This is a genomic window from Arthrobacter sp. Dra40 (assembly GCF_059091905.1).
Genome location: NZ_JBNHHB010000016.1, coordinates 1 through 57230 on the forward strand (window position 1 = coordinate 1; position 57230 = coordinate 57230).

Genomic DNA, 57230 nt, shown 5'->3' on the forward strand with positions numbered 1-57230 from the left:
CCACGTCGCGCACTCCGGCGGATTTAGCCGCGGCCAGCAGGGTGCGGGTGCCGTCGATGTTGGTCGCCACGAACTCGCTCCACTCCCCGGTGAAGGAGACCTTCGCTGCCAAGTGGATGACCGCGTGCACGCCCTGTACGGCCCGGGCGACGGCGTCGGGGTCGGTCAACGAACCCAGCACCGACTCGGCACCGGGGCCGACGTCGGCCGGACGGCGCTGGAAGGTCCGGACCCGGTGGCCCTGTTCCAGCAGGAGCCGCGCGACGGCGCCGCCGAGCATGCCGCTGGCGCCGGTGACCAAGACGGTTTTGGTCTCCACGCGGGTCTCCACGCGCTCGCTGGCGCTCGCTTGGTCGACCACCGAGGGTTCCTCCGCCGGCTTGTTGTTGCTCATGGCTTGGTAATCCGTCCGCCGGCCAGCGACTTGGCCGCCCATTCCGCCAGCCGGGCCCGGTCGATCTTCGAGTTGTGCCGGATGTCCGTGGGCAGTTCGGGCACCACCAGCACCGCCGCCAGATCCAATTCAGTAGAGCGTGCCACGGCGGTGCGCACCTGCTCGCCAAGCGCACGCGGCGCGGTGCCCGGTCTGGCGGACGGTGGAAGCGTTTCCACCACCGCAACGGGAACCTGGGCGCCCGACGGACCGACGCCGACGACGGCAGCCAGCCGGACGCCGTCGTGCGTTTCTGCCGCCTGCTCGGCGGCCACGGGAGTGGCGACGCCGGAAGCAGTGGTGATGATGTGCGCCAGCCGGCCTTCCACCCAGAGCCGACCCTCGGCGTCCAGATGGCCCACGTCGCCGGTGCGGTGCCAGCCGGGCACGGACGCGCTGTGCTGCTGGGTGATCCAGAGGCGGTCGTAGCGGTCCTTCACATGCGGGGCGCTGACCAGGATTTCGCCGGTGACGCCGGGGTCGGTGGACGGCCGATCGGAGACGCTGCCGTCCGGAGCCACCGCGGCAATGGCCACCTTGGCGCCGGAAACCGGGGTACCGACGCAGACGCCGTTGCCGGAACCGGCAGCGCGGATGCCGTCAAGGCTGATGTCCGTGACCGGCAGTGCCTCGGTCATCCCGTAGGGGGTGTGCAGGGTTGCGGCCGGCACCAGCGACTGAACCTTGGCCAGCAACGGTTCCGGAATCGGGGCGCCGGCAGAGAGCAGTAGCTCAACGCTGGAGAGCGCCACACGGTGCTCGTCGGTCAGTCCGTCGGCTGTGGCCAAGACATTGGTCAGCGCGGCCGGCGAGGCGAACACGGCTGTGGCGTCCACCGCGGCGGCGGCGTCGGCCAGGGCGGCTGCGGTGAGCGTCTTCGGCGCGGTGACGTCCATGTCCGGAGTGACCGAGGTGGCGCCGAGGGCCGGGCCCAGCAGGGCGAACGGCGCGAAGCCGGCCACCAGCGACGTACCGGCCTCCAGCCCGTAAGTGTGCTTCAGAGTGTCCCGCATGGCGGCCAGCTGCCGGTGCGTGTAGACCACGCCCTTGGCCGGACCGGTGGAGCCGGATGTGAAGAGGATGGCGGCGTCGTCGTCGGGGTTCGGGGCAGTTGCCGCGGTGCGGGTCTTCACGTGGGCCTCCACGCGCTCGCTGGCGCTCGCTTGGCCGACCGCCGGGGTGCTCGCTTGGTCGACCGCCGGGGCTTCGATGGCCGAGCCGGCCGCGGCGGCTTCCACCAGCTCGGGTACGGTGTGGGCGATTCCGTAGAGCTTGCGCTTGGCCTGGCCCATCTCGGCGACGCTGATGCGCTGGCCCGGCCAGTTGAACAGCCGGGCGGCAACGAAGGCGCGCTCGATGCCGACAATGAACTTGGGACCGGCACCCTTGATGGCGCGGCTGAGCCCGGCCGGGCCGAGCCCGGCGTCGGCCACCACGATGACGGCGCCGAGCTTCAGGCAGGCGTAAATCAGGCTGGTCAACTCGATGCCCGGAGGCACCAGCAGGTTGATCCGGTCGCCGGCCTTGACGCCGATCCCGGCGAGTCCGTCGGCCAGGAGGTCCACCTGTCCGGCGAGCTCGGCCCAGGTCAGCGTCCGCGGCCCGGCGCCGGGGGCGGCCAGGGGCGCCATGTCGACGACGGCGGGGGAGTTGTCTGCGCGGCGTTCGTGCAGTTCGGCGAGCATCGGGCGGAAGGGCTCACCGCGGGTCTCCACGGGTCTCCGCGCAGGCCTGGCGGCCTTTGGTCGATCACCGGTATCGGTCAGCCAAGTGTAGAGGGGGGTGGCGATGTCTCGGTCTTCGGGGAGCAGGTGGCCGGCGCCCTCGAAGCGGTGCACGTCCGCCTGCGGCAGCCGGTCCATCAGGTCGCGCAGGTAGCGGTCGGAGAAGACCGGGTCCTTGGGGCCCCACATGATCAGGGCCGGCACGTCCAGATCCCGGATGCCCTCGGCCACCTCGTTCAGCGTGCTCCAGCTGGGCGTGCTCTCGTCGGCCGGGATGTCCGCCACGAAGTTGCCCACGCCGGTGCGCCGGGCGGCGTGCCGGTATGGTGCCATGAACGCATCCCTGACGTCCTTTTCCAAAGGAGGATGCGCCAAGGAGTGGGTGACGCGCAGGAAGGCGGCCGACGTCGTCGTGCCCCACTGATGGACGGCCGGGTGCAGGGCGAGTTTCAGCGGGGCGGGGAGGCCGAAGCCGGCGGGATGGACGGCGGTGTTGGTCAGCACGACGCCGGCGAGCTGGCCGCGGTGCCGGGTGGCCCAGCCCAGTGAGATCACGCCGCCCCAGTCGTGGCCGACGGTAACGACGGGACCGGTGATGCCGAGTTCGGCGGTCAGGTCGCCCAAGTCCGTGATCCGGTCTTCAAGCCGGCGGAAACACCGGGTGCGCTCGGAGAACCCCATGTCCAGCTGGTCGACGGCGACCACGCGCCACGGCGCCGCGGCGTCCCCGGCTGCGGCCAGCAGGGTGCGCCAGAGGTAGGACCAGGTCGGGTTGCCGTGCACGCAGAGCAGGGTGCCGGCCGGCTCGATTCCGCGTTCGGCCAGCTGCGGGCCGTTGTCCAGCAGGTGCCAGGTGTGGGCGCTGCCGGCCGGATCCACCGCGGCGGTGGAGGGGACGCGGACGCGACGGGACCAGGCCGGGTCCACTCCGGGCCAGAGGGTGTTGTCTACCACGCAATCTCCATCATGGTGGTGTTCAGGCCGGAGCCCACTCCCATGCAGAGCACCCGGTCCCCGCTGTTCAGGGTCTGCGACTCCTGGGCCAGCGTCATCGGCAGCGAGGCCGGCCCCACGTTGCCCCACTTCGGGAACGTGATCGGAACGCGCTCGCGGACCAGGTCGACAGCCTTGATGATCGCGTTGGTGTAGGAGGTGGAGACCTGGTGCGTGACGTACCGGTCCATCGCGGTCCAGTTCCACCCGTCGCGGTGGGCCTCGTGCCAGGCGCTGACCACCAATTCCAGCCCGTTCTCCAACAGGCCCTTGGTGTCCGTGAACATGCCGGCCGGCCCGCCGACGCACAGTTCGTGGTGCTCGGTGCCGGCACGGGAGACGCCGCCGAGGATCCGGTGTGATTCGGGGTGGACGTCGGCGGGGCCGATCACCGCTGCGGCGGCCCCCGAGCCCAACGTCAGCGTGGCGAACTCGCGCAGGTAGTCGGCGCGGGTGGAATCCGGATGGTTCAGCCGTTCGAAAGTGGTTTCCTGGGTGGGCTGCGCATCCTCTCCGGCGACGATCAACGCATATTTGAGCTGTCCGGAGTCGATCATATTGGCGGCCAGGGTGATGCCGTTGACGAAGCCCAGGCAGGCGTTGGCCAGGTCGAAATTCATGGCCGACGACGGCAGGCCCAGGCCGTGGTGAATCTTCACGGCGACCGACGGTTCCAGGTTCCTGCGTGTCACGGACGTGTTGATCAGCAAGCCGATCTGCTCCGGCTCCACGCCGGCTTCGGCCATGGCCTTGGCACCGGCTTCGATGGCGGCGTCGTCGAACGATGAACCGGGCGACCACCAGCGGCGCTCAGTCACGCCGGCAACACGTTCCAGCAGCTTCCGGGAGAGCTTCAGGCGCTTCAGGCTGGGGGCGAGGCGCTCATCGAACTCGGCGGAACTGACGGCTACCGGCGCCTCCACGCTCGAGACGGCCAGCAAAGCCGCGTTGTCATGTCGAAACGTCGCGTTACCGATCAATATCCAGCCTTTATTCGTCTGTCGGGGACGGTCACCTGTACACGGAGAAGCCGGTATGGGCACCCGAAGTCTTAACTATGCACCCCGCGCCGACGTTCCGCACATACGGACAAAGGCATTGGTTTGTGGCAATTGTCTCTGCTACCGCTCCGCCCCGGGTTATTTATCAACCTTCAAGCGCCGGTCCGCAAGGAAGAGAACCCCGGCCAGTGTGCAGGCGATGGCGGGCCAATAGCTGTATCGGAAATCAGAGGCCGGGACAATCGGGATGTAACCGAGAAGGTAAAGAATCGCCGACCAGCCGAGCGCCGCGATCTGGGGCCGGAGATATCCCGCCTTCGGGAGTAGCAAGATGATGGCTGCGGCCGCAGCCAGCCAGAACCACGCCCTGAAAAACCAAGGGAACGTTTTCGCACCCACTTCCACTACATAGTCGGACAAGATGTTGTCCGCTTTGGTGGGTTGTACGTGGTATTCGGCGGGGACGGCGTGCCGGCCCGCCGTGACCGGCGCATACTCGCTTTTGCCGACGAACAGGAACCGGGCGTAGGTTTGCGCGCGATAGTAGGCATACCGGACCGGATGGGTGACCACATCGCTCAACCAGAGGCCGCGTACTTCCGACTGATGAGCGATCGGTTCGAACTGCTGGCCCGTTGCCCCGCGGCCATAGCACTTCCAGTAGGCATCCCAGATCACGTCTTTGGACTGGCAGACATCGCGGGCGTGGAGCAACTTGTCTTCCAATTCCTGGGGGATATCTGCGGCCCGAATCTCCTGTGCAGGCACGGTGAAGATGATGTCGTCGAGGAAGACTTGGGATAGCTGGCCGGTTGGTTTCGGCTGGAAAGCGGCGTTGAACGCGGACCCGACACCCAGCAACAGCACCAGGAACGTGACCGCCGCTGCCGCGTAGCCGCCCAGCAAGCGCCTCCGGTTCGAGGTCAGCCATTCGCGGAGCCCCGGCGAACCATTCCGCCACGTCCGGTAGAGCAGGAAGACCAGGGGAAGGATCGCAAAGAACGCGTTCTTGCGGACCATGGCCCCATAGAACAGGAAGAGCAGGGACAGGGCGAGAAGCGGGTACCGAATTGAGGAGAAACGCTCGGCCAGCAAGATCAGGACCGTGCCCACAAAGAACGCGATCATCATCTGCACGTCCTTCCACAGCACACCGAGGAACGTGATGGTGAACGGCAGCAGGGGAACTGCGAGGGCCAGCGCGGATACGAGCCGGCTGCGGGTGAGATCGTGCAGGTAGATCGCCAGCAGCAGCGCCGCCGTGAACACCAATCCGAGCTGCACCAGCACCATCGAGCTGATTTCGCCGGTCAGCCGGTACAGGCCCGTCCAGCTGACCGTCATGATGGCGGGGTGCCAGTCGTCCAGCGGGATCCGGCCGAGGACCTGCTTGAGCTGATGAGCTGAATCGTTTGTCATGCGTCCCGGCCGGTTCGCCACCCACAGAAAAGCGGTCGCCACAAGAGCGGCGACGCCCACAACTGAAAGCCACCAGTAGTCCGGGGCAGTCCACGCGGCGCGCACGCCGAGCGGGCTGTTAGGGTCGCTCCGGGGCGGGCTGGCGGATGAACCCGTCACTTTTTCGTCCCGTCGAAACGCACTTTTTCGGCGTTCGGCGGCACCACATCTGCATCCTGCGGGTGCGGCGGCGGATCCAGGCGCAGATAGGCCAACCGGGCTGCTTCACGCCGTCCTCGCTTCAGGCCGTCGAGGATGATGCCGATGCAGCCCACCAGAACCGCCAGCCCCATGAAAGCGGCAGCTAGGATCGCCGTCGGGAAGCGGGGCACGAAGCCGGTTTCAAAATATTCGAGCACCACGGGAAGCCCCAGCCCAAGCGAGACCAGTGCCAGCGCTGCGGCGATGATGCCGTGGAAAAGGGCCGGCCGTTCGTGGCGGACGAGTTGCACTATGAGATAGAGGATCTTGAAGCCATCGGTGTAGGTATGGAGTTTGCTTTCGCTGCCCTCGGGCCGTTCACCGAATCCGACCTCGACCTCGACCTGCGGCAGGCGCAGCGAGGTCATGTGCACCGTGAGTTCGGTTTCGATCTCGAATTTCTTGGATAGGGCAGGGAACGACTTGACGAAGCGGCGGGAAAACACCCGGTACCCCGACAACATGTCGGAAACCTGGGAGCGGAAAAGGAGACTCACCACCCGGTTGAACATCCGGTTGCCCAGTTCGTGTCCCGGCCGGTAGGACCCGGCTTCTCCCGAGGAACGAACACCCAGCACGTGATCGTACGGACCGTCCAACAGGGCTTCGATCATGCGTGGCAAGGCCGCCGCCTCGTACGTGTCGTCGCCGTCGATCGTGACGTAGATGTCCGCGTCGATGTCGGCAAATGCGCGCCGGAGCACGTTGCCCTTGCCCTTGCGCGATTCGAACCGGACGATCGCTCCGGCCGCCCTCGCCAGTTCCGCGGTGCGGTCGGAACTGTTGTTGTCATAGACGTAGACCGTTATCCCCGGGACTGCCAGCCGTAGATCCCGGACCACTGCGGCAACTGTCTGTTCTTCGTTGTGGCAGGGAACAATGGCGGCAATACGCTGCCCCGGGAAGCTGACTGGATCTGACACGGGAGGCTTCACCTCTATCCGGACAAGGGCCTGGACTAAGTTCTCCGCGGCCGGTTCAGACCGGCCACCTTCCGCTAGGTACTACACCTGTTTGGCCAGCGGGACAAGGTCGTGGCGCCGGGGAATACGCGGTGGACACGGTAGATTGTTGCAAGGAAATGTCCGCCGCGGGAGACACAACGTGCATCTTAAATCTCTGACTGTGCGGGGCTTTAAGTCTTTTGCGTCGGCAACGACCTTCGACTTCGAGCCCGGCGTCACCGCTGTCGTCGGTCCGAACGGGTCGGGCAAATCCAATGTGGTGGACGCCCTCGCGTGGGTGATGGGGGAGCAGGGCGCCAAAACCCTGCGCGGCGGCAAGATGGAGGACGTGATCTTCGCCGGCACCGCGGGCCGGCCCCCGCTGGGCCGCGCGCATGTGTCGCTGACCATCGACAATAGCGACGGCGCCCTGCCGATCGAATACTCCGAAGTCACCATTTCCCGTACCCTGTTCCGCACCGGCGGCTCCGAATACGCCATCAACGGCAGCAGTTGCCGGCTGCTGGACATCCAGGAACTGCTTTCCGACTCCGGGCTCGGCCGGGAGATGCACGTGATCGTCGGCCAGGGCCAGCTGGACAAGGTCCTGCACGCCACCCCGGAGGACCGCCGCGGCTTCGTGGAGGAAGCCGCAGGCATCCTCAAGCACCGCCGCCGCAAGGAAAAGACGGTCCGCAAGCTGGAGTCCATGCAGGCGAACCTGCAGCGGCTCACCGACCTCACCGGAGAAATCCGCCGCCAGCTGACCCCGCTGGGCAAGCAGGCCGAGGTGGCCCGCCGGGCCCAGCAGGTGCAGTTCGAAGTCCGGGATGCCCGCGCCCGGCTGCTGGCGGACGAGCTGGTGGAACTCAGCACCTCCCTGGAACAGGAGGTGGCCGATGAGGCTGCGCTGAAAACGCGGCAGGCCGAGGTGGAGACGACCCTCGCGTCGGGCCGCAGCCGGCTGGCCGAACTGGAGCGGCTGGCGGCCGAGGCTACGCCCAGACTCAATGCCGCGCGGGACAGCTGGTACCAGCTCTCGTCCACCCGAGAACGCTTCCGCGCCCTCGCCAGCCTTGCCAATGAACGACGGCGGCTGCTCGGCTCCGCCGACCAGGAACCGGACAGCGGGCGGGACCCGGAGATTTTGGAGCAGCAGGCCGCCGAGGTCCGCGAGGAGCAGGCCGAGCTGGAGTTCGAGCTCGAGGACCGCCGTGAGGTATTGGACGACGCGATCGAAGCGCGCGCCGCGGCGGAACGGGCGGCGCAGGACGAAGAGAAGCGGCTGACCAACATTCTGCGGGCCGCAGCCGACCGCCGCGAAGGGCTGGCCAAGCTGGCCGGCCAGGTGGGGGCGGCACGCTCCCGGGTGGAGTCTGCCGAGGCAGAGCTGGGCCGGCTCCGCGCGTCGATCACCGAGGGGGAGGAACGCCGTCGCCACGCCCAGGCGGAGTTCACCGCGCTCGAGTCCCAGGCGGCCGGGGTGGAAGAGGGCGAAGAAGGCCTCGACGCGGCCTATGAGGAGGCCAGCGACGAACTGGCCGAGATCGAAGCGGAACTGGAGCAACTGCGGGCCGACGAACGCGAGGCCGAACGGGAGCGCCACGCCCTGACTGCCCGCAAGGAAGCACTTGAAGTCGGGCTGAACCGGCGGGACGGCAGCGAGACGCTGCTGGCCTCCGAAACCGACGGCGTGCTCGCCCCGCTGGCGGACCTCATCAGCGTGGAGCCCGGCTACGAGGCTGCCATTGCCGCCGCCCTGGGGCCGGTGGCGGAAGCCATTGCCGTTGCCGACTCGGACGCCGCCGTCCGTGCGCTGGAACTGCTGAAGGCCGACGACGCCGGCCAAGTGGACCTGCTCATCGCCGGCGACCGGTCCCCGGTGGTCGACCGGTCTCTACTCGGCGCTGGCGCGCCTCCATCGACCACCGGCGCCGGCGACCGCGTGGGGACCCCGGCGGGGGCGATCCCGGCGAACAGTTTGGTTCAGGCCAAGCAGGGTGTCGAGGGTGCCGTCCGCGCGCTGCTGGCCGCCGTCGTCGTGGTTGAAGACCTCCAGACCGCCGCCCGCGTGATTGCGGCCGACCCGGCGCTGACCGCCGTCACCCGCGAGGGCGACCTCTTCACGTCCTGCTCCGCGCGGGGCGGTTCCGCCGGCGGCCCCAGCCTGCTGGAAGTCCAGGCAGCCGTGGACGAGACCGCGCAGCGGCTGGAAGCTGCCACGGCCCGCGCTGAACGGGCCAAGTTCGCGATCGCCGGCGCTACCTCGCGCCGGGACGAGGCCAAGCTGCGCGCCGACGCAACCCTGGAACAGCTGCACGAATCCGACGCCCGGCTGGCAGCCGTCGCCGAACGGCTGGGACAGCTCGGCTCCGCCCTGCGGTCAGCCACCGGCGAGAGCGAGCGGCTGGCCAAGCTGGTGGCGGCCGCCGAGGCCAACATCGTGATCGAGCAGCAGAAGCTGGCCGAAATCACCGAACGCCTGGGCGCAGCACAGGCTGCAGAGGACGTTCCGGCTGAAGCCGAACCGTCCACCGACAAGCGGGATGAGCTCGCCGCAGCGGCAACCCAGGCACGCCAGGTGGAAATGGAAGCCCGGCTGGCGCTGCGCTCGGGCGAGGAACAGCTGACGGCCATCGGCAACCGGGCGGCCTCGCTGGAACGCGCAGCAGCGACCGAACGCCATGCCCGGGCGCAGGCGGCGGAGCGCGCCCGCAAGCGCCGGCTGCAGGCAGCCAAGGCCGCCGCCGTGGCCCAAGGAGCACAGCAGGCGCTGGCCTGGCTGGACGTCTCGGTAGACCTGGCCGAACGTGAACGCGACGATGCCGAAGAGGTGCGCGCTGCGTGGGAGGCGGAGCTATCCACCGTCCGCTCGTCCACCGATGCGCTCGCCGCCGAGTTGCGCGAGCTGACCGACACCGTGCACCGCGATGAACTGGCCCGGGCCCAGCAGCGGCTGAAAATCGAGGCCCTGCAGACCCGGTCCATCGAAGAGTTGGGCCTGACGCCGGACCATCTGATTGCCGAGTACGGGCCGGACCAGCCGGTACCCGTCGCCACTGCGGCATCGAACGACAAATGGGCCGCGCTGCGGGCCGCGGTGGACGAGGAAGGCAACGCCGTCGTCGAGGGCGTTCCGTTCGTGCGCGAGGAGCAGCAGAAGCGGCTCAAGAAGGCCGAGCGGGACCTGGCGGCGCTGGGCAAGGTTAACCCGCTGGCGCTGGAGGAGTTCGCAGCGCTGGAGGAACGGCACCAGTTCCTGAGCACCCAGCTGGAGGACCTGAAGGCCACGCGAAAGGACCTGCTGGACATCATCAAGGAAGTCGACGAGCGGGTGGAACAGGTCTTCACCGAGGCCTACCGCGACACCGCCGTGCAGTTCGAGCGGGTGTTCGGCCGCTTGTTCCCGGGCGGCGAGGGCCGGCTGGTGCTCACCGACCCGGAGGACATGCTCAACACGGGCATCGAGGTGGAGGCCCGGCCGGCCGGCAAGAAGATCAAGCGTCTGTCCCTGCTTTCCGGCGGCGAACGCTCGCTGACCGCGGTGGCGCTGCTGGTCGCGATTTTCAAGGCCCGCCCGTCGCCGTTCTATGTGATGGACGAGGTGGAAGCCGCGCTGGACGATACCAACCTGGGCCGCCTGATCACCATTTTCGAGGAGCTGCGCGAGTCCAGCCAGCTGATTGTGATCACGCACCAGAAGCGCACCATGGAGGTGGCCGATGCGCTGTACGGTGTGACCATGCGCGGCGACGGCGTCACCACCGTGATCTCGCAGCGGTTGGAACACGCAAAGGCTTTGGTCGACTGAAACAGGAAGGCAAGCGATGGGGAAGATTCCGGGAGAAATACGGCAGCTGCTGACCATCGACGGCTGCCGGCTGCGCATCAGGACCGTCGGTTCCGGCCCCGCGGAGTTCGTGCTGGTCCACGGCATCGGCGTCTCCGCGCGCTACTTTGAACCGCTCGCGGCTGAACTCGCCCGGCACGGCACCGTGCACCGGGTGGATTTGCCCGGCCACGGCGGCACCGCCAAACCGGAGCGGGCCCTTGGGCTGGTGGACTATGCCCGATTGGTCAACGGCGCCATGGAACGGCTGGGCATCGGCCCCGCCGTGCTGGTGGGCCACTCGATGGGCTGCCAGGTCGTCGTCGAACTGGCCCTGCACTACCCGGACGCCGCCACCGCGCTGGTGCTGCTGGCGCCCACGGCCAACCGCCGGGAGCGTACCGCCTGGCAGCACAGCCTGCGGCTGTTTCAGGACTCGTTCCGCGAACCGCTGATCGTGGACTTCATCGAATTCACCGACTACGCGCGCTGCGGGCCGCGCTGGTACCTGAAGACGCTACCGGCGATGCTGGGCCAAAAACTGGAGCACCGGATCGCCGGAGTGCAGGTGCCGGTGCGGATTGTCCGCGGTGTGAAGGATCCGATCGTGCCGCTGGACTGGTGCCGGGAACTGGTTGACGCCTGCCCGGACGCCACACTGGACAGCATCGCCGGCGAGGCACACGTGATGATGTTCCGTTCACCGGGGCCTGTCGCCCGGCTTTGCCTTGCACCGGCCGCGCCAGGCGGCGATGCCGCTGTCGGCGACCGGCCGTGAACAAGCGGCCGGCCGTGAACAAGCTGCTGCGCACCCTGCGGCTGGGCGGGGGCTGGCTGCTGGACTACGCCTACGTCGGATACCAGCAGGTCCGTGGAGTCCTCGCTCGGGCCGACCCGGCACAGTACCGGGAGGACGCCGCGCACGGGGCGAGCCCCGTCGTCGTTATTCCAGGCATCTACGAGTCCTGGAAGTTCATGCGCCCGTTGATTGAGCACGTCCACGGCCGCGGGCATCCGGTGCACGTGGTCGAGCCGCTGGGCTACAACGTCGGCAGCATTGCGCGGACGGCCGGCATCGTGGGGGACTACCTGCGCCGGCACGATCTGCAGAACGTGACGATCATTGCGCACAGCAAGGGCGGGCTGATCGGCAAATTCGTGATGACGACGGCGGAGTCCGCCGGCCGCGTGCAGCAAATGGTGGCGATTGGGACCCCCTTTTCCGGTTCCCGCTACGCCACGTTCGCGGTGACGCCGATGGTCCGGGCGTTCTCGCCGAAGAACCGCGTGCTGCGGCAGCTGCTGGCGAATCTGGACGTCAACCACCGGATTGTGTCCGTTTACAGCGCGTTCGACCCGCACATTCCCGGTGGCTGCCGGTTGGAAGGCGGCGTGAACATCCGGCTGGAAACCACCGGACATTTCAAGATCATTGCGGAGGATCGGGTCCGCGACATCGTCGACCAGGTGCTCGCCGGGGCGACGCCGGAATAGCGACGGGCAGGCCGGCACGGTTTTCCGGGCTGCGGCTCCGGTCTCCACGCGGGTCTTCACGCGCCCGCTGGCGCTCGCTTCGTCGACCACCACGCGGTTCGCTGGGGCTCGCTTCGTCGACCACCGGGCGGTTCGCCCATTGTCCGGTGAGCCGACCGGCGTTAGTGTCGAAACCAAGGACCACTGCAGACGGATACCGGGCAGCGGCGTTGCCGTGCTAACTGCCCGAGCAAAGGAGGCAGGCATGACGATCAGCCGGACAAGCCGCTTGGATCGAGGTGCACGATGGGTTCGGTAGTTATTTTCGCCCCGTCGCCCGGACTGACCGTGACGGTGGAGGATGTTGACGGCCGCCCCGATATTCACCTGCACGCTGGCGGACAAGGCGTCTGGCAGGCGCGGATGCTGACCGGGCTTGGTGCGTCCGTCACCATGTGCGCCGTCTTCGCCGGTGAAACCGGCAGCGTGATCCGGCATCTCATCGAGGATGAAGGCGTCGAAGTGATACCGGTGGAGGGGCAGGGCAGCAGCGGGGCCTACATCCACGACCGGCGGGCCGGCGAGCGAGAATTGGTGGCCGAGAACCCGGGAGAAAAGCTGACCCGTCACGACCTGGACGAACTCTACGGGCAGACCCTGAAGGCCGGCATGGAAGCCGGCACCGTGATCCTCAGCGGAGCGGTCCGCGAAGACGCCGTCCCGTCCGACGTCTACCGGAGACTTGCCGCCGATCTGGGCACCGCGGGCTGCCGGGTGATCACCGACTTGACCGGTGAACGGCTCACCGCAGCGCTCGCCGGCGGCGTCAGCGTGGCTAAGATTGCCGACGACGAACTCACGGGCAGCGGGCGCGCCTCCTCGGACGAGCCCGAGGCGATTATCGAGGCCATGCGCGCCCTGCACAAGGAAGGCGCCGGCACGGTGATTGTCACCCGGGCGCACTTGCCGTCGCTGATGCTGCACGAAGGCGAAATCAGCGAGATCCGGGTGCCCGAGATGCAGAGCGTGGACACCCACGGCGCGGGCGATTCGCTCACCGCGGGCGTCGCAGCAACGCTGGCCGACGGCGGGACCATGCACGAGGCGGTGGTGCTGGGCACCGCCGCCGGCGCGCTGAACGTCACCCGCCACGGCCTGGGCACCGGCGAGGAGGGCGCCATCCGCAACCTGACCAAGCTGGTGACCGTCTCGGCGCATCGGGCCGACGAGCCGACCGCGGCCCAGCAGACCAGCCCGGACGAACTGGCCCGAAAGGTGTGGAAGCAATGAAGACGCCGAAGATGGTCCTGATCACCAACGACGACGGCATCGACTCCCCGGGGCTGCACGCCTTGGCCGCTGGCGCCTTGGAGGCCGGCCTGAACGTGACCATCGCGGCCCCGGTCACCGAAGCCAGCGGCAGCAGCGCGTCCATCACGGCCTGGGAAGACGAGGGCCGGATCCGGGTTGAGCAGCGGACGCTGGAAGGGCTCGAGTCCATACCGGCCTTTGCCGTGCACGGCACCCCCGGATTCATCTCCATGATCGCCACGCACGGCGCCTTTGGCGACCGGCCGGACCTGGTGCTCTCCGGTGTCAACCGCGGGGCGAACGTGGGCCGGGTGATCCTGCACTCGGGCACGGTTGGCGCCGCGCTGACCGCCGGGGTGAACGGCGGACGCGGCATGGCAGTCTCGCTGGACACCGGCCTGAACCCGGAACAGTTGAACTGGGATACCGCGGCACTGCTGGCCACCGGATTGCTGCCGTACCTGATGGACCAGCGGGTTGGCACCGTCTTGAACCTCAATGTGCCGAACGTCGACGGATCGCAGCTGCCCGAATTTCGGACCGCGACGCTGGCCGAGTTCGGCATCGTTCAAACCACGGTGGCCGAACGGGGCGAAGACCATCTCCGTTTGGCCATCGCGGACAGCCAAGAGCTGGCACCGCCGGAGAGTGACTTCGCGCTGCTGGCCGCCGGATTCGCCACGGTCACCGGAATCCAGCCGGTGACCGAAAGCCACCTGCCGGACTTCTCTGCAGTCGCGGATCGGCGTCGTTCCTAAAAAATCAGTTCCCCCGACACCGCGGAGCAACCGGAGGCATCATGACCCGCATAGACCGGATCGCCGAACCATGGGGGACACGGACCCCGTACGCCGCGGGTCAGGACTGGCCCGTGCGGGTGGACATGTATTTGCAGGACGGGCTGGACCCGGCCGACGTGGACCGATGGGTGCAGACCGCCTCCATCCTGCACTCAAACGGGGACGCCCTGGACATTGCGGTCAAGGATGGCCGGATGGCCGGCGTCCGCGGACGGGCCACGGACCGGGTCAACCACGGGCGGCTGGGACCCAAGGACCTCTACGGCTGGCAGGCGAACGGGTCACCGGACCGGTTGACCAAGCCGCTCATCCGGGAGAACGGCAAGCTGGTCGAAACCGACTGGGACACCGCCATGGACCGGGTGGTGGGCCGGACCAAGGAGCTGCTGGACGAACAGGGCGGCAGCGCGATCGGCTTCTACACCACGGGCCAGCTGTTCGCCGAGGAGTACTACACGCTGGGCCTGGTGGCCCATGGCGGGCTGGGCACCAGCCACGTGGACGGCAACACCCGGCTGTGTACGGCAACGGCCGCTGCCGCGCTGAAGGCGTCCTTTGGCTGCGACGGCCAGCCCGGTTCCTACACGGACATTGACCACGCGGACGTCATCGCGCTGTACGGGCACAACATGGCGGAGACCCAGGTGGTGCTGTGGTCCCGGGTGCTGGACCGGCTGGCCGGCCCCAACCCGCCGAAAATCGTCTGTATCGATCCGCGGTCCACGCCGGTGGCGAAGGCCGCAACCGTGCACCTGGCGCCCCGGCCGGGCACCAACGTGGCGCTGATGAACGGCCTGTTGCACGAGATCATCGACAACGATTGGGTGGACCACGAGTACGTCCAGGCCCATGCCGTGGGCTACGAGGAGCTGGAACAGCGGGTGAAGGAGTACCCGCCGGAGCTCGCGGCGGACATCTGCGACGTCCCGGTTGAGAAGATCCGCGAAGCCGCGCGGATCCTCGGCCGCGCCGAGCGGCTGTTTTCCACGGTGCTCCAGGGCTTCTACCAGTCCAACCAGGCCACCGCGGCCGCCGTCCAGGTCAACAACATCAACATCGTCCGCGGGATGCTGGGCAAACCCGGCTGCGGCATCCTGCAGATGAACGGCCAGCCGACGGCGCAGAACACCCGCGAATGCGGCGCCGACGGCGATTTCCCCGCTTTCCGCAACTGGTCCAACGACGAGCACGTCAAGGACCTGGCCCGGGTGTGGAACGTGGACCCGATGGCCATCCCGCACATGTCGCCGCCCACGCATGTGATGCAGATGATGCGCTACGTGGAGGACGGTTCCATCAGGATGCTCTGGGTGAGCGGAACCAATCCTGCCGTGTCGCTGCCGGAGCTGCGGCGCATCCGCTCGATCTTGGAACAGGAGCGGTTGTTCCTGGTGGTGCAGGACCTTTTCCTCTCCGAGACCGCGCAACTGGCGGACGTGGTACTTCCCGCGGCGACCTGGGGCGAGAAGACCGGCACCTTCACCAACGTTGATCGGACCGTCCACCTGTCGGAGAAGGCGGTGGATCCGCCGGGGGAGGCCAAACCGGACCTGGACATTTTCCTGGACTACGCCCGGCGGCTGGACCTGCGGGACAAGGACGGCGGCCCGCTGGTGAAATGGCACGACCCGGAATCGGCCTTCGAAGCATGGAAGGAGTGCACGCGCGGCCGGCCGTGCGACTACACCGGCATCACCTACCAGAAGCTGCGCGGTGCCTCGGGCATCCAGTGGCCCTGCAACGAGGACAACCCGGACGGCACCGAACGGATTTATGCGGACGGCAAGTTCTGGAGCGCGCCGGACTACTGCGAAAGCTACGGCCGGGACCTGCTCACCGGCGCCCCGCTGGAGCCGGACGAGTACAAGGCGCTGAACCCGAACGGCAAGGCGCTGCTCAAGGCCGCGGACTACCTGCCGCCGCACGAGCTGCCCAGCCAGGACTTCCCGCTGCAACTGATCACCGGACGGACGCTCTACCACTTCCATACCCGCACCAAGACCGGCCGGGCACCGCAACTGCAGGCGGCGGCTCCCGAGGTCTGGGTGGAAATGTCGCCGGCCGACGCGGCCGCCTACGGCATAGCCGAGGGAGACCTCGCCGAGGTGGCAACTCCGCGGGGTTCCGTGGAGGCCCAGGTTCGGATCAGCGGCATCCGGGACGGCGTGCTCTTCCTTCCCTTCCACTACGGCTACTGGGACACGGACGGCGGCCACCAGCCCGACGGCGCCGGGCGCGCGGCCAACGAACTGACCATCACCGACTGGGACGCCGCGTCCAAGCAGCCGATCTACAAGACCGCCGCCGCCCGGATCAAGAAACTGGGTGCCGGCGACGGACCGGCACCGGCTCCCACCACCACGGCCTCGGCGCCGGTCGGTGCGATCGGCCGGCAGACGGCCGGAGGCGACACCGCGGGCGTCGACGAAGAGCTGCAGACGACCCGAGGGGGAGGACTGTCATGAGGATCGGCCTGGTATTGGAAGAGCTGCACCGATCCGAAAACGATCTGGCCCACGAGCTCCTGCAGGTCTCCGAACGGCACAAGGTGGACCACGAGATCTACCACCTCGGCCGCGACCTGGCCCGCTGGTCGCAGCAGCACGTGCGAGAGATCGCCGGGATCGGCCGGCAGTACGGGCTGGACCTGAACCCGGAACCGAAGGACGAGGCGGCCTGGGCCGAACGGATCCGGGAGAAGGGCAGCGAAATGCTGGGCCGCCGCGGCGACGTCGCCTTGCTGCTGCTGCGCGACCTGCGGGAGGTCTACATGAAAGCCTCCGGGGTCTCCGCCGACTGGGAAATGCTGGCCCAGGCGGCCCAGGGCATCAAGAACACCGATCTGCTCGGGGTGGCCCAGAAGTGCCACCCCGAGACAGTGCGCCAGATGCACTGGGCCAACTCGAAGCTCAAGGAGTCTTCGACCCAGATCCTGATCAGCTGAGCGAGGTTTAGACCAGCTGCCGGGGAATGCTGCGCTCCCAGTTCTGCGAGTAGACGCGGGGATTGCCCTCGTCCTCGTCCAGCTCGTAGGCATCCAGCTGCGCGTTCACCACGAAATCCGTCGGCGTCGAGGTCAGCACCGTCCGGGTCTGCACCTCGATCCGCCAGTCGCCGCGTTCGTAGCGGCGGATGGTCTGGGTTTCGCCGCGGACCGAATTCACGTCGTTCCCGCGGGAGCTGTACCACTCGTTGCTCACCCGCCGGATGTCCGTGCCGGTTTCGTCGATCCGGAACCGGCCCTGGTCGTTGATGATCTCCACCGTTGACGTGCCGGTCTCTAGATCGCGGATGGTCCGCCAGTGGTGGTTGCCCGGGTTCAGCGGCGTGGTCGCCAGCTCCGGGGCAGCTTCCGGCTCCGCGAAGGGACGCAGCTCGCCGTCGTCGGCCCGCGGCTTGCGCACCGGGATGTCCAAGGTGCCGCCGGAGAAGATGGTGACCGTCGCCGGTTCCGGTGCCGGCCACACCAGCGGCCAGTACGACGTCGAGACCGAAAGCCGCAGCCGGTGCCCGGCCGGAAAGGACTGCGCTAAGCCATTGAGCGGGACCTCGATCCGGTAGCGCTCGCCGGGTTTCAGCGGCTGCGGTTGCTCGCTGCCGTCGCGGTGCGTCAGGTTGAGCAGGCCGTAGGTGACCCGCGTGGCCTCCCCGTTCGGCGCCACGTCGGAAAGCCGGACCACCAGTTGGGCGACGGGCTTGTCCGAGGCGACTTCAAACGCGGCGACCGGCCGGCCGAAGACTTCAAGATCGTCTTCCAGCGGCTCGGTCTCGTAGACCAGCGAGCCGCCGTCCTCTTCGCGCTGGTCGGAGGGCAGATCGGGCAGTGCGGCATAGGACGCCCACTTGCCGGCGAACATGCCCACGCTCAGCGGCGAGAGCAGGTCCACGCCGCCGCCCGGCTCCACCGGCGAGCCTTCCGGGAACAGGCCGTAACGGCCCAGTTGCCAACGCTGGTTCTCGATGTTTGGCGACGGCCAGGACGGTTCGGCCACCCAGTGGCCGGGGCGGTCCTCGTAGGAGGGTTCGGGGGAGACCGCGTCCTGCATCCAGGCCCGGACCATGGGCTCTTCCATCAGGCCGGTGTCCTTGTCCTTCAGCCAGTGGTCCCACCAGCGCACCGCCTCCTGCAGGAAGCCGATGGCCGGACCGGGCACGCCCAGGTGCGGGTACTTGTGCCCCCAAGGGCCGATCAGTCCTTGGCGCGGCACTTCCAGGTTCTCCATCAGGCGGAAAATGGCGTTGGTGTAGCCGTCCGCCCAGCCGCCCACGGCCATGACCGGGATCTTCACCTGCGAATAGTCCTCACAGACCGACGCCGGCTTCCAATATTCGCCGCGGGTCTGGTTCTCCAACCAGGTCTCCAGCCAGAGGCCGCTGCCGGAGAGACGCTCGTGCCACATCTCGCGCCATCTCTCGCCGACGATTTCCGGGTCCGGCGGCAGGCTGTTGAAGGCAAACATGACGGTGGCCTCGGAGAGGTTGTCGGCCAGCAGGCAGCCGCCCATGTAATGCATGTTGTCCACGTACAGGTCGTCGGTAGCCGAGGCGCTGATGATCGCCTTCAAGGCCGGAGGCTGGCGTGCGGCCATCTGCAAGCTGTTGAATCCGCCCCAGGAGATGCCCATCATCCCCACCTTGCCGTCGCACCAGGGCTGGTCGGCCAGCCAGGCAATCACGTCTTCGGCGTCTTCGTGTTCCTGCGGCCGGTATTCATCAGTCATCACGCCGTCGGAATCGCCGCTGCCGCGCATGTCCACCCGGACGCTGATGTAGCCGTGGCCGGCCATGTAGGGATGGTTCAGTTCGTCGCGACCGCGCGAATTGTCCCGCTTGCGGTACGGGATGTATTCGAGGATGGCGGGCACCGGAAGCTGCTCGGCGCCCTCCGGCATCCAGATCCGCGCCGCCAGCCGGGTGCCGTCGCGCATGGGAATGAAGACGTTTTCGATGGCACGGACTGTGTGCGGAAAGTTCTCGATGGTTTTCATGCAGTGCTCAGTGCTCCTCTCGACTGTTCGCTGCACTTGGTGTGCCTGCACCGGGTGTGGTCTGCACAGGGTGCGCGTGTGCCGGGCCGCGTGGCTGCGACCCGGCACAGGCAGCGGGACTAGGCGGCGGGGACGGGCTCGAACTCGAACGGCAGCAAGTCGACCGCCGCGTTGTAGCGTTCCACCAGCTGGTCCCGGTCATCGGCGCCCAGATACAGGATGCCGACGACGTAGCGGTAGCTGTCCTGGTTGGGCAGTTCAGACAGCCGGTCTCCCACCTGCACCTGCAGGGTGAAATTGGCGTGCGGGATCTGCTTGGCCAGCCTGGCTATGTCCAGCTCGCCCGGGACACTGGTCACGATCGCGTCTTCGTCGTGGAAGACCATGCACTGGGAGGCGACGGCGAATTCGCCCTTGCGGTGCGGCATGGACGGTTCGACGCCCTGCGCAATGTCGATGGCAACCTCGTGATTGGATACCCCGTCCACCTTGGCGAAGAGATCGCTGTGTGACTGGGAGATGCGGGTGTTGACCTCGATCAACCAGAGTTGGTCCTCGGCCTGGTCCCACATGAATTCGGCGTTGAAGCAGCCGTTGTCGAAACCAACATGCCGCAGGTACCGCTCGGCCAGGTCGATCATGCGCTGCTGGACGGTCTCCGGGACGCTGTTGGCCGGGTAGTCCAGCCGTTCGAAGCTGGTCCCGGCGGCATCCTTGTGCATGTCGAACACCCCGTGGGCGTTGTACTTGCCACGGAACATGGTGCCTTCCGGAGCGGCCTGGGTTCCGGAAACGAACTGCTCGGCCAGGCAGGTGTTGCCGCCGGCGCTCTGCAGTTCCGGCGGCAAGTCCACCATCTTCAGGACCTCGTTGAAGGCGTCGCCGACCTGCTCGATCTCCGCCCGGATCTGCCCGATGGCGTCGGCGAAGTCTTCTTCGCTGCGAATCTCGAATCCGAGGTTGGACGAATGCGCCTTCACTGGCTTGACCCAGAAGGGGAACGGAATGTCGATCTGCTGCAAGGCGTCGTCGTCGAAAGGATCAAAGGAGGCAAACTGCGGAACGACCTCGGGGATGGACGCCTGCTGCTCCAGCCGGCTCCAATACTTGTGCTCACACTTGAGCACGCTCTCCAGCGTCGGCGCGGCGATGCCGTATTCCTTCGCGAGGATGGGGCCGATGACGCTGGTGGGGAAGTCCCAGTGGGAGATGATCGCGTCCACACTGCCGTCGAATTCCTGCAACTGCTGCCGCGCGGCCTCCAGCAAGCCGTGGAAATCGATCTCCTGCGCGCCGACCAGTCGGTCGTAGTCCAGCAGGCTGTGGAAAGTGTAGTTTTCGGCTCCGCGGACAGTTTGCAGTTCGCCGGACTGGAAATCTGTCAGTCCCAGAATAAATACGTTCTTCAAATTAATGCCTCCCGTTGTTGGTGGTGACCCTCATGGACCGGTGCAAGGTGCAAGGCCATGGAAAAGGATCGGTTGGTCGGGTGGGATATTTCGACCCAACCACGCACCAGATAGGCCGTCAAGGCACCAACCGGGCCGGAAGGGTGGGGCCGGACCAGACGGCCGCCGCCGTCGAGAGGATCGGGCAGGGCCGCTGTGATTTACGGCATGATGGGGACATGGCGCAGAAACAGGCACGGTCAGAGCAGCCCATGAGCGACTTCGCTCAGGGCTTCGACTATCCGATGTATGTGGTCACCGCGGTGGGCGGCGGCGGCGAGCGTTCCGGCTGCCTGGTCGGCTTCGCCACGCAGTGCAGCCTGAAGCCTGCGCTGTTCCTGGTCTGCATCTCGCAGCAGAACCACACGCATCCCGTGGCGTTGGAAGCCGGCGTCCTCGCGGTGCATGTGCTGGCGCGCAGCCAGCGGGCGCTGGCAGAACTCTTCGGCGAAACCACCGGTGACGAGGTGGACAAGTTCTCCCGCTGCGACTGGGAGCCGGGCCCGGAGGACGTTCCGCTGTTGGCGGACGCAGCGCGGGTCATGGTGGGCAGGGTCGTGAAAAAGATCGATTTGGGCGACCACACCGGTTTCCTGCTGTCCCCGCTCCAGACGCGCGGGGGCGAGGCCACCGACCTTTTGTCCTTCAGTGACGTCAAGGATCTCGACGCCGGCCATCCCGCCTGACGCCGCTCATCCCGCCTAACGCCGGCCACCTGCCTGACGCCCGCCACCCGTATAGGATGCGGGGCGGCGCGCCTCAACCGTGCAGGCGGTTACTGCTGGCCCAGCCGCGCGCGGACCATCTCGCTGACCGCCTTGCCGTCGTAGCGGCCGGCAACCTTCTCGGTGACCGGCTTCATCACCGCTCCCATCTGCCGCATGGACAGTTCCACGCCGTCGGCCTTGAGGCCGGCGATGGTGCTGTCCACGATCTCGGCCACCTCGGCTTCGCTCAACGGCTTGGGCAGGTAGGCCTCGATGATTTCGGCCTCCGCGCTCTCCGCAGCGGCCCGCTCCGATTCGCCGGCTTCCGTGTAGATCCGGGCAGTATCCCGGCGCTTGGCCGCTTCCTTCTGCAGCAGGGCGGTGGTCTGGGCATCGTCCAGCTCCACGGGCGTCTTCCCGGACTTTTCCTTGGTGGTGATCTCGCCCAGTACATTGCGGACGGTGGTCAGCGCCGTCTTGTTCCCGGCCTTCATGTGGGCGACGACGTCGGCCTGCAGCTGCTCTTTCAAAGTCACGTCAGTTTCTCGCTTCGGTGTAGGTGATCAGTGGGTGGGTCAGTTTTGTGGGATCAGTTGTGCCATCAGGCGGTGGCGTAGCGGGCGACAAAGTTGTGCAGGATTCGCTGCGGCACGGTCACCGTCTTGCCCCGCACCTGCTCCATCACGGTCTCCGCTTGGTCCGGCGGAAAGTAGCCAGCATCCCGGTAGATCCAAATCCGGGTCAGCAGGCCTTCGGTGTCCAATTCGGCGTGGAACTGGGTGGCATAGAGGTTGTTCTGGAGCCGGAACATTTGGTATGGGCAATGCTCGGATGCGGCCAGATGGACCGCGCCCGCGGGCAACGTGGAACAGGCTTCCTTGTGTCCCACGAACGCGCTGAATTCCCGCGGCAGGCCGGACAGCAGGGGATCGGCGGCGCCGGCGTCGGTCAGTATCACCTGGGCTGCACCGATCGGCTCACCGTATTGCCGGTCCACCACGCCACCGCGGTGCCGGCCCAGCGTGCCCACGCCGTAGCAGGCTCCCAGGAACGGATAATCGCGGGCGACGACGGTGTCCAGCAGTTGCTCCAGCTCGGCTTCCACCCGCAGCTGGGCGGCCGACTTGGTCGCGTCGTCGTCGCTGGATGTGAACGGGCTGCCGCCCAGGATGATGCCGCTGTAGTCGTCCAAATTAATGGCCGGCATCGGCCCGGCTTCCAGCCGAACCCGGCGCAGTTGGTCCGGCTTCAGACCGCCGAACCGGGCGAAGGCCGCATATTCCTCATCGGCTGCGGTGTCATCGGCCCGCGTGGCCAGTAGCAGGAACGGCTTCATGCGTTGATCGTACAGTCGCCGCGGCATCCGCCGGTACGTCGGTTGGCACGGTCCCCTGGTGTGGCAGGCCGTATCTGCCGCCGCCGGCGGTCAGGCCACCGGCTCTGCCGCCGATGGCAGTCGGGCCGGCTCTGCCGCGGTGTGCGGTCAGGCCGGCTTCCACGGTTTGCCCCAGCTCTTCGGTTTGGCCGACGGGAAGCGGCCCCAGAGCGTCTGGAACTGTGACACTGCTTCCTGGGCCGCCGACTGTTCGAGGGCGTCGAGACGGCCGTAGAGGAAGGTATCCTCGCCGTCGTAGGCTGCCTTGGCCGCCACCCGACGAAGCAATTGCCGAGCCACCACGGCATCCTGGTGTTCGCCCAACACACTCTGGATTTCGTGGGCCGCCTGGCCCAAGTCAGCGGCGTCGACGGGGGAGAGCACGGCGGCCGCTTCGGCGGCATAACGCAGCCGTTTGGCCCGTTTGCGGGCCTCATGCAGGGCTTCTCCGGCCTGTTCCGTGCCCTCGGGGGCGGCGAGGGCAGAGCTGGCTGCGGCACGCAGGCGCTTGAGTTGCCGGCCCACCAACCGGGGCACAATCTGCCGGGCGGGTTTGGAGGCCAGTTGTGCCAGTTGCGGCTGGTCAAGCCAGGCCTCGATGTCCGTCACCAGCCGGCGGTACCGCTTGCTGTTAAGGGCCCGCCCGACTTGCCGATGACCGGCGTCCAGCCCTTCCGCCAGCTCGTTGTTCAGACGGCGGACGGCAGGCGCTGTGCCGGGAGCGCCCGGCAATACCGTCCGCTCCATCTGCCGATCCACCTGCCGGGCCAGATCCGCGCGTGCGTTCCCGTGGGCACTGTCCGTCCCGGGCGCGTCGTCGTGCTCGTCCTTGCCGGTGCCGTTGTCCTGCCCGTGGGCCCGGGCCTCGCCGTCGGCTTGGTCCTCAACGGCCACAGCCAGCAACCGTCCCAGACGTTCGGCCTGCACCTCGGCATCCCTGGCGGCAGCCAGTTCGCCGGCGAGCCACTTCAACTCGTCCTGCAGCCGGTCGGGCGGCGGGTCCAACAGCTTCCCGTAGGCCTGCAATACCGAGCGCATCCGGCGGGTCGCGGTGCGCATCTGGTGCACGGCATCCGGGGAGTTCCGCCGGGCCGGCCCGGCGAGTTCGGCGAATTGAAGAAAATGGCCGTGGACGGCCTGCAGCAGCAGATCTGCGGCCGGGCCTTTCAAGCTCGGTTCGGCGCGCGGCGGCAGACGCGATGCGCCGTCTTCATGACCGGGCGGTGCACCCTGCCCGTGACCGGCCGATGCGCCCTGCTCGGGACCGGCGGGTGAGCCCTGCTCGTGACCGGCAGGTGCAGCCTTCGGCCCGCCCCGGTCCGCGCTTTTGGTGGACATGCCCGCAGTGTACCGCGGACGGTAAACGGTCCTCCGGTGCGGCGGCACGGCGGACGATGGGGGCCGGTAGGCTAGACCCCGTGGACGCAACCATGATCATTATCTACGTAGTCATCGCCATCGCCGTCATCGGCCTCGTGGCAACGCTGTTGCTGCGCGGGCGCAAGACTCCGCCGGGCACTTACACCACCACCCGGGACGCCAACGACCCGGCCACACCGCCGGCCGGGGGCGGCACCGACACACTGGAAGCGCCCCGCGGACCGACAGGCACGGCACCGCCCATCGGTGTGCCGACCGAAGAGGAACCGCTGCCGGCCGGCGTCGAAATTCCGGAGGATGCCGCGGCGCTGGAGACCATTCCGGTGGAGACGCCGGCTCCGGTGCAGGGCCGCCTGGCCCGGTTGCGCGCCCGGCTGGTCAAGTCCAACAACGCGCTGGGCAAGGGGCTGCTGGTGCTGCTTGCCAGCGACAAAATCGACGAGGACGTCTGGGACGAAATCGAAGAGACCCTGCTGCTGGCCGACCTCGGCACGGAGCCCACACTGGAACTAGTGGATGCGCTCAAGGACCGGGTGAAGGTGGAGGGCAGCCGGACCCCGGAGCAAGTCAAGGCCATGCTGCGCGAGGAACTGATCAAGCTGGTGGACCCGACCATGGACCGGTCGCTGGCCGTGATGCGCCACGCCGACCGCCCCGCGGTGATGATGGTGGTGGGCGTCAACGGCGTCGGCAAGACCACCACGGTGGGCAAGTTGGCCCGCGTGCTGGTGGCCGAGGACAAGGACGTGATCCTGGGTGCCGCGGATACCTTCCGTGCGGCCGCGGCCGAGCAGCTCGCCACCTGGGGCTCGCGCGTGGGCGTTCCCACGGTGAAGTCCGACGTCGATGGTGCGGACCCAGCCTCCGTCGCCTTTGAGGCGGTCAAGGCCGGCATCGACCAGGAAGTCGACGTGGTCATGGTGGACACCGCCGGGCGCCTGCAGAACAAGGTGGGCCTGATGGACGAACTCGGCAAGGTCAAGCGCGTGATCGAAAAGCAGGCCACGGTCGATGAAGTCCTGCTGGTGCTGGACGCCACCACCGGCCAGAACGGGCTGAACCAAGCCAAGGTCTTCGCTGAGGTCGTCAACATCACCGGCATCGTGCTGACCAAGCTCGACGGCACCGCCAAGGGCGGCATCGTCGTCGCCATCCAGCGCAGCCTGGGCGTGCCGGTGAAGCTTGTGGGCCTGGGTGAAGGCGCCGACGACCTGGCCCCCTTCGAAACCGAAGACTTCGTGGACGCGCTGCTGAACTAGAAGGCCAGGTCGCTCACTAAGGGCCGCGCATTTACCAAGGGCAGAGCACACCACACGACGGCGATCCCTCCCGCCGGACATGACGTCCGGCGGGAGGGATTCGCATTTAAGCGGGAGGGTTTCCCGACGGTGGGGGCGAATCTAGGCCGCAGTGGAGCGCAGGTTCAGCCGACGCTTCGTCGACTGCCCGCCCGCCTCCGACGGAGGCCCCGGCGTGCGCAGGGCGATGAGCAAGCCCCAGACCAACGCGGCGATCGCCAGCCACTGCACGTCCATGCTGCCTCCTGTCTCGGGACCGAGCAGCCAGCTGATGCCGAGCGATACCGCGCTGAAAGCGAGCACGGTCCGCAGCAGAGGGCGGGCCTCGGGCCAGAGGGCATGCAGCCAACTGGCCGCGGCCAACGTGATACCAAGGGCACCTTGGACCGGCCAGTGGTCGATGCCCATGGTCCAGTATTCGGGCTCTGATCCGGTGGTGCGGGAAACGTCGAGCGCGTACCAGGCGTAGGCCGCCCAGAACGGCAGAGCCAACACGGCCAGCACCAGGAGCGGCCAGTCCACTGACAGCCGGGGCCTCTCAAACCGGGCGCCGGCGCGTCGGGCGGACCACAGCAGGCCAAGGGACATGACGCCGAGCACCCCGGCCATGATCACCGGCCCCAAGCTGAAGCCGAGCAACGCACCCACGAGGAGCGCCGCCGTCGTCAGCCAGAGCAAGGCAAGGACCGGCCAGATGTCCCGCGGCCGGAATGCCACCCAGCCGAATGGCAAGGCCACCGCGAACGTGGTGAGGACGCCCCAGCTCGTCTCCAGCGCTGCAACCTCGGCGAAGAAGGAACCCTCGATGAACATGGTCGACAGGTCGATCAGCCCGAAGCCGGGCAGCACGGCCCAGAACAGCACGGCCAGCACCGCGAAAATGCGTCCCCCAACGGTCATGGGTCAGAGACTAGCGGTGGACGCGGTCCGTGGCTACAGACGGGAGCCTGGCGCAGAAACGGCGATTGCTGGTGGCGTTGCCAGCTGGCGCGGGTCAGTCCGCCGCGGTCTCCTTGACAGGTTTCACCAGCGTCTCCCGGCCGAACACCAGCCAGAGCAGGGCGGAGGCCAGCATGACCGCACCGGTGACGCCGAAGGCCCAGGCGTAGTTGAGCCGGTCGGCCAGCATGCCGGCCAGGACCGGCCCGATAATGGCCCCGGCGTCGGTGCCCATCTGGAAGACGGCCAGCACCTTGCCGCCGGTGCGGTCACTGCCGATGATGTCCCCTACGGCAGCCTGTTGTGCCGGCCCCAGCAACCCGGATCCGAAGCCGGCAACCACCGAGGCCGCCACGAACGCCGGTACGGAATCGATGAAACCGATGGCTGCGATGGCAAGCCCGGCAACGGTGAGCCCGGCGACCACCAGCGGGCGGCGGCCAACGGTATCCGCGAGGCGGCCGGAGAAGGTCAGCGCCATCGCGTTGCCGACGGCGAAGACGGCCAACGCCAGGCCCGCGGTCGCCGGACCGGCACCCAGCACGGCTGCGGCGAAGAGCGGTATCAGCGCCATCCGGACCCCGAAGGTGGCCCAGCCATTGGCGAAAGCGGAGACGACGGCGGCGCGATAGCCGGGGTCCGATAGCGCCTCGCGCAGGTCCATCGCAACCGGCGCCGGTCCGTCGTCGGCGGTCCTGGGCGCCGGCTTCTTCAGCAGGACGGCGACGACGGCGGCCGCCACAACCAGGGCCACGGCATAGACCACGAAGGGCATCCGGAGCCCGAACCCGGCCAGCAGGCCGCCGACCACCGGTCCCAGGATGCCGCCCATGAGGAAGGTGCCCGCGTAGAGACTGGAGACCCGGCCGCGTCCGTTCGGCGGGGCCAGTCGCAGGATCAGCGCCATGGCCGAAACCGTGAACATGGTGGAGCCCAGGCCGCCAAGGCCGCGGAAGATCAGCAGCTGCCAATAGTCCTGCGCCATCGCGCAGGCGCCGGTTGAAGCGGCCACAATCAGCAGTCCGGTGAGGTAGACGCGGCGCTCGCCCCAGCGACCAACCAGCACCCCGCCGGCGGGCGCGAACACCAGCCGGGCGAAGGCAAACACACTGACGATGACGCTGGCGGCGGCCACCCCGACATCAAAACTGGCGGCGAACTGCGGCAGCACCGGAGCCACCAAACCGTATCCGAGCGCGATCACAAAAGCCGCCGCAATCAGGACCTTGATATCCCGCGGCAGCGGTGTCTGCGCCTCCCTGTCCGGACGTTGCAGACCGGGCAGGCGGATATGGCGCTCCGTGCGGCGTGAAACTGGCATGTCATCAAGCCTAGCCCGGTTGGATTGGTGTCCTTGTGGCAGTGGCGGCCGGGGCTACAGTCCCACGCCACACGGCCCGGTGGGCACCGCCGTCGTGCGCTTGCCGCCCCCGTAACACTGCCGAAACACGCCGGACAAACCGGTTTTACCTGGGCGGGTTTCTTGTAACGCCCGCGCAATACACGCTCCCGTTTGCCGAAACACGCCGTCGTCAGTCTTGAGTCAGCGGCGGGAAGCTACCTGCCGAAGGACGAGAGGACGTGAAGATGGATCTGTCAGCAGGTCACGTCTGGGTAATGATTTCGGCAGCCTTGGTGCTGCTCATGACGCCGGGATTGGCGTTCTTCTACGGCGGCATGACCCGGGCCAAGTCGGCCCTGAACATGATGATGATGAGTTTTTCCGCGATCGCGCTGGTGGCGGTGGTCTGGGTGCTCTGGGGTTACTCCATGAGCAGTGGCGAGGGCGTGGCTCAGCTCTTCGGCAATCCGTTTGCCGCCTTCGGCCTTGAGTCGCTGCTCAACACCGAAGACCTCATCGGCGCAGGCTACGGCGCGACGTTCGCGATCATCACCGTGGCGCTCATCTCCGGGGCCATCGCGGACCGGGCAAAGTTCGGCGCGTGGGCGGTCTTCGTGCCGATCTGGGTCACGCTGGTTTATTGCCCGTTGGCCTTCATGGTCTGGGGCGGGGGACTGCTCGGAGCTGAAGGGGCCCTCGGGGCCTGGGCCGGAGAGGCGATCGACTTCGCCGGCGGCACCGTGGTGCACATCAACGCGGGTGTGGCCGGCCTGATCTTGGCCCTGATCCTGGGCAAGCGCAAGGGCTTCGGCAAGGACCCGGCCCAGCGGCCGCACAACATTCCGCTGGTGATGCTTGGCGCAGCGTTGCTGTGGTTCGGGTGGTTCGGTTTCAACGGCGGTGCGGCTGGTTCGGCCGAGGAAGCCGGCCTGATCTGGGTCAACACGATGGCCGCTCCGGCCGCCGCGATGTTGGGCTGGCTGGTGACCGAGCGCGTCCGCGACGGCCGCCCCACCTCGCTGGGGGCCGCATCGGGCGTGGTTGCAGGCCTGGTGGCCATCACTCCGGCCTGTGCGAACGTTTCCCCCGTGGGCGCCGTTGGCCTGGGCCTGGTGGCCGGCGTGCTCGCGGCGCTGGCGGTCGGCCTGAAGTATCGGTTTGGCTATGACGACTCGCTGGATGTGGTGGGTGTCCACCTAGTGGCAGGTCTGGTCGGCACGCTGGCGCTGGGGTTCATCGCCTTGCCGGTCGAGGGCGTGGGCGGCGGCCTCTTCTACGGCGGCGGCCCCGCCCAGTTGTGGGCGCAAACCGTGGCGGCGGCAGTATCCGTGGTGTTCTGCGCGGTGCTCACCGTACTCATCGGCCTGGCGATCCACAAGACCATCGGCTTCCGGGTGACCGAAGAGCAAGAGGTCACCGGCGTGGACCTGACCCTGCACGCCGAATCCGCCTACGAGTTCGGCGGTCTGGGGACCGGCGGCACGTTCATCCCGCACCCGGCCACCGACCGCAGCGCGCATAACGCGGGCGCCCGGTCCGCCATCAAGGAAGAGGTCAGCGCATGAAACTGGTGACAGCGATCATTCGGCCGCAAAAGCTCGACGCCATCCGCAACAGCCTGGAAAGCTACGGCGTCCAGGGTCTGACCATCAGCCAGGCCAGCGGATACGGCCGGCAGCGCGGCCACACCGAGGTCTACCGCGGAGCGGAATACACCGTGGACCTGCTGCCCAAGATCCGCATCGAAGTGCTGGTCACGGACGAACAGGCCGACGACATCGTTGATGTCCTCGTGGCCACGGCCAATACCGGCCATGCCGGCGACGGCAAGGTCTGGCTGGTGGACGTCCAAGAGGCCGTGCGGGTGCGCACCGGCGAACGTGGTGAGGCAGCCATCTAGGCCGCGTATTCTCCGACAGCTCAAAGCCCGGTTGCTTTGGCCGCCCCCTGTGGCGGCCGGGCAGCCGGGTTTTGCCGTGCGCACAGGCCACGGTTCGCCACGGCTGGCAGCCGGCTCCCATGACGAATCAGCTGGGCGACTCGTCCTACACTGGCGGGTCTTGTCCTACAGAAGCCGGTCTTCTCCTCCGCAGCCGCGCCACTCCTCCACAAGCAGTCTTGTCCTCCACCGCCCCGCCTCCCAAAGCGTCTTGTCCTCCACAGGGCCATGTCCGCCGACGTTTGTGCACATACGTCGAACACCCGTTCTACCCGGAGCTTGCGCTGCGTAGCGTTGAAGTATGGCAGCGGAACCGTTGGACGAGGCACAGGAGCCGGAGGAACACTCCGGCTCCTGTGCCTCGCCTTCGGACTCCGCATCGATGCCTGCTTCCGACCCCGGGGCCGTGTCCTCCCCAAAAACCTCCGATGGCGATTCCAGTTCCAGCAACGGCTCCGCGGACGGGCTAGCCGAATCCGACGACACCACTGGCTCAAAGGAAACTCCTGCAGCACTTGCCGCTGGAACAGGCGCCACGGGAGAGCAAAATGCCGCTGAGATTGAGGCGCCGCCGGGGCGGGAGTTGTGGGAGGAGGACTGGCGGGAGCTGGACCCGGCGGAACTGGCCGGGCTGCTCGCCGGCACAGACCCCGAGACCCTGGACGACTGGTCCGTGCTCGAATACCTCAAAGCAGTCCGCAAACACGAGGCCTGGACCCAGTCCCGCCGCACCCGCGCCATGCACCGGATGGCCGTGCTCCGGCCCGCGACTGGCACCGACGCCGGGGCGCCGGACGGGATCTCCCGGCACGCCGCCCAGGAACTCGCCCCCATCCTCGCCGTACCCCGCAAACAGGCAGCGGCGGAACTGGCCGACGCGCACCAGATCGCCATCCACCTGCCCGCCACCCTGACCGCCCTCGACCACGGCGCCATCGACCTGCCCCGCGCCGCGGCGATCGCCCGCAAAGGCGCCGACCTGCCCCCAGACACCCTGGCCGAGTTCGAGAACACGGTCCTGCCCGGCGCCGGCGCCATCACCCTCGAATCCGTCCACGCCCGTGCCCGCACCGCCCGTGACCGGCTGCACCCCGTACCTCTCGAGATCCGGCACCGGGCCGCGATGGAACGGCGCACCGTCCAATACCTCCCGCAGGACGACGGCATGGCCGAACTGTTCATCCGCACCTCGGCGGAGAAAGCGCTGCTCGCCTACAACCTGATGCAGGCCCACGCCAGGAAACTGCAGACCGCCCAGGAGACCCGCACCCTCGGCCAGCTCCGCGCCGACGTCTTCACCGACATGCTCCTGCGCTACCCCGACCACGCCTACCAACCCGCCCCCACAACCGCGGGCAGTCACACTACCGCTGCGGCGACAACAACCGGGGAAGCCGGGGCCACCACCGAACACGAAACCGCCGCCGCGGAGAGGGCTGCCGGGGACGCGGCACCCGGGAACGGGACCTCCGGCCAGGGCCACTGCACCTGCTGCGGCGCGAACACCACCGCCTCGGCCGCAGTCACTGCGCCGCTGACCACCCTGCTCGGGTTGGCCGACGACCCCGGCGAACTCACCGGCTACGGGCCCATCCCGCCCGAGATGACCCGCAACCTCACCGCGCTGGCCAAATCCTGGCTCCTCGTGCTCACCGACGACTACGGCCAAGCCATCGCCGCCGCCAAAGACCTGCGGATCCCGCCCGAATGGCTCAAACGCCTCGTCCGGCTACGCGACCGGCACTGCCGCGACTTCGGCTGCACCGTCCCCGCCGACCAATGCGAGATCGACCACACCATCGCCTGGGAAGACGGCGGCAAAACAGTCCTCGAAAACCTCAGCGCCCGCTGCAAACCCGGCCACAAAACCAAACACCACGGCGGCGGCACCGTCACCCAAGACCACGACGGCACCCTGCACTTCACCACCCGCTCCGGACACACCCACACCACCACCCCCGACGAAGGCTGGGCCATCACCTACCCCACAGCCGATGACCAAGCCGATCCTCCAGCAGGCAACGGGCAGGGCGAACGATGGGACGAAACGCCACCGCCCTTCTGATGGAAGTAGCGCTGCGCTGCGCCGCTATCTACTCCGGGCGATGCCTATCCGCGGCGATGCCTATGGGGCTACGCATCCGGGGCGCTGCCTATCAGGGGAGCGGGGTGTCGCTCCGGGACGTATCCCAGCCGGCCGGCCCAAAGCTGCCGGCCTCATACTCTTCCAGCGGTACAACGTCGTCTTTCCAGGCTTTAAGGACTGGTTCGACAATCCGCCAGCAGTCCTCGGCGATGTCGCCGCGGACAGATAACAGCGGGTCGCCGTGTAGGACGCCTTCCAAGACTTCGCCGTAGGGCAGCAGGTCGGCCGCGTGCAAATCTGCCTCCAGGACCGCCCGGTCCAGAGTGAAGAGGTCACTCGGACCGTTGACGTCGATCTCCAGCTGCAGGGTTTCGGGCCCAAGCCCGATCCTCAATCGAGTAGGCGAGTCAACGCCTGTGAATCCCTCAGGCAGGTGATTGACCGGCTTGAACGTGATGATGACTTCCTTCTTCGGCTTGGCCAACGCCTTGCCTGAGCGCAGGACGAATGGCACGCCCGCCCAACGGCTGTTGTTGATGGAGACTTCAATTTCTGCAAGGGTTTCTGTTTTCCGCGAGGGGTCCACGCCCTGTTCTGCGGTGTAGTCCGGTATGTCACGGTCGCCAATGCGGCCTGCGGTGTAGCGGGCCCGCCGGGTGCTTTTGGCGAAATCGGGGTCAACGCTGGCGGCCCGCATCACGCTCCCGATGTGGTCGCGCAGGTCTCGTTCCTTGAGAGTGGCCGGCGGGTTCAAAGCCGTCAGCGCCATGACCTGCGCCAAGTGGCTCTGGATCATGTCCCGCAGTGCGCCGGCGCCGTCGTAGTACCGAGCGCGCCCCTCCAGGGCCAGGGATTCGTCGTAGAAAATCTCCACTTTGGCCACGTGTTCATTGCTGAGCAGCGGTTCCAACAGACGGTTGGCGAAGCGCAGGCCCAGGATGTTGAAGACCGTCGCCTTGCCGAGGAAATGGTCCACCCGGTGGATATGGTCCTCCGGCACCAGTTTCAGCAACGTCTTGTTCAGCAACACGGCCGACTCGAGGCTGGTGCCGAACGGTTTCTCCAGCACCAGACGGGTCCCCTCCGGCACATCCTCGGGCCGGAGCGCTTCGCACGCTTTCTGGCTGACGGCCGGCGGCAGGGCGAAGAATACGGCCACCGGGCCGTCCAGCTCCGCCAGCAGTTTGGCCAACGCGCCCTCGGCAGTCACGTCCACCGAGTGGTATTGAGTGTCTTGCTGGATGTCGAGCAGTTGCTGCCGACCGTCGTCGTTCGCAGCACCAGCGCAGGAATCGAAGGCGCCGCTGACACGTTCCTGCCAGCGCGCGCCGTCCCAGTCATCGGAGCCGGCGCCCACCAGTTTCAGCCCGCTCGTTTTGCCCTGAGCAATCAGCTTGCCCAGCCCGGGCAGCAGCAGCCGGCCGGTCAGATCGCCGGAGGCCCCCAGGATGAGCAGTGTCCGGATCTGCATCGGCCCGCTGGCATAGGGGGAGGAATCGTCCTTGGTCTGGGTCTGTTCAACGCTCACGATCCCCACCTTGCCACGGCCCCGACGCGGAGGGAACGGTACCAGTGGCACTTGCATGGAAGGCGGGACTGGAACCGCACCGCCCGGTCAGGGCGGGGACTGATAAAATCTGTGCCGCCCACTCAGGACTCGCTCGGCATAAGCCCCTGCAGCCTGTGTCCATAGCGGCCCCATGCCAAAGCCCTCATGACAAGCCCGCACAAGAGGAGCGAGAAGGGGCGCGACTGAGGCCACCGCCAGTTGATACCCTTAAGAGCTGAACTCCGGCGTGGCCCGGGGATTGTGAACCAGATCGACGAAAGTAGACACGGCGCGTGTTCAATTCACTCTCTGACCGGTTGACCTCAACCTTCAAGAATCTGCGCGGCAAGGGACGTCTGTCCGAGGCCGACGTCGATGCCACCGTGCGCGAAATCCGGCGTGCCCTGCTTGACGCCGACGTCGCCGTGCCCGTGGTGCGCCAGTTCACTGCCCATGTGAAGGAACGCGCTCTCGGCGAGGAAGTCTCGGGCGCCCTGAACCCGGGCCAACAGGTCGTCAAGATCGTCAACGACGAACTGGTCAACATCCTCGGCGGCGAGACCCGCCGCATCAAGCTGGCCAAGAACCCGCCGACGGTGATCATGCTCGCCGGCCTGCAGGGTGCCGGTAAGACCACGCTGGCGGGCAAGCTGTCCAAGTGGCTCAAGGGCCAGGGCCACAGCCCGCTGCTGGTTGCCGCCGACCTGCAGCGCCCCAATGCCGTGACCCAGCTTCAGGTCAACGGCCAGCGCGCCGGCGTGCCCGTCTTCGCCCCGCACCCGGGCGTGCAGTCCGAGTTCGATTCGGTGACCGGCGATCCAGTGGCCGTGGCCCGCGACGGCATTGCCGAAGCGCGGCAGAAGCTCTACGACGTGGTCATCGTGGACACCGCCGGCCGACTGGGCGTCGACGCCGAGATGATGCAGCAGGCCGCGGACATCCGCGCCGCCATCAACCCGGACGAAGTCCTCTTCGTGATCGACGCGATGATCGGCCAGGACGCGGTTAATACCGCGCAGGCGTTCAACGAAGGCGTCAACTTCACCGGCGTCGTCCTTTCCAAGCTCGACGGCGATGCCCGCGGCGGTGCGGCGCTCTCCGTCGCGTCGGTGACCGGCAAGCCCGTGATGTTCGCCTCCACCGGCGAGAATTTGGACGACTTCGAGATCTTCCACCCGGACCGGATGGCCAACCGCATCCTGGACATGGGCGACATCCTCACCCTGATCGAGCAAGCGGAGAAGTCCTGGGACAAGGGCGAAGCCGAGCGGATGGCGCAGAAGTTCGCCGACCAGGAAGACTTCACTCTCGACGACTTCCTCGCCCAGATGCAGCAGATCCGCAAAATGGGCTCGATGAAGAAGATGCTCATGATGATGCCCGGCGCCGCCAACATGCGCCAGCAGCTGGAGAACTTCGACGAGCGCGAGATCGACCGCGTGGAGGCGATCGTCCGCTCGATGACCCCGCACGAGCGTGTTGCCCCGAAGATCCTCAACGGTTCCCGCCGCGCCCGCATCGCCAAGGGTTCCGGCGTCCACGTCTCCGAGGTCAACGGCCTGCTGGAGCGCTTCGGCCAGGCCCAGAAGATGATGAAGAAGATGGCGCAGGGCGGCGGCATCCCGGGCATGCCCGGCGTGGCCGGCCCCGGCGGTTTCGGCGGCGCACGCAAGAAGCAGCAGGCCGCCAAGGGCAAGAAGAAGGCCCGCTCCGGCAACCCGGCCAAGGCCGCGCAGGAACTGCGCGAGGCCGAGGAACGGCGCAAGAACAAAGCATCGGTTCCGGCCGGAAGCGCCTTCGGCGCCCCGCAGGACGGACAGGATTTTGATCCGTCGGCGCTGAACCTGCCCAAGGGCTTCGAGAAGTTCCTCGGCAAGTAGTCCGTCCAGATTCCACATGCAGTGATGAGTGCCCCGTCGGTGAGTCCGGCGGGGCACTCGGCATCAAGGGGGAAGGTAAGCTGGGTTGCTGAATCGATTAGGCAGCGACGACGAGGGTCGTTAGCCCCACCGGCGAGGCAGCGCAGCGAAGGAGATTTGTGGCAGAGCAGGCACACAGCGGCGTGGACCGCCCGGCCGGAAGGCGGCAGGCCGCCGCCGTCGTGGTCATCGTACGCAGCGTCGGCGGTTCCGTGGTGCTGGTGAACGGTGCCGGCGGCCCCGCGCTGCCGGCTGCCGCGGTCCGGCCCGGCGAAGACCCGCGGTCTGCTGCGTCCCGCGTGCTCGCCGAGTCCTCCCTGCCTGCGCCGCCGGGGCGCATCCTGGCGCTCGACTACCAGCCGGTGGCTGCCGCGGCGGCCGAAGCCATCACCTTTGTGTACGACGGCGGAACGTACGACGGCGGCGAGCTCGCCGCGGGTGCCGGGGGACAGGCCGTCTTCCTCCCGGTCGAACAGGCCGAAGCGGCCCTGGACAGCGCACAGTCCGCCCAGCTGGCCGCCGGCCTCCGCGCCCACGAACTGCTCACCGTGGTGGAGCTGCGCAACGGGCAGGTGCTGCGGACAGCGCAGTTGCGCGTGCCGGAACGCGAGCTGGCGCCGCAGGTCTGGGAACCCGAGCCAGCGGGCGGCTCCAAAGGAATTGTCGGGTCCGGCGTTTAGTATTTCTCCCATGGCATTCGGCAGCGGGGAGCGGGTGGTCTTTGTCCACGGCACGGACAGCTTCGGTGCCGCGGCCTGGCCGCATCAGCACCGGCTGGCCGGCCGTTACGACTGCCTGTTCCTCCGCCGCCACGGGTTTGACCTGCAGGCCGAGCCGCTGCCGACCGACTTTGATGAAGACGCCCGGATTGTCGGCCGGCATCTCGGCGCCGGTGCCCACGTGGTGGCGCACGCGCAGGGCGCCGTCGCCGCCATGATGGCCGCCGTGGAGCACCCGGACAACGTGCATTCGCTGACCCTGTTCGAGCCGGCTTGCTTATCCTTGACCGCCGACTTGCCCGCCACGCGTGCCTACCGCCAGCGGCTGGAGCCGTTGTTCGCCGCCCGCGGCGAGCTGACCGACGAGGAGTACCAGCGCGAGTTCGTCCGGCTGGTGGTTGGGGCCGAAGCGCTGCCGCTGGCCACCGCGGCCGACCGGGCACAGGCCAAGCGGGCCCGGCTGCAGGCTCCGCCGTGGAACGCGCCGCTGCACATTGTCCCGGGCCTGCCCACGCTGGTGGTCACCGGAGGTTGGGAACCGCTGTACGAGGAAGTGGCCCACTATCTGGCGGGCACCGGCGCCATTCACCGCCACGCCTGCGGGCACCACCGCCCGCAGGACTCGGACCAGGGCCGCGCACTTCTCGAAGCCTTCCTGGCCCGCAAGGCGCTGCCGGACTGACCCGAGAATTTCCGCCCGTCGCTGCGCAGCCGGACCGTAGAGGTTGCTAGCGTTGAGCTATGAACCAAACAGGCTGGGAACCGGCGTCCGGACAACTGTGGTGGCCGTGGCCGCTGGACGAGGCCGGAGTGGCGGCGCTGCAGCAGCAATTCACCGACCGGTCCCTGCTGGGCGCCTTCGCCGGGGGAGTTCCGCAGCCCGGCGACAGCGTGGTGTCCGTGCTGCTGGCCGTGAACCCGGAACAGCGCGCGGCAGTGTTGGATACCGCAGGCAAGGCGGTGCCGGGCCCGGACGTCGCGGCCCTGGTCCGCGGGCTCTCCGCCGATTTGGGGGCGGCTGTGGAGATTGACGGCATCGAATATGAGGCACCGGCACCGGAAGCCGCGCTGGAACTCGACGCCGTGCCCGAACCCGACGACGCTGAGAATGTCGAAGCGCCGGACGCCGCCGAGCTGCGCACCGTCCTGGTGGGCAAATTCCGGCGCGAGGACCTGATCATGTTCGGTGCCCTCAACGGAGTGGAAGTCCATGTCCTGGAGTCCGATCAGGGAAGCCCTGACGGGCCCGCACCTGGACAGCGCATCGTGTTGGTTCACGGCGAGGCGGCGCCCGGGCTCTACAACTGGCCGGTCTCCGCCAAACCCATCGTGGCACTGATGGACTTGGACGGTTTCCGCGCGGTCGAGGCATGGCTGCCCGGAACGCGGCGCGATCCGGACACCAGCTTCTGGCACGCCTGGGAGGGGCCAGCCAAGCCGTTCCCGTCGGCCTCCCGCGCCGATGCCGAGGCGCTGCGGCTGCTCGGCCGGATTGTGCATCCTGAAGGTCCCGATCCGCGGCGGCTCAGCGAAGTCCTCGGACTGGAACCGGGCGCCGTTCAAGGACTGCAGGAGTTGATGGCCTCACCGGACGAGCCGGGAATCCTGGCCCGCGCCGGCCACCTCTTGGAACTGCCTCCGGTCGCCGCACGGCTGGCCGAAGGATCGCTGCAGCCTGACCGAGTCCCCGGAATGGAGACCCTCCCGGTTCAGTCACTCGGCAAAGCACTGCTTGAACTGGCCAGCACCCCCACCGAAGGGAGGGGGCCGCTGGCCGCCTGGCAGCGCGCCGTCGTCGCACGCCCGGGCATGCTGGCCGGCAGTGCCGCCGCCGCGGCCACCGGTGCCGCGCTGCTGTTCCGGGCCGCGGGCCGCCGGCCGGCCAGCGCCCGGTTGCTGCGCGCCGGCGCGCTGGGGCTGGTGCTGCAGGCCGCCGGGGATGTTGCGTTGGGCAGCTACCTGGCCTACCGTCGTCGCCGCTGATCCCCGGAAACCCCGGCCAGCCGTTCGACGGCGTCGAGCCCGGCTTCGGTGCCGGGCCAATGCCGGCGCAGCGGATCCGGTCCCGCAGACCGGACCATCGCGCGCAGCAGCCAGGCGGCCACCAGCACGTCGTCGGCGTAGCCGAACACCGGGACGAAATCGGGAACCAGGTCGATGGGCGAGGCCAGATAGGCCAGCAGCAGGAGCGGAAGCAGCCGCGTCCGGGCCGGCAGTTCCGGGTCGGCCGCCAGCCGGCGCAGCAGGCGGAGCAGGTCGGGCAATAGGCGCAAGGCGTCCCGCATGCGAACGGTGTCGGGATGGCGCCGCGCGTACCCCCACAAGGCCAGGAGCATCAGTGCGTACAACAGCGCCAGCCCGCCGGCCACGGCGAGGACCGGTTCCCACCATTGCATCGCGGCATCCTGACTCGTGTTGACGCTTTGGGATCAGATTACCGCCCGGGGCAGCGGCGAGCTCGGCTGCCGGCCGGGCGAGCGGTGGGACCGGGCGCCAGCCGAGATCAGCTGGAGTCCCGGACGGCGCTGGTCCGGAGAGGGGGGAGCAGCACGCCCTTAACGCCCAAAACAGGGGACTGGAATAAACGTGAAGCTTCAAGTATCATATTTACATGAACTTTCAAGTAAACCCCCAGGACCTGCTCTCCGCCGACCTCAGCATGGGCACCGTGATGCTCAAGGTGGGGGACATGAAGAACATGACCAACTACTACCAGCAGGCGCTGGGGCTGGATCCTGTCTCCGAAGGGCTTGGCGGGGTTTTCCTGGGCCGCGGCACCACGCCGCTGCTCCACCTGGCTCCGGCCACCGGGCTGCAGCTGCCGTCCCGCGGCGAAGCCGGCCTGTTCCACACCGCCTTCCTGTTCGAGAACCAGTCTGACCTGGCGGCCACGGTAGCCACCGCGGCGCAGACCGATCCCTCCCGTTTCACGGGCAGCGCCGACCACCTGGTCAGCGAGGCGTTCTACTTCACCGACCCGGAGGGCAATGGCATTGAGCTCTACTGGGACCGCCCGCGCGACCAGTGGTCCTGGAACGAGACCGCCGAGGGCAAGGAAGTCCACATGGACAGCCTGGCCCTGAACCCCCAGACCTACCTGCAGAGCCACCTGACCGAGGAGTCGCTCGCCAGCCAGCGCCAGTCGGGCGCCGGAATCGGCCACGTGCACCTGCAGGTCGGCGACACCCACACGGCCGAAGAGTTCTACGTGAAGACCCTCGGCTTCGAGCGGACTGCCGGCTGGCACGGCCAGGCGCTGTTCGTCGCCGCCGGTGGCTACCACCACCACATGGCCATGAACGTCTGGAACAGCCGCGGCGCAGGCCCGCGCAAGGACACCCTGGGCCTGGGCGAAGTGCTGATCCACGTGCCGACCGACGACGAGGTGGGCGCCCTGGCGGAACGGCTGACCAGTGCCGGCGTCTCGCATCACCACACCGGCGCCGAGCTGCGCTTCGAAGACCCGTGGCGCAACCAGTTGCGCATCGCCGTCGGCTAAGCGGAAATCCGCCCGCGCGGCTAGGCTGAAAGAGAACCATCGGTCTAGCCGCGGAAGGGCTTGCACATGTCCGGAACCACCGAAATCTTCGTCGCCACCCACGATGCCGCCGTCCGGCGCGCCGCAGAACTCGAGGCCAGCGTCGAATCCCGAGGCGAAACCGACGGACCCATGGCCGAGGTCGGGGATGCCCCCAGCCTCCGCCTCAATGGCGTCACCGACCTGGAGGTCGAGATCCTCGGCGGCCTGGCTGCCAAGGCAGTCGGAGCCGCCGGCGGCGAGGCGCTGGACATGGCCGACGTCTCCAGCGACTACCTGATGGTGGCCTCGGACGCCATGGTCCAGTCGCTGGCTGAACTCTTGACCCACACCGACGACGCCGGTGCCTCCTTGATCCCGGAGGTCGCCTCCCTGTGGGCTGCCGAAGAGGACATGCCGTTCAGTGGCGAGATCGCCGAGGACCACGTCCGCCGGATCGCACAGCTGGCCTCTCAGGCCGAGCAGGCCGAACGCCAGCAGCTCTACGTCTGGTCCAGCACCGCCGAAGCCTAAGCCCCCGGTGGTCGGCCCATCCGTTAGCCGACCAAGTTCGGTGCTCGACCAAGTGAGCTTCGGCGAACGCGTGGAGACCCGCCGCAAACCCAGCACCGCCGTCGAGTCGCGCGGATTGGTTCCTATCTGGCACAATAGACAGGTACTCGATCTGCGCGGCCCCTCTCTCCGTGTATGCATCTTGTCCTTTGAACCCCAACCATGGCCCGCCCCACGGGAGCAGACATACGGGTTCGCCCATTTTCAGAACCAGGAGTGACCACAACAGTGGCCGTAAAGATTCGCCTTAAGCGCTTCGGTAAGAAGTTCTCTGCCCACTACCGCGTCGTTGTCATGGATTCCCGCGCCAAGCGCGACGGCCGTGCCATCGAAGAGATCGGGCAGTACCACCCGACCGAAGAGCCCTCGTTCATCGAGATCAACTCCGAGCGCGCCCAGTACTGGCTTGGCGTCGGCGCACAGCCGACCGAACAGGCTGCCGTCCTGCTCAAGATCACCGGCGATTGGCAGAAGTTCAAGGGTATTGAGGGCCAGGAAGGCACTCTCAAGACCAAGGAAGCCAAGGAAGCCTTCGTGGCTCCCGAAAAGGGCTCCGTGATCATCCCCGAGGCCATCACCCCGAAGGCCAAGAAGGAAGAAGCTGCCGAGGCTCCGGCCGAGGAAGCTGCAGACGAAGCCGAAAAGGCTGAGTAATGCTGGCCGAAGCGCTCGATCATCTGGTCCGCGGGATCGTTGACAGTCCCGAGGACGTCAAGGTCACGCAGAAGAATAACCGCCGCGGTGACATCATCGAGGTGCGTGTTCATCCGGAGGATCTGGGCCGCGTCATCGGCCGTCAGGGCCGCACCGCCCGTGCACTGCGCACCGTGGTGAACGCCTTGGCCGATGAGCAGGTCCGCGTCGACGTTGTGGATACCGACCGCCGACGCTGATCCGGATCGGCGCTGCCCGGCTTCACGCCAGGCACCCATTCCATAACCTCCGGCCCCTGTACCAGCTAATGGTCCAGGGGCCGGACGTTTTTCACCCGACGTCGTTTCTATCCAAGGAGTCTGCATGCAGCTACAAGTTGCCCGGATCGGCAAGCCGCACGGCATTCGGGGCGAGGTCACCGTACAGGTGCTGACCGACGCTCCGGCAGATCGCTTCGTGCCCGACGTCGAACTGACCGTGGAGCCGGCGAGCCTCGGGCCGCTGACCGTGAGTAGTGCCCGCTGGAACAAAGACATCCTGCTGCTCGGTTTCCATGAAGTTTCGGACCGCAACGGTGCCGAAGAACTCCGCGGCGCCAAGCTCTTCATCGATACCGAGGACGTCGAGGACGACGACGATGCCTGGTACGAGCACGAGCTCGTCGGCCTCGACGTGCGCGTGGGGGACGAGGTGGTCGGCAAGGTGTCCGGACTGAACACCCTGCCCGCCCAGGACCTGCTGATAGTGGAGAACGTCGACGGCGAGGAAGTCCTGGTGCCCTTCGTCGAAGCCATCGTGCCGGAGGTCGACGTGGAAGCCGGTTTCGTCCGGCTCACGCCGCCGGCCGGGTTGTTTGAGCTGAACGCGCCCGACGCGCAGGAAACCCCCGACGACGGCGAGGGGGAGCGCTAGGTGCGCATCGACGTCGTCAGCATCTTTCCGGAGTATCTGGCAGCGCTGGACCTGTCGCTGATTGGCAAAGCCCGGCAGGACGGACTCCTGCAGCTGAAGGTGCATGACCTGCGCGACTTCACCACCGACCGCCACCGCACCGTCGACGACACACCCTACGGCGGCGGAGCCGGCATGGTCATGAAGCCGGAGCCCTGGGCCCAAGCCCTCGAATCCCTGATCCCCGGCCCTTCGGCCGACGCCCCGGCGGTCGACCAAGTGAGCGCGTCCCCGGTGGTCGATCCAGTGAGCGCCAGCGAACGCGCAGATACCCAGGTGGAGGCGCCGCAGCCCGCCGCCGCCCGCCCGGTCCTGATCGTTCCCTCGCCCGCCGGTGAGGTCTTCAACCAGGCCCTTGCCTACGAACTCGCCACCGAGGACCACTTGGTCTTCGCCTGCGGCCGGTACGAAGGCATTGACGAGCGTGTCCTCGAATGGGCCGCTGAGCACTTCCGCGTACGGCCGGTCAGCCTCGGCGACTACGTGCTCAATGGGGGAGAAGTGGCCGTCCTGGCCATGGTTGAAGCCGTCGGCCGGCTGGTGCCCGGCGTCGTCGGCAATCCCGAATCTCTGGTGGAAGAGTCGCACTCGGACGGGCTGCTGGAGTATCCCGTCTATACCAAACCGTCGGATTGGCGCGGCCGCGGCATTCCGGAGGTGCTGCTCAGCGGCAACCACGCCAAGATCGCCCGGCACCGCCGCGACGAACAACTGCGCCGGACTGCCGAACGCCGCCCGGACCTGATCCTCGGGCTGGATCCGGAGACGCTGGACAAGGCGGACCGTGTCACCCTCAGCGCGCTTGGCTACGCCATCACCCCCACGCAGGTCCTGCCGGCTACACCGAAGTCAGGGGTTGCCGCCGAGGCGACCCCGCACACCCCCTGATTTCGCCGCCAGGGGGGAGATCTCCCCATCAAGTCAGGGGTTGCTGCCCCTGACCTCGCAGGTAGCCCCGGACCTGGGAGCTTGCCCCCGACCTAGCAGGTAGCCCCCCGGCCTGGGAGCCGGCCCCCGACCTCGCAGGTAGCCCCGGACCTCGGAACGGCCCCGAATTTCGGCGGAATTAGAGCTTCGGCCGCGCCATGTGGCAAAATAGAGGATTGTGTCCGCTGGGCGCGATCCTGCCACAGGGGGAGCGCTGCCAACAGCTGGATTCGCTGGCCGCCGATTCCCGGACGGGCCGGTTCTTGAATTTCGGCAGCGACTGTTGCAGGCTACGCCCTGACCGTCGCGCCGTAACCAAAGTGAATGACCTGTGGCGTTCACCAGGAGTGAGAAATGCATATCCTCGACTCTGTCGACGCAGCATCCCTGCGCGACGTTCCCGAGTTCCGCGCCGGCGATACCGTCAAGGTGCACGTGAACATCATCGAAGGCAAGACCGCCCGTATCCAGGTTTTCCAGGGTTACGTGATGGGCCGCCAGGGCCATGGTGTCCGCGAGACCTTCACCGTCCGCAAGGTTTCCTTCGGCGTGGGCGTGGAGCGTACCTTCCCGGTACACTCCCCGATCATCGACCACATCGAGGTCGTAACCAAGGGTGACGTTCGCCGGGCCAAGCTGTACTACATGCGCAAGCGCCACGGCAAGGCTGCCCGCATCAAGGAGAAGCGCGACTTCGGCACCGCCAAGTAAAGCTGCCCTCCAGCAGCTTCTTGACTTAGGCAGTGCAGCAAATCTCTGGTTCCCCGGATGCCTCTGGGGAACCGCCAAGACGCCGGTCCGGACTTCCGGGCTGGCGTTTTGTGTTGGCCATCGTGGTCTGCGCGGTGGTGCTCAGCGCCATCGTGCGGGCCACGCTGGTGGACGTGTATTACATCCCCTCCGGTTCCATGGAGCCGCTGCTGGAGACCGGCGACCGTGTGCTCGTCTCGCGCACCGACTACCACTTCGGTGAAATCCGGCGCCGCGACCTGGTGGTCTTCGACGGACGTGGCTCGTTCGCGCCCTTCAACAGCGGCAACTCCCCGTTCGTGGACCTCCTGCAGCAGGCCGGCCAGTGGCTGGGCGTTGCCGGCAGCGACACCATCTACGTCAAACGCGTGATCGGCCTGCCGGGGGACACCGTCAAATGCTGCGGGCCGGACGGCCGCCTGCAGGTCAACGGCGAACCGGTGCAGGAGGATTACATTTTCGACGGCGACGCGCCCAGCGAGATGGAGTTCTCCGTCCAGGTACCGAAAGATAGATTGTGGTTGATGGGGGACCACCGCACCGCCTCGGCCGATTCCCGTGCCCTCCTGGGTGCTCCCGGCGGCGGTATGGTTCCAGTTGAGCGGGTCATCGGCCGGCCGCTGAGCATCATCTGGCCGCTGGACCGGGCGGCCGGGTTGGAGCGGATACAGTTGGGTTCCCAGCCGGCGGACCAGCCCGCGGAGAATAGAGGATAGTGAGCATGGACCAGGACGACCCGAAGGACACTGGCGGGTACCAGCCGCACGCCTCCGGGCCGCAGAAGCGCGATCGCACAAACCGCGAACGCAAGAACACCGGGCGGAACTCGTTGTTGTCGTGGCTGAAGGAGATCGCCACGATCGTCGCGGTCGCCGTCGTCCTTTCTTTCCTGATCAAGACGTTCCTCTTCCGCGCCTTCTTCATTCCCTCCACCTCGATGGAGGACACACTGGAGGTGGACGACCGGATTTTCGTCAACCTGCTGGTGCCGCAGCCGTTCGCGCTCACCCGCGGCGACGTGGTGGTCTTCCAGGACGACCTCAGTTGGCTGCCCCCCAATGGGGAGCACAACGCCGGCAACTGGTTCCAGCAGTTCCTCACCTTCGTGGGTTTGATGCCCGATGCCTCGCAGCAGCACCTGGTCAAGCGCGTCATCGGCATGGGCGGAGACCATGTGGTCTGCTGCGACGCCGACGGCCGGATCTCGGTCAACGGCGAACCGCTGGACGAGGACCCCTACCTTGCGCCCGGCTCGGACAACACCCGGATCCCCTTCGACGTGACCGTGCCCGAGGGTAAAATCTGGGTCATGGGCGACAACCGGAATCATTCCGCGGACTCGCGCGAACACCAGGACGAAGCCTCGAAGGGCTTCGTGGCCGTGGAATCCGTCGAGGGCAAGGCCAGCGTCATCGCCTGGCCGCTGGACCGGCTGAGCTTCCTGGGTAACTATCCGGAAGTGTTCGACGGCGTTCCGGCACCTTCCGCGGCGACCGGTACCGAGCCAGCCGCCGTCACCCGTCAGAACGAGTCCCAGTGACAAGCAAAGCCCCCACGCTGCGTTTTGAGCGTTCGTTCGTCGACGCCGGACACCGATTGGTCGCCGGCGCGGACGAGGTGGGCCGCGGGGCCCTTGCCGGTCCGGTCAGTGTAGGCATGGTGGCCATCGACGCAACGTCGGCCAAACAGATCCGCGGCGTGCGCGACAGCAAGCTGCTTACCCCGGCCGACCGGGTGGCCCTGGTGCCCAAGATCCAGAAATGGGCACTGGCCTATGGCGTGGGCCACGCCAGCGCCGCGGAGATCGACGCACTGGGCCTGATGGCGGCCATGCGGCTCGCCGGCGCCCGCGCCTGGGGCCAGGTGGTGGCCACCGCCCGCCCGGACATCGTGATTTTGGACGGCAACCACGACTGGCTGTCCGCCGGCGAGCCGTCATTGTTCGACGACGCCGCCCAGCCGGGCTGCGACGCCCCGGTCCTGACAAGGATCAAGGCAGACCTGCAGTGCCTCAGCGTGGCCGCCGCCAGCGTGCTGGCCAAGGTCGAGCGCGACGCCATGATGACCGGCTACGCGACCGACTATCCAGACTACGCCTGGGAGATCAACAAGGGCTACGCCACCGCCGCACACCGCGCGGCCCTGCTGGGCATCGGCCCGTCCGATTTGCACCGCCGAAGCTGGCGGCTGACCCCGGAGCAGCCGCTGATGCCCGCGGTTGACATTGCCAACTAAACACCGTCAGCCAATCTGGGGCAGGATGGATACATGAGCGCCGAAGACCTTGAGAACTATGAAACCGATATGGAGCTGCAGCTCTACCGGGAGTACCGCGATGTCGCCGGCCTGTTTAGCTATGTCGTGGAGACGGAGCGCCGCTTCTACCTGGCGAACCACGTTGACCTACAGGCCCGCTCGGCCGACGGCGAAGTCTACTTCGACCTGACCCTGCAGGACGCGTGGGTCTGGGACGTCTACCGCTCCGCCCGGTTCGTGAAGTCCGTCCGCGTGATCACGTTCAAGGACGTCAACGTCGAGGAACTGACCAAGAACGACGACCTGACCCTGCCCAAGGACGGCCTCGGCGGCTGATCGATTGCCTAGTGGCCGGCATCCACCTCCGTCGCCTCCCTTCCGGTTTTGAGTGCGTGCATTTGGCTCACTCGTAGTGTTCCGGTCTTCGACGCCCCGCTGTGAAAAGCAATGCCTCGAGGCTTTAGAACGTGCTGCTACAGTGCGCATACGACATTTGCGTTCAGCGCTGAAGCTGAAGTTCTTGCGGACAAGTGCCGCTCAATATTCGGCGACGAAAGCCGTTGGATTACGGCGGATGGTTACTCGAATAGCTTGGCCCTTGCCATGATCGATTCGATCTACTCGACCGGCTCGCACTATCAGAGCGTCATAAACGTCGTAAACAAGTACAGGGCATACCGGGAGGCCCAGAACGCCGATGCATATTACGACGGCGTTGATGAGTTGCTGCACACCTTCGAGGAGTTGGGCGGAAGTAGCGGTTGGGCAGCGATGGTTGACAACCACAAACCTGCACATACGAAGGCGAACGCGGTCCTCAAGGCAGAGGTCATTCTTCAGGCAGCACGGACCTTCAAGACACTCAGAATTACGACTCGCTCCGCACTCCATGAAGAGTTCGCCAAGGACGAATCGCTCCACCGGGTAAAGGAAGCTTGGCTGAAGCTCCCTAGCCAGTCGTCGGGCGTCACTTTCAACTATCTGCTCATTCTCTGCGGCTTTCAGTCCGTGAAACCGGACCGTATGATCATTCGCTTCGTGCAGGAACATGCCGGCCTTGACGGCAAAGACCTGGCCCCAATGCAGGTTGCAGAGCTGATCAAAGAGGCCGCCGTTCAGTACCCGACTGAGCCAAGACGGCTTGACCACGTCATTTGGCGCCATGTGTCCGGGAGAGACATATTTCACGCTGAGGAACTGAGCTAATTCTTTAGACTATCGGTGATTCCCCGCTATAAGCCGTCCTCCACAATCAGTTCGCGCGCAGGCATCGTCCACATCCTTGTGCCTCGGCCTGCTCGCTCAGTGAGCGCCACGCCACGCTGGAGGCATGAGAGCGAAGGATGAACTCGGGCGGCGCGGCGAGGAGATGGCCGCGGCCTATTTGGCGGGCGCCGGCCAGCGCGTGATCGACCGCAACTGGCGCAGCCCAGACGGGGAGCTGGACCTCATCACCGTGGACGGAGCGTCCATCGTGGTCTCCGAGGTGAAGACTCGCCGCAGCACGGACTACGGCCACCCCTTCGAAGCCATCACCGGCGCCAAGATCCGGCGGCTCCATTCTTTGGGACACCAGTGGCTGCGCGACCACGGGATGGCCGGCACCGCCATGCGGGTGGACGCTGTGGCGGTGCTCTACGGACAGGCCCGCTGGCCCGTGATCGAATACCTGAAGGACGTCGGCTGATGGGCCTCGGGCGGACGTTCTCCGTGGCCTTGGTCGGGCTCAACGGACACATCGTTGAGGTGGAAGCGGACATCGGACAGACACTTCCGGCGTTTGTGCTCCTGGGCTTGCCGGATGCGTCCCTGTCCGAAGCGAAGGAGCGGATCAAGGCGGCCGCGAAGAACGCCGGTGTCCCGCTCAGCCGGCGCAAGATTACTGTCAATCTGGTCCCGGCCTCGCTGCCTAAGAAGGGATCCGGCTTTGACTTAGCCATCGTGCTGGCAGCCCTTCAAGCAGCGGGCGACATCCGCCCAGCCGGCCGTACGGTGTTCCTGGCCGAGCTCGGGCTGGACGGGCGGCTCCGTCCAGTGAGCGGGGTCCTGCCAGCTGTCATGGCAGCAGTGGACGCGGGCTATTCGCAGGTGGCCGTCGCTGCGGCCAATGCCGAGGAGGCCGCTCTGGTGCCGGGCGCGGAAGTACGCAGCTTTGAGACGCTGGCCGAGGTGCTCCTGGCCTTCGGTGCGGACCTTGACCGGCTCAACCTCGCCGCGTCGGAACCTCGGTTGGAATCCACTGCGGTTGCCGTTGCCCCTGCCGGTCCGGCACTGGATCTAGCAGACGTGGCGGGACAGCATGAAGCCCGAATGGCGTTGGAAGTGGCCGCCGCGGGCGGGCACCACCTGCTGCTGGTCGGCCCGCCCGGTGCTGGGAAGACCATGCTGGCTGAACGGCTGCCGGGTATTCTCCCTGACCTCCCTGACCATCACGCCATGGAGGTCACCGCCATCCACTCCCTGAGCGCCACAGCGGCGCCGCTCACCGAACTGATCCGGCGCCCGCCCTATGAAAGCCCCCACCACACAGCCACCGCCGTGTCCATCATCGGCGGCGGCTCCGGCCTGCCACGACCGGGAGCCGCCTCCAGAGCCCACCGCGGCGTGCTTTTCATGGACGAGGCGCCGGAGTACGGCCGACAGGTCCTCGACGCCCTGCGCCAGCCGCTGGAAAGCGGAAAGCTTGTGGTGCACAGGGCCGCCGGAAGTGCCGCCTACCCGGCGCGCTTCCAACTGGTGATGGCCGCCAATCCCTGTCCGTGCGGGCTTTCCGGAGGCAAGGGGCTGGACTGTACCTGTACGGCCGAGCAGAAGCGCCGCTACTTTGGCAAGCTCTCCAATCCCTTGACCGACCGGATCGACCTGCAACTGACCTTGCAGCGGCTGACGGTGGGAATGATGGCCGCCGGCACCAGCCGGGAGAGCAGCGCACTCGTCGCAGGCCGGGTCGCTGCCGCCCGGACGGCCCAGCAGGAGCGGCTGCGCCGGTGGGGGATCGGGCTGAATTCGGAGATCAGCGGCGAGCTGCTCACCGGCAAGCTGCGGCCTTCGCCGGCTGTCACCCGCGACCTGGACCGTGCCATGGAGCGGGCCGTGCTGACTGGGCGCGGCTATACCCGGGTCCTGCGCGTGGCTTGGACGCTCGCGGACCTAGCCGGTCTGGACCGGCCGGACCGGGACGCAGTCAGCACCGCGCTGACCTTCCGTCAACAGGTCAAGGCGGCCTGAGCGTGCTTTCCCCACCAGCGTCGGCCAGCTACGAGGAGATGACCAGAATGACGCAATTGCCCTCCGACGATGAGCGGTTGGCCCGGGCGGCGCTGTCCCGGCTGATGGAACCGTCGGACTGGATCGGACTGGCCCTGGTTTCCGTTGCCGGTCCGTTCGATGCCTTGCGCATCGCCACCGGACAGGTGAGCGCCGGACACGGTCTGCAGACTGAGCTGCTCAGGACCCTCGACCGTCAGGCCGCGACGGGCACCACGCAGCCCCTGTCCGATGCCCTGGAACGCTGGGCACCGCGGGTCAAGGATCTGGCGCCGGAACGCGACCTCGCTGTCGTGGGCAGACTCGGCGGTGCCTTGCTCATTCCCGGAGACGCCGTCTGGCCGGCAGCCCTGGCCGATCTCGGCCTCGGAGAACCGCTCTGCCTCTGGGCACGGGGCAGGTTCACAGACGGCATTCCGACGGTCGGGGCAACGGTGGCCGTCGTCGGCTCCCGTGACAGCACCAACTACGGCAATCAGGTGACAGGCGACCTCAGCAGCGGACTTGCGCAGCGGGGATACTGTGTCATCTCCGGCGGCGCCTACGGCATTGACGCACAAGCTCATCGCTCGGCACTTGCCACGGACGTGGACCACGTCGCGACCATGGCGGTCATGGCCGGAGGTCTCGACCGCTACTACCCGGCAGGTAACGAGGAGCTGCTCCAGGCGATTGCCAGCCGGGGCATCCTGCTGGCCGAGGTGCCGCCCGGTGCCGCACCAACGCGTTGGAGATTCCTGCAAAGAAACAGGCTGATCGCAGCGCTGGCGGCGGCCACCATAGTTGTGGAAGCACGCTGGCGCTCCGGTGCTCTGAACACTGCGCACCACGCCGCAGGCCTGGGCCGCGGAGTGGGTGCGGTTCCTGGATCCGTCTACAGCGCCAACTCGGCCGGCACGCACCGATTGCTGCGCGACGGCAGTGCAACGGCCATCACTGACGCGGCGGAGGCGGCCGAACTCGCTGGACCAATTGGGGCCGCCTTCGAGCCGGGAACCCAGGAAACGTTGGCGGACCACGACGGTCTCGGCGTGGACGACTTGCTGCTGCTCGACGCCCTGCCGGTTCGCCGAGGAAGCACTGTGGACAAGCTCGCCACCGTCGCCGGAGTCCCTCTGCGCACGGTGCTGGCCGGCCTCGGGCGGCTGGAAGCGGCAGGTCTCGCCGTACAGGATGCCAGCGGCTGGCGGCGCGGGAGGAGGGGCTGAGCGAGGACGGAGGGGCTGAGGGCCGGACGGCAAGGCTTGAGGGCGGCGACCGATGTAGGCGAAGAAAGAGACTCCGGGGCGGGAAGCGGCTGGACGGGACAGAAAGATTGAGGTTGCTCCGTGCGCCTGCTTGAGTTCGCCTGGTCCGGCCAGCACAGTGAAGGGATGAGCTCTGCAGATAAACCCGAAGCGCAGGGCACACCCGCACTCCCGGAGGCTTTTGATACGGCTCTGGATGGTTTCGCCCGCTATCTGAGCGCCGAACGTGCCCGATCCGAACATACCGTCCGGGCCTATCTGACCGACGTCCGGCACCTGCTCGGTTATGCCGCGGAGGACGGAGCCGCAAAGCTTCCGGATATCACTCTCGGGACTCTGCGTTCTTGGCTCGGCGCGATGAACGGTGCCGGCATGGCCAGATCCACGCTGGCGCGGCGCACTGCGACGGCCCGCAGTTTCATGGCTTGGGCGCTGCGGGAGGAGCTGATCCGCACCGACCCATCGCTGCGGTTGAAGGCGCCCAAACGCAACAGCTCGCTGCCGACCGTGCTGCGGCCGGCACAGGTGGACGAACTGTTTCGCACCCTCGCCGAGGAAGCAGTTGACGGTCAGCCGCTGCCGCTGCGCGACCGGGCGATGGTCGAACTGCTCTACGCCACCGGCATCCGCGTCAGCGAACTGGCCGGCCTCGACATCGACGACGTGGACAATGAACGGCGGACCATCCGGGTACTGGGCAAAGGAAACAAGGAGCGCACCGTACCGTTTGGACTGCCGGCCACCGTCGCCATGGACGACTGGCTGCGCCGCGGGCGCCCCAAACTGGCCGCGGCGGAGAGCGGCCCGGCCGCTTTCCTGGGCCAGCGGGGCAAACGGGTGGACCCGCGCCAAGTACGCTCCGTAGCGGCTAGGCTCTTCGCTCTGCTGGGGGACACCTCGGCAACCGGCCCACACGCGCTGCGGCACAGCGCCGCCACGCATCTGCTGGATGGGGGAGCGGACCTGCGTGCCGTGCAGGAAATTCTGGGACACAGCACCTTGGCGACCACGCAGCTCTACACCCACGTCTCGGTGGACCGGTTGCGGCGCAGCTACCAGCAGGCGCACCCGCGGGCATAACAGGGGGTAGCCGGAGCCAACGGTAGCGGGAACGGCGAGCCGGGACCATGGGCCCAGCGACGGAGGTCGCGGGCCCGGCACAAGCCTGCTTGGGCGGAATCCGCGACACGCAATGGCACATTGGTAGTTACACTGGCGCAATTCGCCGCCGTACGGCACAATGAGGATCGAAAGCGTCGGAAACAGCAGTACTGACAAGTTCCATCCGTCTCAAGGCTGAAGGTCGTTGGGGAAGACGTACCTACAGCAAATGGAGGATGGGATGTCTGTTGTGATGACTCGTGGCGTGCTGTTTGTGCATTCAGCACCTTCAGCATTGTGCCCTCATATCGAGTGGGCCGTCGGATCCGTCGTAGATAAGCGAACGGATCTCGAGTGGACCGCTCAACCCGCCGCGCCCGGAATGTACCGGGCCGAGCTGTCGTGGGTCGGGCCCCAGGGGACCGGCGCCATGCTGGCTTCTGCCCTGCGCGGCTGGGCGCACCTGCGCTATGAAGTGGCCGAAGAACCGAGCCCCGGCGTCGACGGCGGCCGCTGGTCGCACACCCCCGAACTTGGGATTTTCCACGCCATGACGGATGTCCACGGGAACATCATGGTGAGCGAAGACCGCATCCGTTACGCCTACGAAGCCGGTGCCGGCGATCCCGCCGCTGTCTACCACGAACTGTCCCTCGCCCTGGGCGAGGCCTGGGACGAAGAACTCGAGCCGTTCCGCCATGCAGCCGAAGGCGCCCCCGTGCGCTGGCTGCACCAAGTCGGCTAGCCGCGGGCTTCCAAACCCTCCTCCAGCAACGCAAAAGGGAGGGCGACCGGTGAAACACCGGCCGCCCTCCCTTTCGTGCTGCCCGCGGGAGGCACAGTCAACTACTAGACATTGCGGAACACGACGACGGCGTTGTGCCCGCCGAAGCCGAAGGAGTTGTTCAACGCAATGATGTCCCCCTGCGGCAGATCGCGGGCGGAGGTGACCACGTCCAGCGGGATCTCCGGATCCTGGTTTTCCAGGTTGATCGTCACCGGTGCGCGGCGTTCGTAGACGGCCATCACGGTCATGACGGACTCCACGGCGCCCGAAGCCCCGAGCAAGTGGCCGGTCTGCGACTTGGTGGCGGAGACGGCCACGTTGGAAACGTGGTCGCCCAGCGCCGCCTTCAGCGCGGTGTACTCCGGCTTGTCGCCCACCGGGGTGGAGGTCGCGTGGGCGTTCACGTGCACGACATCCGTTGCCTGCGCCCGGGCATCGAAGAGTGCGGCCTTGAGCGCCCGGGTGGCGCCCAGTCCCTCGGGGTCCGGTGCCGTGATGTGGTAGGCATCGGCGGTGACGCCGGATCCGGCCAATTCGGCGTAGATGCGGGCGCCGCGGGCCAGGGCATGTTCCTCGGCCTCCAGCACCAGCGCACCGGCGCCTTCGCCCATGACAAAGCCGTCGCGGTCCAGGTCATAGGGGCGCGAGGCATGCTCGGGGTCGTCGTTGCGCTTGGACAGCGCCTGCATGGCGCTGAAGGCGGCGATCGGCATCGGGTGGATCGCGGCTTCGGCACCGCCGGTCATCACGACGTCGGCCTTGCCGGCCCGGATCAGTTCGATGCCCATGGACATGGCCTCGGTGCCGGAAGCACAGGCGGAGACCGGGGTGTGCGCGCCGGCGCGGGCGCCCAGGTCCATGCTGACAGCGGCCGCGGGGCCGTTGGGCATCAGCATCGGAACGGTCATCGGCAGCACGCGGCGCGGGCCGCGGTCGCGCAGTGTGTCCCAGGCATCCAGCAGCGTCCAGACGCCGCCGATGCCGGTAGCAAAGGCCACCGCCAGCCGGTCGTGGTCCACCTCTTCGATGCCGGAATCCTTCCAGGCTTCGCGCGACGCGACGACGGCGAACTGGGTGGAGGGGTCCATCCGCTTGGCTTCGACCCGGGTCAGAACTTCGTCGGGGCGGTTGCTGGCCTTGGCGGCGAACGTCACCGGCAGCTCGTACTTGGCCACCCAATCATCTTCGAGGGTATGGGCCCCGGAAACGCCCTTGAGGGCATTCCGCCACATCGTGGGGACGTCGCCGCCAATCGGGGTGGTGGCGCCGAGGCCGGTGATGACTACTTTGCGTGCCATTGATTCATTCTCTCAATAGTGATTGGGCGATAAATCTGGTGCGGCGGCCGGACTGGGGGATCACCCGCCGGCCGCCGAATCCCGGGCAAGCCCGGGCAACGCGGAACTAAGCCTGGGCGTTGACGATGAAGTTGACTGCGTCGCCGACGGTCTTAAGGTTCTTGACCTCTTCGTCCGGGATGCGCACGCCGAACTTCTCCTCGGCGTTGACCACAATGGTCATCATCGAGATGGAGTCGATGTCCAGGTCATCGGTGAAGGACTTGTCCATCTCGACAGCCTCCGGGGCCAGGCCGGTCTCTTCGTTGACGATCTCGGCCAGACCGGCCAGGATTTCTTCGTTGCTAGCCATGGTGGCTCCTTTTCTTGTGCTGCCGGACGGTGTCCGGACGGGGTTTCAAGCCGCGTTTTACGGCCTGGTTCTGGTTGGAATGTAGGGGAGGCCCGACTACCGCAAGGCAGTCTACGGCAGGACGATGACCTGCGCGCCGAACACCAGGCCGGCGCCGAAGCCGATCTGCAGCGCCAGTCCGCCGGAAAGCGCGGGGTTCTCCTGCAGCAGGCGGTGGGTTGCCAGCGGGATCGAGGCAGCCGAGGTGTTGCCGGCGTCGGCGATGTCGCGGGCCACAACCACGCTCTCGGGCAGCTTCAGCTGCTTGACCATCTCGTCGATGATGCGCATGTTCGCCTGGTGCGGGACGAAGGCGGCGAGGTCTTCCGGCTGCAGGCCGGCGGCCGCCAGCGCCTGCTTGGCCACCTTGGCCATTTCCCAAACGGCCCAGCGGAACACGGACGGCCCGTCCTGGCGCAGCGTCGGCCAGAGCTTGGTGTCCTTTTCGTCAAAGGTGTCGGAGACGGCGGACAGCGAGCCGGCGGCCTCGGCGGCCAGCGACAGTTCGCGGACCGAATTGAGCGAGTGGGTCATGCTGATGGTGTCCCACTTGCTGCCGTCGGAGCCCCACACCGGCTTGCTGATGCCCGGGATGTCGGAGGGGCCCACAATGACGGCGCCAGCGCCGTCGCCCAGCAGGAAGGAGATGGTCCGCTCGGTGTTGTCGATGACGTCGGAGAGCTTCTCCGCACCGACCACCAGTACATAGTCGGCGGTGCCGGAACGCACCAGTGCGTCGGCCTGGGCAATGCCGTAGCAGTAGCCCGCGCACGCGGCGGAGATGTCGAAGGCGGGGGCCGGGGTAGCGCCCACCCGGTCGGCCAGCGCGGCGGCCGCTGACGGCGTGGCGTACGGATGCGACACGGTGGAGACAATCACGGCTCCGAGCTGGTCGCCGGTGATGCCGGCCTGGGCCATGGCTTCCTTGGCGGCGCCTTCGGCCATGTCCAGCACGGAGGTGTTGGCGTTGGCCCGGTGGCGGGTGACGATTCCGGTCCGCTGGCGGATCCATTCGTCGGAGGAATCGATCCACTGGCAGACGTCGTCGTTGGTGACGATGACGTCGGGACGGTAGGCGCCGATGCCCAGCACGCGAGAGAAGTCGCGGAGCGGGGTCTGCTGGATGACGGGGGTGCTCACTTCTCGGATTCTCCAGACATGCTGTTCAGGACGGGGGTCTGTTCGGTGTGTTCGGCAATGAAGGCCCGGGCTGCCTCCAGGTCCTCCGGCGACTTCAGCGTCATGGTGGCCACGCCCTTCATGCCGCGCTTGGCCAGTCCGGCCAGGGTTCCGGCCGGCGGCAGTTCCAGCAGCCCGGTGATGCCGACGGACAGCATCTTGTCCATGCACTTGTCCCAGCGCACCGGGCGCGAAACCTGGGCGATCAGGCTGTCCAGGTTCTCCTCGCCGCCGACGACGGGTTCGCCGTCGTAATTGGAAAGCAGGGTCAGCGACGGCATCGCCGGCTTCAGCTGGGGACGCAGGTTCTCCAAGGCGCTGACCGCGGGAGCCATGTGTTCGGTGTGGAACGCGCCGGCGACCTTGAGCGGGATGACCCGCGCCTTGGCCGGCGGGTTCGCGGCGAACGCCTGCAGCTGCTCCAACGTGCCGGCGGCGACCGTCTGGCCGCCGCCGTTGGCATTGGCCGGGGTCAGGCCCGCGGCCTCGATGGCGGCCAGCACTTCGTCCGGATCGCCGCCGAGCACCGCGCTCATGCCGGTGGGGGTCTGCGCGGCGGCACGGGCCATCGCGTTGGCCCGCTCGCGCACAAAGTTCATCGCATCGTTCTCGGTCAGCGCACCGGACACCGCGGAAGCGGTGATTTCTCCGACCGAGTGGCCCGCGACGACGGTGGACAGGTCAAGTGCCTCATCAACCGTGAGCGCGCGGGCGGCCAGCAGGCCTGCCGCCACGATCAGCGGCTGGGCGACGGCGGTGTCCTTGATGGTCTCTTCGTCGGACACGGTGCCGTGGGAGAGCAGGTCCAGCTGCGCGATGTCGCTGAGCAGCCCGAGGTGTTCGGCCACGCCGGGTACCTCAAGCCAGGGGCTGAGGAATCCGGGCGTCTGGGAGCCCTGGCCTGGGCAGACTATTGCAAGCACGTATTCAAGCTTTCCAAAGAGGAGATGGTTTCCACGGTGTTTCGGCACACGAAGCTCGCCGGACCGCTTTGTAGGAAGTCTACAAGGTAGTACCGATTGCCGCAGGCTACTGACGGGAGGGCGCGCGGTCCTTCGGGCTCCGGGCCGGAGCAATCAGGCGGCCCACGCCGAGCGCGGTCTGGAGCACGAAGGCCTCCCGCGGCAGCAGCGGGTCCCATCCGGTCACGTCGCAGACCCGGCGCAGCCGGTAGCGCACGGTGTTGGCGTGGACGAAGAGTTCGCGCGCGGTGGCTTCCAGCGAATGTCCCAGGGACAGGTAGCTGGAGAGCGTTTCCACCAGCCCGTTGCCGGCGTTGACCAGCGGAACGTAGATGTACTTGTGGAGGTCGCGGCGGGCAATATCGTCGCCGGACATCACCCGTTCGGGCCACAGGTCGTTGGCCGCCACCGGCCGCGGCGCAGCGGGCCAGGCCTTCGCTGCGCTGAGCCCGGCGAACGCGGCCTGCGCCGAGCTGCTGGCGTCCACCAGCGAGCGGGCCTCTGGGCCGTAGACCACGGGGCCGGGGCCGAAGAGATCGGCCAGCCGGACGAACGCGGTGTCCTGGTCCGTCACCCCGCCCAGCACCAGGATCAGCCGGTCGCCCTGGATGCCCACCAGCGTGTCCGCGGCGTAGCGGGAGCTGGCACGGCGCAGCTCGGTGACGAAGCTGGGGCCCGGCTCGCCGGGGGAGCCGCCCACCATCACCGTGATCGGGCCGGTGGTCTTCCAGCCGACCGCGGCAATCCGGGAGCGCAGCGCGTCGGAGCTTTCGCCGCGCAGGATGGCATCCACCACCAGCGCCTCCAGCCGGGTGTCCCACGATCCGCGGGTCTCGGCGGCGCGGGCGTAGACGTCGGCGGCGGCAAAGGCCACTTCGCGCGAGTAACGCAGCACGGCTTCGCGCAGCTGGGCCTCGTCGCTGCCGCCGGCCAGGTCCGGAACTTCGTCCTCCACCGCTTCGACCACCACGCGGATCAGCTGCAGGGCGCGCTGCAGGCTGATGGAGCGGGTCAGCTCGGTGGGAGCGGTGCCGAAGACGTCGTTCATCACCCACGCGGGGGAGGTGGGGCGTTCGTACCAGGTGACGAAGGACGCGATGCCCTTCTGCGCCACCAGGCCCAGGGCGGACCGTTCATCCGGCCGCAGCCCGCGGTACCAAGGCAGGTCCGAGTCCAGCCGCTTCAGCGTCGCCGTGGCCAAGGCGCCGATTTTGGACCGCAGTCGGTCCAGGGTCTCGGGGTTGCCGGTGGCCGCGCGGTCGGCCTTCCGCCCTGCCGCGGCACGGCGGCGCGCGGGTGATGGTGTGGACGCCGGCTTGTTCCCGGCTGACTTCTGGGCGGTCTGCTCGGCTGACTGCTCGGCGGACTCTTCGGCGGTCTGCTCGGAGGCAGCCGCGGCAGCCGCCCCCGCCGGGGTCGGCTGGTCAGCCGGCTGCGCAGCAGCTTTGGCGGTGTCGGTCCGGGCTTGGGGCATGAAATGAGCATACGCACTCGCCGGTGCAAGCTCCATTCGG

General features: G+C 67.4%; 52 protein-coding genes. 33 read left to right on the top strand and 19 right to left on the bottom strand.

Annotated features, from left to right (window positions below; translation table 11 throughout):
- The 5 genes from AC5RWT_RS10000 to AC5RWT_RS10020 all read right to left on the bottom strand — a co-directional run.
- Positions 1-280: NAD-dependent epimerase/dehydratase family protein (locus tag AC5RWT_RS10000; RefSeq protein ID WP_494080151.1), on the bottom strand; the 280-nt coding region annotated here is incomplete at its 3' end.
- Positions 281-390: 110 nt separating this feature from the next.
- A complete protein-coding gene (locus AC5RWT_RS10005) occupies positions 391-3111 on the bottom strand; it encodes an alpha/beta fold hydrolase (protein WP_494080100.1) in 2721 nt (906 codons plus the stop codon).
- A complete protein-coding gene (locus tag AC5RWT_RS10010) occupies positions 3105-4130 on the bottom strand; it encodes a 3-oxoacyl-ACP synthase III (RefSeq protein WP_494045825.1) in 1026 nt (341 codons plus the stop codon). The genes AC5RWT_RS10005 and AC5RWT_RS10010 overlap by 7 nt, the downstream gene beginning before the upstream one ends.
- 159 nt (positions 4131-4289) lie before the next feature.
- Complete coding sequence (locus tag AC5RWT_RS10015; protein ID WP_494080101.1) at positions 4290-5444, bottom strand: hypothetical protein; 1155 nt, start codon at positions 5442-5444, stop codon at positions 4290-4292.
- Positions 5445-5725: 281 nt separating this feature from the next.
- On the bottom strand, positions 5726-6733 hold the full coding sequence (locus AC5RWT_RS10020; RefSeq protein WP_494045827.1) for a glycosyltransferase: 1008 nt from the start codon (positions 6731-6733) through the stop codon (positions 5726-5728).
- A 181-nt stretch (positions 6734-6914) separates the two neighbouring features.
- On the opposite strand from AC5RWT_RS10020, the gene smc reads away from it, so the two are divergent.
- The 7 genes from smc to AC5RWT_RS10055 all read left to right on the top strand — a co-directional run bounded on the left by smc (position 6915) and on the right by AC5RWT_RS10055 (position 17111).
- On the top strand, positions 6915-10565 hold the full coding sequence (gene smc, locus AC5RWT_RS10025; protein ID WP_494080102.1) for a chromosome segregation protein SMC: 3651 nt from the start codon (positions 6915-6917) through the stop codon (positions 10563-10565).
- Between the two features lie 16 nt (positions 10566-10581).
- Positions 10582-11361 carry an alpha/beta fold hydrolase gene (locus AC5RWT_RS10030; RefSeq protein ID WP_494080103.1) on the top strand — a complete coding sequence of 260 codons (780 nt, stop codon included), beginning with the start codon at positions 10582-10584 and terminating at the stop codon, positions 11359-11361.
- Positions 11358-12077 (top strand): esterase/lipase family protein, encoded by a 720-nt coding sequence (locus tag AC5RWT_RS10035; RefSeq protein ID WP_494080104.1) that lies wholly within the window; start codon positions 11358-11360, stop codon positions 12075-12077. The genes AC5RWT_RS10030 and AC5RWT_RS10035 overlap by 4 nt, the downstream gene beginning before the upstream one ends.
- 285 nt (positions 12078-12362) lie before the next feature.
- Positions 12363-13346: a 1-phosphofructokinase family hexose kinase gene (locus tag AC5RWT_RS10040; protein ID WP_494045831.1), complete on the top strand. Its 984-nt coding sequence runs from the start codon at positions 12363-12365 to the stop codon at positions 13344-13346.
- Positions 13343-14125 (top strand): 5'/3'-nucleotidase SurE, encoded by a 783-nt coding sequence (gene surE, locus AC5RWT_RS10045; protein ID WP_494045832.1) that lies wholly within the window; start codon positions 13343-13345, stop codon positions 14123-14125. Before AC5RWT_RS10040 ends, surE begins: the two co-directional genes overlap by 4 nt.
- Before the next feature lie 41 nt (positions 14126-14166).
- Entirely contained in the window at positions 14167-16632 is a 2466-nt protein-coding gene (locus tag AC5RWT_RS10050) for a molybdopterin oxidoreductase family protein (protein WP_494080105.1), read from the top strand.
- The gene (locus AC5RWT_RS10055) at positions 16629-17111 is read left to right on the top strand and encodes a hypothetical protein (protein ID WP_494080106.1); all 483 of its coding nucleotides are present in this window, start codon (positions 16629-16631) and stop codon (positions 17109-17111) included. The genes AC5RWT_RS10050 and AC5RWT_RS10055 overlap by 4 nt, the downstream gene beginning before the upstream one ends.
- Positions 17112-17118: 7 nt before the next feature.
- Here the strand turns inward: AC5RWT_RS10055 and AC5RWT_RS10060 are convergent, their stop codons facing one another.
- Together AC5RWT_RS10060 and AC5RWT_RS10065 are read right to left on the bottom strand one after the other, a co-directional pair.
- Positions 17119-19155 (bottom strand): CocE/NonD family hydrolase, encoded by a 2037-nt coding sequence (locus tag AC5RWT_RS10060; protein WP_494080107.1) that lies wholly within the window; start codon positions 19153-19155, stop codon positions 17119-17121.
- Between the two features lie 119 nt (positions 19156-19274).
- On the bottom strand, positions 19275-20564 hold the full coding sequence (locus tag AC5RWT_RS10065; protein ID WP_494080108.1) for an ATP-grasp domain-containing protein: 1290 nt from the start codon (positions 20562-20564) through the stop codon (positions 19275-19277).
- 218 nt (positions 20565-20782) lie between these two features.
- Between AC5RWT_RS10065 and AC5RWT_RS10070 the strand changes: the two genes are divergently transcribed.
- Positions 20783-21289 carry a flavin reductase family protein gene (locus tag AC5RWT_RS10070; RefSeq protein ID WP_494080109.1) on the top strand — a complete coding sequence of 169 codons (507 nt, stop codon included), beginning with the start codon at positions 20783-20785 and terminating at the stop codon, positions 21287-21289.
- Positions 21290-21378: 89 nt separating this feature from the next.
- Here the strand turns inward: AC5RWT_RS10070 and AC5RWT_RS10075 are convergent, their stop codons facing one another.
- From AC5RWT_RS10075 to AC5RWT_RS10085, 3 genes are all read right to left on the bottom strand, one after another.
- The gene (locus AC5RWT_RS10075; protein ID WP_494080110.1) at positions 21379-21846 is read right to left on the bottom strand and encodes a GatB/YqeY domain-containing protein; all 468 of its coding nucleotides are present in this window, start codon (positions 21844-21846) and stop codon (positions 21379-21381) included.
- A 65-nt stretch (positions 21847-21911) separates the two neighbouring features.
- A complete protein-coding gene (locus AC5RWT_RS10080) occupies positions 21912-22646 on the bottom strand; it encodes a glutamine amidotransferase (protein WP_494080111.1) in 735 nt (244 codons plus the stop codon).
- A gap of 147 nt (positions 22647-22793) precedes the next feature.
- Positions 22794-24023, bottom strand: coding sequence for a CHAD domain-containing protein (locus AC5RWT_RS10085; protein ID WP_494080112.1), 1230 nt, complete (start codon positions 24021-24023; stop codon positions 22794-22796).
- A gap of 92 nt (positions 24024-24115) precedes the next feature.
- Between AC5RWT_RS10085 and ftsY the strand changes: the two genes are divergently transcribed.
- The gene (gene ftsY, locus AC5RWT_RS10090) at positions 24116-25324 is read left to right on the top strand and encodes a signal recognition particle-docking protein FtsY (RefSeq protein WP_494080152.1); all 1209 of its coding nucleotides are present in this window, start codon (positions 24116-24118) and stop codon (positions 25322-25324) included.
- A gap of 141 nt (positions 25325-25465) precedes the next feature.
- Here the strand turns inward: ftsY and AC5RWT_RS10095 are convergent, their stop codons facing one another.
- Together AC5RWT_RS10095 and AC5RWT_RS10100 are read right to left on the bottom strand one after the other, a co-directional pair.
- On the bottom strand, positions 25466-26263 hold the full coding sequence (locus AC5RWT_RS10095; RefSeq protein WP_494080113.1) for a hypothetical protein: 798 nt from the start codon (positions 26261-26263) through the stop codon (positions 25466-25468).
- Positions 26264-26357: 94 nt separating this feature from the next.
- Positions 26358-27623, bottom strand: a complete 1266-nt coding sequence (locus AC5RWT_RS10100; protein ID WP_494080114.1) for an MFS transporter — start codon at positions 27621-27623, stop codon at positions 26358-26360.
- Positions 27624-27889: 266 nt separating this feature from the next.
- On the opposite strand from AC5RWT_RS10100, the gene AC5RWT_RS10105 reads away from it, so the two are divergent.
- From AC5RWT_RS10105 to AC5RWT_RS10115, 3 genes are all read left to right on the top strand, one after another.
- On the top strand, positions 27890-29209 hold the full coding sequence (locus AC5RWT_RS10105; RefSeq protein ID WP_494080115.1) for an ammonium transporter: 1320 nt from the start codon (positions 27890-27892) through the stop codon (positions 29207-29209).
- A complete protein-coding gene (locus AC5RWT_RS10110; RefSeq protein WP_494080116.1) occupies positions 29206-29544 on the top strand; it encodes a P-II family nitrogen regulator in 339 nt (112 codons plus the stop codon). Before AC5RWT_RS10105 ends, AC5RWT_RS10110 begins: the two co-directional genes overlap by 4 nt.
- A 340-nt stretch (positions 29545-29884) precedes the next feature.
- A complete protein-coding gene (locus AC5RWT_RS10115; protein WP_494080117.1) occupies positions 29885-31648 on the top strand; it encodes an HNH endonuclease signature motif containing protein in 1764 nt (587 codons plus the stop codon).
- 91 nt (positions 31649-31739) lie between these two features.
- Here the strand turns inward: AC5RWT_RS10115 and AC5RWT_RS10120 are convergent, their stop codons facing one another.
- Positions 31740-33140, bottom strand: coding sequence for a glucose-6-phosphate dehydrogenase (locus AC5RWT_RS10120; protein ID WP_494080153.1), 1401 nt, complete (start codon positions 33138-33140; stop codon positions 31740-31742).
- Between the two features lie 371 nt (positions 33141-33511).
- On the opposite strand from AC5RWT_RS10120, the gene ffh reads away from it, so the two are divergent.
- From ffh to AC5RWT_RS10140, 4 genes are all read left to right on the top strand, one after another.
- Positions 33512-35098 (top strand): signal recognition particle protein, encoded by a 1587-nt coding sequence (gene ffh / locus AC5RWT_RS10125; RefSeq protein WP_494080118.1) that lies wholly within the window; start codon positions 33512-33514, stop codon positions 35096-35098.
- A gap of 158 nt (positions 35099-35256) precedes the next feature.
- Positions 35257-35817: an NUDIX hydrolase gene (locus AC5RWT_RS10130; protein WP_494080119.1), complete on the top strand. Its 561-nt coding sequence runs from the start codon at positions 35257-35259 to the stop codon at positions 35815-35817.
- A gap of 10 nt (positions 35818-35827) precedes the next feature.
- Positions 35828-36538 carry an alpha/beta hydrolase gene (locus AC5RWT_RS10135; RefSeq protein ID WP_494080120.1) on the top strand — a complete coding sequence of 237 codons (711 nt, stop codon included), beginning with the start codon at positions 35828-35830 and terminating at the stop codon, positions 36536-36538.
- A 59-nt stretch (positions 36539-36597) separates the two neighbouring features.
- On the top strand, positions 36598-37839 hold the full coding sequence (locus tag AC5RWT_RS10140) for a hypothetical protein (RefSeq protein WP_494080121.1): 1242 nt from the start codon (positions 36598-36600) through the stop codon (positions 37837-37839).
- Here the strand turns inward: AC5RWT_RS10140 and AC5RWT_RS10145 are convergent.
- The gene (locus tag AC5RWT_RS10145) at positions 37821-38252 is read right to left on the bottom strand and encodes a YkvA family protein (RefSeq protein ID WP_494080122.1); all 432 of its coding nucleotides are present in this window, start codon (positions 38250-38252) and stop codon (positions 37821-37823) included. The two genes, AC5RWT_RS10140 and AC5RWT_RS10145, sit on opposite strands and share 19 nt — an antisense overlap.
- A 215-nt stretch (positions 38253-38467) precedes the next feature.
- Between AC5RWT_RS10145 and AC5RWT_RS10150 the strand changes: the two genes are divergently transcribed.
- From AC5RWT_RS10150 to AC5RWT_RS10230, 17 genes are all read left to right on the top strand, one after another.
- Positions 38468-39355 (top strand): VOC family protein, encoded by an 888-nt coding sequence (locus AC5RWT_RS10150; RefSeq protein WP_494043517.1) that lies wholly within the window; start codon positions 38468-38470, stop codon positions 39353-39355.
- A 66-nt stretch (positions 39356-39421) separates the two neighbouring features.
- Complete coding sequence (locus AC5RWT_RS10155; RefSeq protein WP_494080123.1) at positions 39422-39907, top strand: hypothetical protein; 486 nt, start codon at positions 39422-39424, stop codon at positions 39905-39907.
- A 267-nt stretch (positions 39908-40174) separates the two neighbouring features.
- On the top strand, positions 40175-40600 hold the full coding sequence (gene rpsP / locus AC5RWT_RS10160; protein ID WP_127514792.1) for a 30S ribosomal protein S16: 426 nt from the start codon (positions 40175-40177) through the stop codon (positions 40598-40600).
- Positions 40600-40839: an RNA-binding protein gene (locus AC5RWT_RS10165; protein WP_127514794.1), complete on the top strand. Its 240-nt coding sequence runs from the start codon at positions 40600-40602 to the stop codon at positions 40837-40839. The genes rpsP and AC5RWT_RS10165 overlap by 1 nt, the downstream gene beginning before the upstream one ends.
- 124 nt (positions 40840-40963) lie before the next feature.
- Positions 40964-41512: a ribosome maturation factor RimM gene (rimM, locus tag AC5RWT_RS10170; protein ID WP_494080124.1), complete on the top strand. Its 549-nt coding sequence runs from the start codon at positions 40964-40966 to the stop codon at positions 41510-41512.
- Positions 41513-42439, top strand: coding sequence for a tRNA (guanosine(37)-N1)-methyltransferase TrmD (trmD, locus tag AC5RWT_RS10175; RefSeq protein WP_494080125.1), 927 nt, complete (start codon positions 41513-41515; stop codon positions 42437-42439). It begins immediately after the preceding gene.
- Between the two features lie 393 nt (positions 42440-42832).
- Positions 42833-43189: a 50S ribosomal protein L19 gene (rplS, locus tag AC5RWT_RS10180; RefSeq protein ID WP_127514798.1), complete on the top strand. Its 357-nt coding sequence runs from the start codon at positions 42833-42835 to the stop codon at positions 43187-43189.
- Positions 43190-43221: 32 nt separating this feature from the next.
- Entirely contained in the window at positions 43222-43944 is a 723-nt protein-coding gene (lepB, locus tag AC5RWT_RS10185) for a signal peptidase I (protein WP_494080126.1), read from the top strand.
- A 5-nt stretch (positions 43945-43949) separates the two neighbouring features.
- The gene (gene lepB, locus AC5RWT_RS10190; RefSeq protein ID WP_494080127.1) at positions 43950-44768 is read left to right on the top strand and encodes a signal peptidase I; all 819 of its coding nucleotides are present in this window, start codon (positions 43950-43952) and stop codon (positions 44766-44768) included.
- Positions 44765-45463 (top strand): ribonuclease HII, encoded by a 699-nt coding sequence (rnhB, locus tag AC5RWT_RS10195; RefSeq protein WP_494080128.1) that lies wholly within the window; start codon positions 44765-44767, stop codon positions 45461-45463. The genes lepB (AC5RWT_RS10190) and rnhB overlap by 4 nt, the downstream gene beginning before the upstream one ends.
- A 33-nt stretch (positions 45464-45496) precedes the next feature.
- Positions 45497-45820, top strand: a complete 324-nt coding sequence (locus AC5RWT_RS10200) for a DUF2469 domain-containing protein (protein ID WP_127514805.1) — start codon at positions 45497-45499, stop codon at positions 45818-45820.
- Between the two features lie 111 nt (positions 45821-45931).
- Positions 45932-46690 carry a DUF8548 family protein gene (locus AC5RWT_RS10205; RefSeq protein ID WP_494080129.1) on the top strand — a complete coding sequence of 253 codons (759 nt, stop codon included), beginning with the start codon at positions 45932-45934 and terminating at the stop codon, positions 46688-46690.
- A 124-nt stretch (positions 46691-46814) separates the two neighbouring features.
- Complete coding sequence (locus AC5RWT_RS10210) at positions 46815-47171, top strand: YraN family protein (protein WP_494043523.1); 357 nt, start codon at positions 46815-46817, stop codon at positions 47169-47171.
- Positions 47171-48712 carry a YifB family Mg chelatase-like AAA ATPase gene (locus AC5RWT_RS10215; protein ID WP_494080130.1) on the top strand — a complete coding sequence of 514 codons (1542 nt, stop codon included), beginning with the start codon at positions 47171-47173 and terminating at the stop codon, positions 48710-48712. The genes AC5RWT_RS10210 and AC5RWT_RS10215 overlap by 1 nt, the downstream gene beginning before the upstream one ends.
- A gap of 38 nt (positions 48713-48750) precedes the next feature.
- Positions 48751-49959 carry a DNA-processing protein DprA gene (gene dprA, locus AC5RWT_RS10220; protein ID WP_494080154.1) on the top strand — a complete coding sequence of 403 codons (1209 nt, stop codon included), beginning with the start codon at positions 48751-48753 and terminating at the stop codon, positions 49957-49959.
- 165 nt (positions 49960-50124) lie between these two features.
- Positions 50125-51078, top strand: coding sequence for a tyrosine recombinase XerC (locus AC5RWT_RS10225; RefSeq protein WP_494080131.1), 954 nt, complete (start codon positions 50125-50127; stop codon positions 51076-51078).
- 262 nt (positions 51079-51340) lie between these two features.
- The gene (locus tag AC5RWT_RS10230; RefSeq protein ID WP_494043526.1) at positions 51341-51844 is read left to right on the top strand and encodes a DUF3145 domain-containing protein; all 504 of its coding nucleotides are present in this window, start codon (positions 51341-51343) and stop codon (positions 51842-51844) included.
- 104 nt (positions 51845-51948) lie between these two features.
- Here the strand turns inward: AC5RWT_RS10230 and fabF are convergent, their stop codons facing one another.
- The 5 genes from fabF to AC5RWT_RS10255 form a co-directional block, all read right to left on the bottom strand.
- Positions 51949-53184: a beta-ketoacyl-ACP synthase II gene (gene fabF, locus AC5RWT_RS10235; protein ID WP_494043527.1), complete on the bottom strand. Its 1236-nt coding sequence runs from the start codon at positions 53182-53184 to the stop codon at positions 51949-51951.
- A 106-nt stretch (positions 53185-53290) separates the two neighbouring features.
- Positions 53291-53536, bottom strand: a complete 246-nt coding sequence (locus AC5RWT_RS10240) for an acyl carrier protein (RefSeq protein ID WP_127514824.1) — start codon at positions 53534-53536, stop codon at positions 53291-53293.
- 111 nt (positions 53537-53647) lie between these two features.
- Positions 53648-54715 (bottom strand): beta-ketoacyl-ACP synthase III, encoded by a 1068-nt coding sequence (locus tag AC5RWT_RS10245; protein WP_493943331.1) that lies wholly within the window; start codon positions 54713-54715, stop codon positions 53648-53650.
- Positions 54712-55677 carry an ACP S-malonyltransferase gene (locus tag AC5RWT_RS10250; protein ID WP_494080132.1) on the bottom strand — a complete coding sequence of 322 codons (966 nt, stop codon included), beginning with the start codon at positions 55675-55677 and terminating at the stop codon, positions 54712-54714. The genes AC5RWT_RS10245 and AC5RWT_RS10250 overlap by 4 nt, the downstream gene beginning before the upstream one ends.
- Before the next feature lie 106 nt (positions 55678-55783).
- Positions 55784-57190, bottom strand: coding sequence for a PucR family transcriptional regulator (locus AC5RWT_RS10255; RefSeq protein WP_494080133.1), 1407 nt, complete (start codon positions 57188-57190; stop codon positions 55784-55786).
- Positions 57191-57230 lie beyond the last annotated feature (40 nt).

Coding starts and splice junctions, on each gene's coding strand:
- AC5RWT_RS10015 (WP_494080101.1), bottom strand. CDS start 5,444: ATGGTGCTGGTGCAGCTCGGATTGGTGTTCACGGCGGCGCTGCTGCTG.
- AC5RWT_RS10030 (WP_494080103.1), top strand. CDS start 10,582: ATGGGGAAGATTCCGGGAGAAATACGGCAGCTGCTGACCATCGACGGC.
- AC5RWT_RS10040 (WP_494045831.1), top strand. CDS start 12,363: ATGGGTTCGGTAGTTATTTTCGCCCCGTCGCCCGGACTGACCGTGACG.
- surE (WP_494045832.1), top strand. CDS start 13,343: ATGAAGACGCCGAAGATGGTCCTGATCACCAACGACGACGGCATCGAC.
- AC5RWT_RS10050 (WP_494080105.1), top strand. CDS start 14,167: ATGACCCGCATAGACCGGATCGCCGAACCATGGGGGACACGGACCCCG.
- AC5RWT_RS10055 (WP_494080106.1), top strand. CDS start 16,629: ATGAGGATCGGCCTGGTATTGGAAGAGCTGCACCGATCCGAAAACGAT.
- AC5RWT_RS10060 (WP_494080107.1), bottom strand. CDS start 19,155: ATGAAAACCATCGAGAACTTTCCGCACACAGTCCGTGCCATCGAAAAC.
- AC5RWT_RS10070 (WP_494080109.1), top strand. CDS start 20,783: ATGGCGCAGAAACAGGCACGGTCAGAGCAGCCCATGAGCGACTTCGCT.
- AC5RWT_RS10080 (WP_494080111.1), bottom strand. CDS start 22,646: ATGAAGCCGTTCCTGCTACTGGCCACGCGGGCCGATGACACCGCAGCC.
- AC5RWT_RS10085 (WP_494080112.1), bottom strand. CDS start 24,023: ATGTCCACCAAAAGCGCGGACCGGGGCGGGCCGAAGGCTGCACCTGCC.
- ftsY (WP_494080152.1), top strand. CDS start 24,116: ATGATCATTATCTACGTAGTCATCGCCATCGCCGTCATCGGCCTCGTG.
- AC5RWT_RS10095 (WP_494080113.1), bottom strand. CDS start 26,263: ATGACCGTTGGGGGACGCATTTTCGCGGTGCTGGCCGTGCTGTTCTGG.
- AC5RWT_RS10100 (WP_494080114.1), bottom strand. CDS start 27,623: ATGCCAGTTTCACGCCGCACGGAGCGCCATATCCGCCTGCCCGGTCTG.
- AC5RWT_RS10105 (WP_494080115.1), top strand. CDS start 27,890: ATGGATCTGTCAGCAGGTCACGTCTGGGTAATGATTTCGGCAGCCTTG.
- AC5RWT_RS10110 (WP_494080116.1), top strand. CDS start 29,206: ATGAAACTGGTGACAGCGATCATTCGGCCGCAAAAGCTCGACGCCATC.
- AC5RWT_RS10115 (WP_494080117.1), top strand. CDS start 29,885: ATGGCAGCGGAACCGTTGGACGAGGCACAGGAGCCGGAGGAACACTCC.
- AC5RWT_RS10120 (WP_494080153.1), bottom strand. CDS start 33,140: ATGCAGATCCGGACACTGCTCATCCTGGGGGCCTCCGGCGATCTGACC.
- AC5RWT_RS10135 (WP_494080120.1), top strand. CDS start 35,828: ATGGCATTCGGCAGCGGGGAGCGGGTGGTCTTTGTCCACGGCACGGAC.
- AC5RWT_RS10140 (WP_494080121.1), top strand. CDS start 36,598: ATGAACCAAACAGGCTGGGAACCGGCGTCCGGACAACTGTGGTGGCCG.
- AC5RWT_RS10145 (WP_494080122.1), bottom strand. CDS start 38,252: ATGCAATGGTGGGAACCGGTCCTCGCCGTGGCCGGCGGGCTGGCGCTG.
- AC5RWT_RS10150 (WP_494043517.1), top strand. CDS start 38,468: ATGAACTTTCAAGTAAACCCCCAGGACCTGCTCTCCGCCGACCTCAGC.
- AC5RWT_RS10155 (WP_494080123.1), top strand. CDS start 39,422: ATGTCCGGAACCACCGAAATCTTCGTCGCCACCCACGATGCCGCCGTC.
- AC5RWT_RS10165 (WP_127514794.1), top strand. CDS start 40,600: ATGCTGGCCGAAGCGCTCGATCATCTGGTCCGCGGGATCGTTGACAGT.
- rimM (WP_494080124.1), top strand. CDS start 40,964: ATGCAGCTACAAGTTGCCCGGATCGGCAAGCCGCACGGCATTCGGGGC.
- rplS (WP_127514798.1), top strand. CDS start 42,833: ATGCATATCCTCGACTCTGTCGACGCAGCATCCCTGCGCGACGTTCCC.
- lepB (WP_494080127.1), top strand. CDS start 43,950: ATGGACCAGGACGACCCGAAGGACACTGGCGGGTACCAGCCGCACGCC.
- AC5RWT_RS10200 (WP_127514805.1), top strand. CDS start 45,497: ATGAGCGCCGAAGACCTTGAGAACTATGAAACCGATATGGAGCTGCAG.
- AC5RWT_RS10205 (WP_494080129.1), top strand. CDS start 45,932: ATGCCTCGAGGCTTTAGAACGTGCTGCTACAGTGCGCATACGACATTT.
- AC5RWT_RS10210 (WP_494043523.1), top strand. CDS start 46,815: ATGAGAGCGAAGGATGAACTCGGGCGGCGCGGCGAGGAGATGGCCGCG.
- AC5RWT_RS10215 (WP_494080130.1), top strand. CDS start 47,171: ATGGGCCTCGGGCGGACGTTCTCCGTGGCCTTGGTCGGGCTCAACGGA.
- dprA (WP_494080154.1), top strand. CDS start 48,751: ATGACCAGAATGACGCAATTGCCCTCCGACGATGAGCGGTTGGCCCGG.
- AC5RWT_RS10225 (WP_494080131.1), top strand. CDS start 50,125: ATGAGCTCTGCAGATAAACCCGAAGCGCAGGGCACACCCGCACTCCCG.
- AC5RWT_RS10230 (WP_494043526.1), top strand. CDS start 51,341: ATGTCTGTTGTGATGACTCGTGGCGTGCTGTTTGTGCATTCAGCACCT.
- fabF (WP_494043527.1), bottom strand. CDS start 53,184: ATGGCACGCAAAGTAGTCATCACCGGCCTCGGCGCCACCACCCCGATT.
- AC5RWT_RS10240 (WP_127514824.1), bottom strand. CDS start 53,536: ATGGCTAGCAACGAAGAAATCCTGGCCGGTCTGGCCGAGATCGTCAAC.
- AC5RWT_RS10255 (WP_494080133.1), bottom strand. CDS start 57,190: ATGCCCCAAGCCCGGACCGACACCGCCAAAGCTGCTGCGCAGCCGGCT.